The organism is Pseudomonas entomophila (genome assembly GCF_029193575.1).
GTDB classification, from domain to species: domain Bacteria; phylum Pseudomonadota; class Gammaproteobacteria; order Pseudomonadales; family Pseudomonadaceae; genus Aquipseudomonas; species Aquipseudomonas entomophila_G.
In genome coordinates this window covers 1-57,302 of the sequence record NZ_JARGCS010000010.1, presented here as the reverse complement: position 1 = coordinate 57,302, position 57,302 = coordinate 1, and the positions used below count along the sequence as shown (strand labels likewise).

Here is a 57,302-nt window from a genome sequence, read left to right as displayed (position 1 = left end):
GGTTGGCACCTGGCACTGGCCGACGTCAACGAAGAGGGCCTGCGCGACACCCTGGAGCAGGTGCGCGCGGCAGGCGGCGACGGTTTCGTGCAGCGCTGCGATGTGCGCGACTACAGCCAGCTCACCGCCCTGGCCCAGGCCTGCGAGGAGAAGTTCGGCGGCATCGACGTGGTCGTCAACAATGCCGGGGTGGCCTCGGGCGGGTTCTTCGCCGAGCTGTCGCTGGAAGACTGGGACTGGCAGATCGCGATCAACCTGATGGGCGTGGTCAAGGGCTGCAAGGCCTTCCTGCCGCTGCTCGAGCGCAGCAAGGGGCGCATCATCAACATCGCCTCGATGGCGGCGCTGATGCAGGGCCCGGGCATGAGCAACTACAACGTCGCCAAGGCCGGTGTGCTGGCGTTGTCGGAGAGCCTGCTGGTGGAGTTGCGCCAGTTGGAGGTGGCGGTGCACGTGGTGTGCCCGTCGTTCTTCCAGACCAACCTGCTCGACTCGTTCCGCGGCCCGACCCCGGCGATGAAGGCCCAGGTCGGCAAGTTGCTGGAAAGCTCGCCGATCAATGCCGCGGACATTGCCGAGTACATTCACGCGCAGGTGGCGGCGGGCGAGTTCCTGATCCTGCCGCACGAGGCCGGGCGCGAGGCCTGGGCGCTCAAGTGCAAGGCGCCGCAGGCGCTGTACGACGAGATGGCCGGCATGGCGGTGAAGATGAGGGCCAAGGCGCGTAACGGATAGTGGGGGGCAGGGCTTGCCCGGCGATGAGGCCAGCCCTGAAAACAGGTATCCTCACGCCTTTGCCCTCACATAGGCCATCGGCGTGATCAACTATTTCTGGTTCTTCCTCGCGGCACTCTTCGAAATCGCTGGCTGCTATGCCTTCTACCTCTGGCTGCGCCTGGGCAAGAGCGCCTGGTGGATAGTGCCGGCGCTGCTCAGCTTGACCCTGTTCGGCCTGATCCTCACCCGCGTCGAGGCGGCCTACGCCGGGCGTGCCTACGCCGCCTATGGCGGTATCTACATCGTTTCCTCGCTGCTCTGGTTGGCTCTGGTGGAGCGTGCCCGCCCCCTGGGCAGCGACTGGCTCGGTGCGCTGCTGTGCGTGCTGGGCGCGAGCATCATCGTGTTTGGCCCACGGCTCCAACAAGGCTGATTGAAAGACTTGTCTGTAGGCTTAATTACCGCCTCCCGTAGGTTGCGTCTATTTCGTGGCGCAAGCGTTGAACCGCTGAAAATCCCGTAGGACGCTCCGGTCTTCCATTGGTCGAGAGCAGGGGCGGAACATGCTGGTAATCGGACGTGAAGTGGGCGAGGTCATCACCATCGGTGAGAACATCCGCATCAAGGTCATAGCGGTGGAGGGCGGCACGGTGCGTTTCGGTATCAGCGCGCCGCGCCGGGTGGTGGTGAACCGCGCCGAGATCCATCAGCGCATCAAGGCCCAGGCGCAAGGCAAGCAGCCGGCCTGAGCTCAGTCGAGCAACTCGGGCGGCACCTCGTGGCGGGCCAGCAGTTGGCATTGCTGGCTTTCCAGGTCGAACAGGATGAACGCCTGGCCCCGCGCCAGTGCCTGGCGCACGCGCAGCACGCGGGTTTCCAGGGGGGTGTCGTCGCCGTTGTCGGTGCCGTCGCGGGTGACGAAGTCCTCGATCAGGCGGGTCAGGGTGTCGGCTTGCAGTTGCTCGTAGGGGATCAGCATGGGCGTGGTCGGCTGGTGATTGACCCGCCCATGCTACGCGAAAGGCCTTGCTGCGCCGAGCCCTGTGCCTGTCAGGGCCTCATCACGGGGCAATGTCAGCTCTTGTTGCCCAGCAGGCTGTCCACCGCTGGCACCCGGGTGTCGCTTTCCATCTGCGCGTCGTGCTCCAACTGGTGGCTGAAACGCTCCAGGGAGGCATTGGCCGGCTGCGAGTCGCTGGCGAACACCGGGGGGCTGAGCAGGTAGCCCGACAGCAGTCGGCTCAGGGCCGCGAGGCTGTCGATGTGGGTGCGTTCGTAGCCGTGGGTGGCGTCGCAACCGAAGGCCACCAGCGCGGTGCGGATGTCGTGCCCGGCGGTCACCGCCGAGTGCGCGTCGCTGAAATAGTAGCGGAACAGGTCGCGGCGCACCGGCAGGTCTTGCTCGGTGGCCAGCTTCAATAGGTGGCGCGACAGGTGGTAGTCGTAGGGCCCCGACGAATCCTGCATGGCCACGCTCACCGCATGCTCGCTGGAGGCCTGGCCCGGCGCCACGGGCGCGATGTCGATGCCGACGAACTCGCTGACGTCCCAGGGCAGCGCGGCGGCGGCGCCCGAGCCGGTTTCCTCGGTGATGGTGAACAGCGGGTGGCAATCGATCAGCGGCTGGCGGCCGCTTTCCACCACGGCCTTGAGCGCCGCCAGCAGCGCGGCGACACCGGCCTTGTCGTCGAGGTGACGGGCGCTGATATGGCCGCTGTCGGTGAACTCCGGCAGCGGGTCGAAGGCCACGAAGTCGCCGATGGCGATGCCCAACGCCTCGCAGTCGGCGCGGGTGGCGCAATAGGCATCCAGGCGCACCTCCACGTGCTCCCAACTGATCGGCATCTGGTCGATGGCGGTATTGAAGGCGTGCCCGCTGGCCATCAGCGGCAGCACGCTGCCACGCAGTATGCCGGTGTCGGTGAACACGCTGACCCGGCTGCCTTCGGCGAAGCGGCTGGACCAGCAGCCGACGGGCGCCAAGGCCAGGCGACCGTTGTCCTGCAGTTGGCGCACGCTGGCGCCGATGGTGTCCAGGTGCGCGGAGACAGCGCGGTCGGGGGAACTCTGGCGGCCCTTGAGGGTGGCACGGATGGTGCCGCGGCGGGTCAGCTCGTAGGGGATGCCCAGCTCGTCCAGGCGCTCGGCGACGTAGCGCACGATGGTGTCGGTGAAGCCGGTGGGGCTGGGGATGGCGAGCATTTCCAGCAGGACTTTCTTCAGGTAGTCGAGGTCGGGTTCGGGGTGTCGTTCGGGCATGGGCACTCCTGGGGTTGTTGGGCAATTCCGGCCCTATCGCGGGCTTGCCCCGCGATAGGGCCGGTGAACTCACCGCTAGGCCAATGGCCGACTCTGCGGAAACAGCAGGTCGACGAAACGTTCGGCGGTTGGTTGCGGTTCATGGTTGGCCAGGCCCGCGCGCTCGTTGGCCTCGATGAACACGTACTCGGGCTGTTCGGCGTCGCGCACCATCAGGTCCAGCCCCACCACCGGGATCTCCAGCGCCCGTGCCGCGCGCACGGCGGCATCGACCAGCACCGGGTGCAGGCGCTCGGTGACGTCCTCCAGGGTGCCGCCGGTGTGCAGGTTGGCCGTGCGCCGCACCGCCAGGCGTTGGCCGGCGGGCAGGATGTCGCCGTAGCCAAGCCCGGCATCGCGCAAGGTCCGCTCGGTTTCTTCGTCCAGCGGGATGCGGCTTTCACCGCCCGTGGCGGCCTGGCGACGGCGGCTCTGCGCCTCGATCAGCGCCTTTATGCTGTGACGGCCGTCGCCGATCACCTGGGCCGGGTGGCGAATCGCGGCGGCCACCACCTCGTAGCCGATCACCACGATGCGCAGGTCCAGGCCCGGGTGGAAGCTCTCCAGCAGCACGCGGCTGTCGAAGCGTCGGGCCTGCTCGATGGCGTGGGTGAGTTCGTCCAGCGTGCGCAGGTTCACCGCCACGCCCTGGCCCTGTTCACCGTCCACCGGCTTGACCACCAGCGCGCCGTGTTCTTCGAGAAACGCCAGGTTTTCATCGGCATTGCCGGCCAGTTGTTGGGCCGGCACGTGCAGGCCGGCGCCATGCAGGGCTTGGCGGGTCAGGCGCTTGTCCTGGCACAGGGTCATGGTGACGGCGCTGGTCAGGTCGCTCAGCGACTCGCGACAGCGCACCCGGCGTCCACCCAGGCTCAGGGTGAACAGCCCGGCGCCGGCGTCGTCGACCTGAACCTCGATGCCCCGGCGCAGGGCCTCGTCGACGATGATCCGGGCATAGGGGTTGAGCCCGGCCTCCGGGCCAGGGCCGAGAAACAGCGCCTGGTTGATACCGTTCCTGCGCTTGACCGCGAAGGTCGGCAGGTTGCGGAAACCGAGCTTTTCATACAGGCGCTTGGCCTGGCGGTTGTCGTGCAGCACCGACAGGTCCAGGTAGGCCAGGCCTCGGCTCATGAAGTGCTCGACCAGATGGCGCACCAGCACCTCGCCGACGCCGGGGCGGCTGCAGTGCGGGTCCACCGCCAGGCACCACAGGCTGCTGCCGTGCTCGGGGTCATCGAAGGCCTTGTGGTGGTTCAGGCCCATGACGCTGCCGATCACCGCGCCGGTGTCTTCGTCCTCGGCCAGCCAGTACACGGGGCCGCCCTGGTGGCGGGGGGTGAGCCGTTCGGTGTCGACCGGCAGCATGCCGCGCGCCTGGTACAGCGCGTTGATCGCCTGCCAGTCGCCCTCGGCCTGTGCGCGACGAATGCGAAAGCCGCGGAACACCCGCTGCGCCGGGCGGTAGTCGGTGAACCACAGGCGCAGGGTGTCGGAGGGGTCGAGGAACAGTTGCTGCGGCGCCTGCGCCAGCAACTGCTGGGGCGCCGCCACGTACAGGGCGATGTCGCGTTCGCCGGGCTGCTCGTCGAGCAAGGCTTCGGCCAGCGTCGCCGGGTCTGGGTAGGTGTGGCCGATCAGCAGGCGGCCCCAGCCGCAGTGCAGCGCACGCGGCTGATCGTGGGGCTCGCTGCCGTCACCGGCCAGGCGCGCCTGCAGGCGCTCGTAGGACGGCGCCTGGCCGCGCAACAGGCGCTGACCGTAGGCGGGATGGGCTTTCATCGGTCAGATTCCTTGTTCGCTGAGCCACAGGTTCAGGGCTGCTAGTTGCCACAGCTTGGAGCCGCGCAACGGGGTCAGCTGGCCGTGGGGGTTGCTCAGCAGGCGGTCGAGCATCGCCGGGTTGAACAGGCCGCGGTCCTGGCTGGGGTCGGTGAGCAACTCGCGCACCCAGTCCAGCGTGGCGCCCTCCAGGTGCTTGAGGCCTGGGACCGGGAAGTAGCCTTTCTTGCGGTCGATCACCTCATGGGGGATGACCCGCCGCGCGGCCTGCTTGAGCACCTGCTTGCCGCCGTCGGGCAGCTTGAAGCGCGCCGGGATGCGCGCCGACAGCTCGACCAGGCGGTAGTCGAGGAACGGCGTGCGCGCCTCCAGGCCCCAGGCCATGGTCATGTTGTCGACGCGCTTGACCGGGTCGTCGACCAGCATGACCGTGCTGTCCAGGCGCAGGGCCTTGTCCACCGCCTCCGGCGCGCCGGGACGGGCGAAGTGTTCGCGGACGAACTCGCCGGCCGCGTCGGTTTCCAGCAACCAGGGGGCCTGCACCGTGTCGCGGTACTCGGCGTGGCTGCGGTCGAAGAACGCCGCACGGTAGGCGCTGAACGCATCCTCGGCGCCATCGACTTGCGGGTACCAGTGGTAGCCGGCGAACAGCTCATCGGCACCCTGGCCGCTCTGCACGCCCTTGCAGTGCTTGGCCACCTCGCGCGAGAGCAGGTAGAAGGCGATGCAGTCGTGGCTGACCATCGGCTCGCTCATGGCGCGGAACGCGGCCGGCAACTGCTCGATGATCTCGCCTTCAGCGATGCGCAACTGGTGGTGGCGCGTGCCGTAGTGGCGGGCTATCAGGTCGGAATACTGGAACTCGTCGCCGCGTTCGCCACCAGCGTCTTCGAAGCCGATGGAGAAGGTCGACAGATCGTCCACCCCGGCTTCGCGCAGCAGGCCGACCAGCAGGCTCGAGTCGACGCCGCCGGACAGCAGCACGCCGACGTCCACCGCCGCGCGTTGGCGGATCGCCACGGCGTCGCGGGTGGCGTCGAGCACCCGGGTGGTCCAGCCTTCCAGGTCGAGATCCTGCTCCTCGGGGTTGGGCCCGTAGTGCAGTTGCCACCAGGTCTGGCGCTCGACTGCGCCGTGGCGGTCGATGCGCATCCAGGTGCCGGGCTCCAGTTTCTGCACGTTGGCCAGCAGGGTGCGCGGGGCGGGCACCACGGCGTGGAAGTTGAGGTAATGGTTGAGCGCCACCGGGTCGATCATCGGGTCGATGTCGCCGCCCTTGAGCAGTGCCGGCAGGGTCGAGGCGAAGCGCAGCCGCTCGCCGTTGCGCGACAGGTACAGGGGCTTGACGCCCAGGCGGTCGCGGGCCAGGAACAGGCGCTGGGTGTCGCGCTCCCAGATGGCCAGGGCGAACATGCCGTTGAGCTTGGGCAGCAGCGCCGCGCCCCAGGCGTGGTAGCCCTTGAGCAGCACTTCGGTGTCGCCGTCGGACCAGAAGCTGTAGCCCAGGTCCTGCAGTTCCTGGCGCAGTTCGGGGAAGTTGTAGACAGCGCCGTTGAAGGCCAGCGACAGCCCCAGGGTGTTGTCGACCATCGGCTGCGCCGAGCCGTCGGACAAATCCATGATCTTCAGGCGGCGGTGGCCGAGGGCGATCGGACCCTGGCTATGGAAGCCCCAGGCATCGGGGCCACGGGGCGCCAGGTGGTGGGTGATGCGCTCCACCGCGGCGAGGTCCGCCGGGCGAGGGGCTTGGTCGAGGGGGGTGAAACGTAACTCTCCTGCTAATCCGCACATAGGTCCTTACCGGTTTTGCCGTTGGGGAAAGTGCGCCCCAGGGTGGGGCACATAAGGAAACTGACCCAGGGGAAGAGTGAGAGTTTTAGATCGATCGGTTATAAGCGTTGGGCGTTGGGGCCGCTTGGCGGCCCTTGCGCTGCGCCACGCCTTGGCAAGCTAGCGCTTGCCGCGAATCAACGCCCGCAGCGCGAACCGGTTGGGGTGGCAGGCCTCGGCCACCGCCCGGGGCAGCGGCAGCGGTTCGCCGCTGGCCCAGGCGGCGACCAGCTCGCCACACAACGGCGCGGTGATCAGCCCGCGCGAGCCGTGGCCGCTGTTGACGTACAGGCCCTCGAGCCAGGGACACTCAATTTCCGGCACCTGGCGCGCGTCCTTGCCCAGCACCGCATAGGCGGCGGCGAAGGCCTGCGGGTCGGCCAGCGGGCCAACGATCGGCAGGTAGTCCGGGCTGGTGCAGCGAAACGCCGCGCGGCCTTGCAGTTGCGAAGGGTCCAGTGCGTCGCTGGCGAGGCGCTGGGCCAGGTCGGGGGAAATCTCGTCGAGCAATGCCAGGTTGCCGGCATGCTCGGCGGCCGTGGGGGCGAGGTCCTGGTTGTGGAAGTCGAAGCTGGCGCCGAGGGTGTGTTCGCCGTCGCGCGGTGGCGCCACGTAGCCTTCGGCGCAGACCACGGTGGCCAGCGCGGCGCTGGCCGGGTTGGCCGGCAGCCGGGTGACCTGCCCGCGGATGCGCTTGAGCGGCAGCCCGGCGCACGCCGGGAAACGGCGCACCTCGGCGGCGCCGGCCAGCACCACCAGCGGCGCGCTGGCCAGCAGGCGCTCGCCGTCCCAGGCCTGCCATGCGCCGTCGACGCGGCGCAGGTCGATCACCTCGTGATGGGTGAGCACGCGGATGCGCGGGTGGCGCAGTTGCGCCTGGCACAACGCGGGCGGGTGCACCCAGCCGCCTTCGGGATAGAACAGGCCGCCGCTGGGCAGGCCGATGCCGGCGATGGCCTCGGCTTGAGCCTGGTCCAGCGGGCGTAGCAGGCTGTTGTCGAAGGCGCCGGCGAGCTTGGCCTGGCGCTCGGCCTCCTGGGTGTCGAAGGCCAACTGCAGCACGCCGCAGCCATCCCAGTCGTGGCCGCGTTGCAGGCGTTCGAGCCAGCGGCGGGTGTAGCCGAAACCGGCGAGGATCATCTGCGACAGCGCGGTGCCATGGGCCGACAGCTTGAGGTACAGCACCCCCTGCGGGTTGCCCGAGGCCTCCCGGGCCGGGGCATCATGGCGCTCCAGCACGCTGACCTGCCACCCCCGCGCGGCGAGGCTGGCGGCAGTGGCGCTGCCAGCGAGCCCGGCGCCGATCACCAGGGCCTCGCGAGGGCCGTCGAGCGGGCGAGGGCGGGCGTACCAGGGGGCCGGGCGGGGCGGGGCCGGCTGGTCGGCGGGCCAGCCGCTGAACGCGCCGCCCATGACCTCCCACTTCTTGCCGATACCCGGCACTTTTTTCATGACGAAGCCTGCGGCGACCAGCGCGCGGCGCACCCAACCGGTGGTGGTGAAGGTGGCCAGCGTGGTGCCGGGGCGCGACAGCCGTGCCAGCTGGGTGAACAGTTCCGGCGTCCACATGTCGGGGTTCTTCGCCGGGGCGAAGCCGTCGAGGAACCAGGCATCGATGGGGGCGTCGAGGTGTGGCAGTTGCTCCAGCACGTCGCCGATCAACAGGGTCAGGGTCACCCGACCGTCTTCGAAGCTGAACTGCTGGAAGCCCGGGTGCACCGCCACGTACTGCGCCAGCAACTGGCGGGTGTAAGGCGCGAAGTCTGGCCAGAGCGCGGTGGCGCGGGTCAGGTCTGGGTGGCTGAGGGGGTATTTCTCGACGCTGACGAAGTGCAGGCGGGCGTCGGGGTGGGCGCGTTCGGCGAAGCGTTGCCAGGCGCAGAAGAAATTCATGCCGGTGCCGAAGCCGGTTTCGCCGATCACCAGGCAAGTGTGCGGGGCCAGTTCGCTGAAGCGCTGGTCGAGGTGATTCTGCTCGATGAACACGTGCAGCGTTTCTTCCACGCCCTCGTTTTTCGAGAAGTAGACGTCGTCGTATTGGCGCGAGTGGGGGCGGCCCTGGTCGTCCCAGTCGATCTGGGCGTGGGGAATGTCTGGCATAAAGTTACAAGTGGCGAGCTTCGCGCTATAAGAAAGAGCGAATAGTGGCATGGCCTGCCTATTCTTGCAGCTTGCGGCTTGGATCTGACCAAACGAAGGAACCCCTATGTTCGAATCTGCGGAAATCGGTCACAGCATCGACAAGGACACCTATGAAGCCGAAGTGCCCGCCCTGCGCGAGGCACTGCTCGAGGCCCAGTATGAACTCAAGCAGCAGTCGCGCTTCCCGGTGATCGTGCTGATCAACGGGGTCGAGGGCGCAGGCAAGGGCGAGACGGTCAAGCTGCTCAACGAATGGATGGACCCGCGCCTGATCGAAGTGCGCACCTTCGACCAGCAGACCGACGAGGAACTGGCCCGGCCACCGGCCTGGCGCTACTGGCGGGCACTGCCGCCAAAAGGGCGCATGGGGGTGTTCTTCGGCAATTGGTACAGCCAGATGATCCAGGGCCGGGTGCATGGCCAGTTCAAGGACGCCGTGCTCGACCAGGCCATCGCGGGCGCCGAGCGTCTCGAGCAGATGCTCTGCGACGAAGGCGCGCTGGTCATCAAATTCTGGTTCCACCTGTCCAAGAAACAGATGAAGGCACGGCTCAAGGCACTCAAGGACGACCCCCAGCACAGCTGGCGCATCAGCCCGCTGGACTGGCAGCAGTCGCAAACCTACGACCGCTTCGTGCGCTTCGGCGAGCGGGTGCTGCGCCGGACCAGCCGCGACTATGCGCCGTGGCATGTGATCGAGGGCGTCGACCCGCACTACCGCAGCCTGGCGGTGGGCCGCATCCTCCTGGAAAGCCTGCAGGCCGCGCTGGCCGTCGACCCGAAGGACAAGCACAAGGGCAACGTCGCGCCGCTCGGGCGCAGCATCGACCAGAAGAGCCTGCTGGGGGCGCTGGACATGACCCGGCGCCTGGACAAACACGACTACCAGAAGCAATTGGTCAGCGAGCAGGCGCGCCTGGCCGGCCTGCTGCGCCACAAGCACATGCGCCAGCATGCGCTGGTGGCGGTGTTCGAGGGCAACGACGCGGCGGGCAAGGGCGGGGCGATCCGCCGCGTCGCCGCGGCCCTGGACCCGCGCCAGTACCGCATCGTGCCGATCGCCGCGCCCACTGAAGAGGAGCGTGCGCAGCCCTACCTGTGGCGTTTCTGGCGGCATATCCCGGCGCGCGGCAAATTCACCATCTTCGACCGCTCCTGGTACGGTCGGGTGCTGGTGGAGCGCGTCGAGGGGTTCTGCAGCCCGGCCGACTGGATGCGCGCCTATGGCGAGATCAACGACTTCGAGGAGCAGATCAGCAACGCCGGGGTGGTGGTGGTCAAGTTCTGGTTGTCGATCGACCAGCAGACGCAGCTCGAGCGCTTCGAGGAGCGGGAGCAGATCCCCTTCAAACGCTACAAGATCACCGAGGAAGACTGGCGCAACCGCGACAAGTGGGACGCCTACGCCGAGGCAGTGGGCGACATGGTCGACCGCACCAGCACCGAGATCGCGCCGTGGACGCTGGTGGAGGCCAATGACAAGCGCTGGGCGCGGGTGAAAGTGCTGCGCACGATCAACGAGGCGCTGGAGGCGGCGTTCGCCAAGGACAAGAAGTAGCCCCATGTACAGGTGCAGCGCCGTTTCTGAGAACAGCGCTGTACCTGTGTGGGGGCTTGCCCCGCGATGGGCCCGGCACAGGCAACCCGCCTCCTTACCCATGCCGCACAAGAATGACCTGATGAAATCTTTTCCCGCATCCATCCCCCAGCCGCGCCTCCCGGGCCCTTAGAATCCCTCTACCCCCCACCACGGGCTCGAATCGAGGACGCTATGCACATTTCTTCCGGTCGCTGGGTCTATGGCCTGTTCCTGGCGCTGCTGACCGCGCTGCTCTGGGGCATCCTGCCGATCAAGCTCAAGCAGGTGCTGCAGGTCATGGACCCGGTGACCGTCACCTGGTACCGCCTGCTGGTGTCCGGCGGCCTGTTGTTCGCCTGGCTCGCGGCCAACCGGCGCCTGCCCCGCTTCGATGGGCTCGGGCGCAAGGGCTACGGCCTGGTGGCGGTGGCCGTGGCCGGGCTGTTGGGCAACTATGTGTTGTACTTGGTCGGCCTGAAACTGCTCAGCCCCGGCACCGCGCAACTGGTGGTGCAACTCGGCCCGGTGCTGCTGCTGGTGGCCAGTGTGTTCGTGTTCAAGGAGCGCTTCAGCCTGGGGCAGGGGCTGGGCCTGTTGGTGCTGCTGGCCGGTTTCGGGCTGTTCTTCAACCAGCGCCTTGAAGAGTTGCTGACCTCGCTGGGCACCTACACCACCGGCGTGCTGACCATCATCCTGGCCACCAGCATCTGGGTGTTCTATGCCCTGAGCCAGAAGCAACTGCTGACGGTGTGGCATTCGCAGCAGGTGATGATGGTGATCTACCTGTGCTGCGCGGCGTTGTTGACGCCCTGGGTGCATCCGCTGGAGGCGTTGCAGTTGAGCCCGGTGCAGGGCTGGCTGCTGCTGGCGTGTTGTCTCAATACCCTGGTGGCCTATGGCGCGTTCGCCGAAGCGCTGGCGCACTGGGAGGCATCACGGGTCAGCGCGACCCTGGCGCTGACACCGCTGGTGACGTTCATCGCCGTGGCGGTGTCGGCGTGGGCATGGCCTGAGTACGTGCACGCCGAACAGATCAACGCGCTGGGCTATGCCGGGGCGGTGACCGTGGTGCTGGGGTCGGCGTTGGTGGCGTTGGGGCCTTCGCTGGTGGCGGGGTGGCGGGCGCGCATGGCGCGGGCGCTGTAGCGCCGCCACCGAGGCCCGATCAGCCCTTGGCGCCCGGCGCCAGCATGTTCTCTGGCCGCACCCACTGGTCGAACTGCTCGTTGGTCAGGTACTTCAGTTCCAGCGCCGCCTCGCGCAGGGTCTTGCCCTCGCCATAGGCTTTCTTGGCGATTTCCGCCGCCTTGTCGTAGCCGATGTGCGGGTTCAGCGCCGTCACCAGCATCAATCCACGCTCCAGATGCGCCGCCATCTGCTCGGCATCCGGCTCGATCCCCGCCACGCAATGCTGCTGGAAGTTGCGACAGCCATCGGCCAGCAACGCGATCGACTGCAACAGGTTGTGGATGATCACCGGCTTGAACACATTCAATTGCAGGTGCCCCTGGCTGGCGGCAAAGCCGATCGCCGCGTCGTTGCCCAGCACCTGGCAGGCCAGCATCGACAGCGCCTCGCACTGGGTCGGGTTGACCTTGCCGGGCATGATCGAGCTGCCTGGCTCATTGGCTGGCAGGCGCACTTCCGCCAGCCCCGCGCGCGGGCCGGAGCCGAGCAGGCGCAGGTCGTTGGCGATCTTCATCAAGGCCACGGCCAGGGTCTTCAACGCGCCAGCCAGGCTGGTCAGCGGCTCGTGGCCGGCGAGGGCGGCGAACTTGTTCGGCGCGGTGACGAACGGCAGCCCGGACAGCGCCGCCAGTTCGGCGGCGATGGCTTCGGCAAAGCCATGCGGGGCGTTGAGCCCCGTACCGACGGCGGTGCCGCCCTGGGCCAGCTCGCACACCGCCGGCAGGGTCGCGCGGATGGCGCGCTGGGCGTAGTCGAGCTGGGCGACGAAGGCCGAGACCTCCTGGCCGAAGGTGATCGGCGTGGCGTCCATCATGTGCGTGCGGCCGGTCTTGACCAGGTGCGTGTGGCGCGCCGACAGCTCGGCCAGGCCCGCCGACAGCTCGGCGATCGCTGGCAGCAACTGGTCATGAACCGCCTGGGCAGCGGCGATGTGCATCGCGGTGGGGAAGCAGTCGTTGGAACTCTGCGAGCGGTTGACGTGGTCGTTGGGGTGCACCGGCACCTTGCCGCCCCGGCCCTTGCCGGCCAGCTCGTTGGCGCGCCCGGCGATCACCTCGTTGACGTTCATGTTGCTCTGGGTGCCGCTGCCGGTCTGCCAGACCACCAGTGGGAACTGGTCGTCGTGCCCGCCGTCGAGCACTTCGTCGGCGGCCTGCTCGATCAGCCGGGCGATGTCGGCCGGCAGGTCGCCGTTGCGGTCGTTGACCCGCGCAGCGGCTTTCTTGACCAGCGCCAGGGCGTGCAGCACAGCCAGGGGCATGCGCTCCTTGCCAATGGCGAAGTTGATCAGCGAACGCTGGGTCTGCGCGCCCCAGTACGCGTCCTCTGGAACTTCGACCGGGCCCAGGCTGTCTGTCTCGATACGGCTCATGCTGCGTTCACTCCTTTGTCAGTCCGAAATCGCAGTTTAGGCCCTGAATCGAAAGAGCGGTTCCACGCTCGTCTTGCCACTTGAGCGGCGCGCCCCAGGCAGCGCAGAATGCTCTACTCTGAGGTACTCGCCTCCATCTCTCTTGAAGGAAATGCAATGACCCGTCTCCGTGCCCTCTGCGTCGCCGTCGCCCTGGTCTGCTCCAGCGGTCAGGTGCTCGCTGCCACTGCCAGCCACAACGCCGCCGCCGAGAAATTCCTGACCCTGGTCAATGCCGACAAGCTGGGCACCCCGGTGTACATGCAGGTCCAGCAGATGTTTGCCCAGCGCTTCGAGCAGACCCAGGCGCCAGCCGCCAAGAAGACCGTGCTCGACAGCTACACCGCCAAGGCCAATGCTGCGCTGGACAACGCCATTGGTTGGAAGAAGCTCAAGCCGCAGATGGTCGACCTGTACACCAAGACCTTCACCGAGGCCGAACTGACCGACCTGGTCAAGTTCTACGAGACCCCGCTGGGCAAGAAAGTCCTGCGTGAAATGCCGCGCGTCACCCAGCAGTCGGCCCAACTGACCCAGCAGAACCTGGAGCCAGCAGTGCCGGTGGTCAACAAGCTGCTCGACGACATGACCAAGGAACTCGACCCGAACGCCGGCAAGGCCGCCCCGGCGAAGAAGTGAGCCCGACCCGATGAACATGCAGCAACGCATCGAGCAGCAGCTGGCGCCCTTGGTGGGCCAGCACCTTCAGGTGCTGAACGAAAGCCACATGCACAGCCGTGGCCAGGAAACCCACTACAAGGCGGTGATCGTCAGCGAGCAGTTCGCCGGCCTGAACAGCGTCAAGCGCCACCAGAAGGTCTACGCGACCATGGGTGAGCTGATGGGGCAGATCCACGCCCTGGCGATTCACACCTACACCCCCGAGGAATGGGCCCAGGTCGGCGCCGCGCCGGCCTCGCCGGTGTGCGCCGGCGGCGGGCACTGAATCCTTTCCGGCATTCTGGTAGAATCCGCGACCGCAATCGCGGGGCAGGCCCGCTCCCACAAGGAGCGCCTGCCCCGCGATTGCGGTTTTCGCTTTCTTGCACCCGTACATTCCGGTCCGCCCTTTGCGAGGGCAACCACCTGGAGAAATACCCATGACCCAAGCCATCGTCGTGGCGGCGTTGTACAAGTTCGTCACCCTGGAAGATTTCGTCGAGTTGCGCGAGCCGCTGCTCAAGGCCCTGCTCGACAACGGCGTCAAAGGCACCCTGCTGCTGGCCCATGAGGGCATCAACGGCACCGTGTCCGGTAGCCGCGAAGGCATCGATGGCCTGCTGGCCTGGCTGCGCAGCGATCCGCGCCTGGTCGACGTCGACCACAAAGAGTCGTACTGCGACGAGCAGCCGTTCTACCGCACCAAGGTCAAGCTCAAAAAAGAGATCGTCACCCTCGGCGTGCCGGGCGTGGACCCTAACCAGCAGGTCGGCACCTACGTCGAGCCCAAGGACTGGAACGCCCTGATCAGCGACCCCGAAGTGCTGCTGATCGACACCCGCAACGACTACGAAGTGGCCATCGGCACGTTCAAGGGCGCCATCGACCCGAAGACCGAGACCTTCCGCGAGTTCCCGGAGTACATCAAGGCCAACTTCGACCCCAGCAAGCACAAGAAAGTGGCGATGTTCTGCACCGGTGGCATCCGTTGCGAAAAAGCCTCCAGCTACATGCTCGGTGAGGGCTTCGAGGAGGTCTATCATCTTAAGGGCGGCATCCTGAAATACTTCGAGGAAGTGCCTCAGGAACAAAGCCTCTGGGACGGCGACTGCTTCGTCTTCGACAACCGGGTCACGGTGCGCCACGACCTGTCCGAGGGCGAGTACGACCAGTGCCACGCTTGCCGCCACCCGATCGACGCCGCTGACCGCGCGTCCGAGCACTATTCGCCAGGCGTGAGCTGCCCGCACTGCTGGGACACCCTGAGCGAGAAGACCCGGCGCAGCGCCATCGACCGGCAGAAGCAGATCGAGCTGGCAAAGGCCCGCAACCTGCCACACCCGATCGGTTACAACTACAAAGCCGAGGCCTGATGCATGACTGCACGCCTGCTCTATGTGATGGACCCGATGTGCTCCTGGTGCTGGGGCTTCGCACCAGTGGCCGAGGCGCTCATCGCCCAGGCGCGTGAGGCCGGCGTGCACACCCGCCTGGTGCCGGGCGGCCTGCGCAGCGCCAGTTCGGCGCTGGACGGCTCGACCCGTCGCTACATCCTCGAGCACTGGCAGGCGGTCGAGTCGGCCACCGGCCAACCGTTCCGTTTCGAAGGGGCGATGCCCGACGGCTTCGTCTACGACACCGAGCCGGCCTGTCGGGCCCTGGTGACCGCGCGCGAATTGGACGAGGAGGGCGCCTGGCGCCTGCTGGCGTTGATTCAGCGTGGGTTCTACGAGCAGGGCGTGGATGTCACTCGCGCTCCGCAGTTGCTCGACCTGGCCGAGCAGGCCGGCCTCGAGCGCGGGCGTTTCTCCGAGGCCTTCACCCACCCTGATACCCGCGCCGCCACCGCCGCGGATTTCAGCTGGGTGCAGGACCTGGGCATCGCCGGCTTTCCGACTCTGCTGGCCGAGCGCAACGGCCAGTTGGCGCTGCTGACCAACGGTTACCAACCGCTGGAGCGCCTGCAACCCTTGCTCGGCCGCTGGCTGCAGCAGGCTGCCTGTGCTTGACCTGCCCGGGTCGCCCGACCCGGTGCCAGGGAATCCCCCCGCTGCGCCCGATCGCCTGAGTTGGGCGGAAATCCGCCGCCTGGCCTTGCATCACAAGAAAGCCCTGTGGACCGCCAACCTGGTGGCCGTGCTCGCGGCCCTGTGCAGCGTGCCGATTCCATTGCTGTTGCCGCTGCTGGTGGACGAAGTGCTGCTCGGCCACGGCGATGCCGCGCTCAAGTGGATGAACCAACTGCTGCCGAGCGACTGGCAGGTGGCCGCTGGCTACATCGGCTTGATGTTGGTAGCGACCCTTGCCCTGCGCTTGGCCTCGCTGGCTTTCGGCGTGGTCCAGGCCAAGCTGTTCGCCGGCCTGGCCAAAGACATCGTCTACCGTCTGCGCATCCGCCTGATCGAGCGCCTCAAGCGCATCTCGCTCAAGGAGTACGAAAGCCTGGGCAGTGGCACGGTGACCACGCACCTTGTCACCGACCTGGACACCCTCGACAAGTTCGTCGGCGAAACCCTGAGCCGTTTCCTGGTCGCGGTGCTGACCCTCACCGGCACCGCGGCCATCCTCATCTGGATGCATTGGCAACTGGCGCTGCTGATCCTGCTGTTCAACCCGCTGGTGATCTACTTCACCGTGCAGTTGGGCAAGCGCGTCAAGCACTTGAAGAAGCTGGAGAACGACAGCACCGGGCGTTTCACCCAGGCGCTGACGGAAACCCTCGACGCCATCCAGGAGATTCGTGCCGGCAACCGCCAGGGTTATTTCCTTGGCCGCCTCGGCCTGCGGGCCCGCGAGGTGCGCGACTACGCCGTGGCCTCGCAGTGGAAAAGCGACGCCAGTGGTCGAGCCAGCGGCTTGCTGTTCCAGTTTGGTATCGACATTTTCCGCGCGGCGGCGATGCTCACCGTGCTGTTTTCCGATCTGTCGATCGGCCAGATGCTGGCGGTGTTCAGCTACCTGTGGTTCATGATCGGGCCGGTGGAGCAGTTGCTCAACCTGCAATACGCCTACTACGCCGCCGGCGGCGCGCTGAGTCGGCTCAACGAGCTGCTGGCGCGCGATGACGAGCCGCAGTACCCGGCGGCCAGCGACCCGTTCGCCGGGCGCGAGACGGTCGGCATCGAAGTCCGCGACCTGCGCTTCGCCTATGTCGACGAACCGGTGCTGGATCACCTGGACCTGTCCATTGCCCCGGGCGAGAAGGTGGCGATCGTCGGCGCCAGCGGCGGCGGCAAGAGCACTCTGGTGCAATTGCTGCTGGGTCTGTACAGCGCCCAGGCCGGCAGCATCCGCTTCGGTGGCGCGACCTTGCAGGAGATTGGCCTGGAGACCCTGCGCGAGAATGTCGCGGTGGTGTTGCAACACCCGTCGTTGTTCAACGACACGGTGCGCGCCAACCTGGCCATGGGGCGCGACTGCAGCGACGAGGCGTGCTGGCAAGCCTTGGCCATCGCCCAGTTGGACGCCACCATCGCCGCGCTGCCGCAAGGCCTGGACAGCGTGGTCGGTCGTTCCGGGGTGCGCCTTTCCGGCGGCCAGCGTCAACGCCTGGCAATTGCCCGCATGGTGCTGGCCGAGCCCAAGGTGGTGATTCTCGACGAAGCCACCTCGGCGCTGGACGCTGCCACTGAGTACAACCTGCACCAGGCCCTGGCGCGCTTCCTCGATGGCCGTACCACATTGATCATCGCCCACCGCCTGTCGGCGGTGAAACAGGCCGATCGTGTGCTGGTGTTCGATGGCGGGCATGTGGCCGAGGATGGCGGCCATCAGCAACTGATCGCCGAAGGCGGCCTGTACGCCAAACTCTACGGGCACCTGCAACAGTCCTAGATCTCCTTGTAGGCGTCGTGAAAAAGCCCACGCAGTCATGGCAAATGGCCTACGCTGTGCTTGTCTGGGTCGATTCGTGACAAAGCCGCTCTATGACAGGGACTACATGAAGGGAAATCGGGCTCTCGAAGCGCCAAGGCTGCTGGGTATCATCTGGCCCTTTGTCGCCGCTGTGGTCTTCCAGGTGCTGCTGGGCAGCATCAGTCTGTATTCGCTCTCGGCAATGCGCGCCTACGTGGCGGGCGAGAGCCTGTGGTCGAAGGCGCAGAAAGACGCCATCTATTACCTCAACCTGTACGCCGACGACCGCGACGAGGGCACCTTCCAGCGCTACCGTCAGGCCATCGATGTGCCCAAGGGCGACCATGACCTGCGCGTGGCCCTCGATCAGCCGGTGCCCGACCTGGAAATGGCGCGCCGCGGCATTCTGCAAGGCGGCAACCACCCCGACGACGTCAACCGGATCATCTGGTTCTACCGCAACTTCCGCCAGATCAGCTACATGCAGAAGGCCATCGACTATTGGGACATCGGTGATGACTACCTGCGCCAGTTGGATGTGCTGGCCGTGCAGATGCGCGACGGCTTTTCCCGTGGCACCGCAGGCCCGCGCCAGGTGAGCGAGTGGCGCGCCCGCATTGTCGCCATCAACGACGGCGTGACCCCGGCGGCCAAGGCTTTCAGCGACGCCTTGGGCGAAGGCTCGCGGGTGCTGCTGCGGGTGCTGATGATCACCAACCTGGTCACCGCGCTGTTCCTCATCGCCATGGCCTGGCGCCGTTCCGGCAGGCTGCTGTCGCAACGCCAGGCATTCGCCAGCGCCCTGCAGGAGGAGCGTGAGCGGGCGCAGATCACCCTGGAGTCGATCGGCGATGCGGTGATCACCACCGATGTCGAGGGTTGCATCGTCTACATGAACCCGGCCGCCGAGCAACTGACCCATTGGCAAGGCACCCAGGCCCAGGGTCTGCCGCTGGCGTCGCTGTTCAGCCTGCTCGACGAGAACGCCGAGAAGGACAGTCTCACCCTGGTCGAACAGGTGCTCAGTGGCAGCCTCAAGGGCGGCGCCGAGCACTCCCGGTTGATTCAGCGCCTGGATGGCAGCACGGTGTCGGTGAACCTGGTGGGTTCGGCGATCCTCACCGACGGGCAGGTCAGCGGTATCGTCCTGGCCCTGCACGACATGACCCAGGAGCGCCAGTACATCGCCAACCTTTCATGGCAGGCGACTCATGACGCGCTGACCGGCCTGGCCAACCGTCGCGAGTTCGAGTTCCGCCTGGAGCAGGCGCTCAATGCCCTGGCGCGCCAGGGCGGGCGGCATTCGCTGATGTTCCTCGACCTCGACCAATTCAAGCTGGTCAACGATACCTGTGGCCACGCGGCGGGCGACGAGTTGCTACGGCATATCTGCGCGGTGCTGCAATCGGGCCTGCGCGAGGGTGACACCCTGGCCCGCCTGGGCGGCGACGAGTTCGGTGTGCTGCTGGAGAACTGCCCCTCGGACCAGGCCGAGCGCATTGCCGAGCACCTGCGCCAAACCGTGCAGAGCCTGCACTTCGTCTGGAAAGGGCGGCCGTTCGTCACCACCGTGAGCATTGGCCTGGTGCACATCACCCAGTCGCCGGGCACCTTGGAAGCGTCACTGCGGGCTGCGGACATGGCGTGCTACATGGCCAAGGAGAAGGGCCGTAACCGGGTTCAGGTGTACCACGCCGACGACAGCGAGTTGTCCATGCGCTTCGGTGAGATGGCCTGGATTCAGCGCCTGCACGTGGCCCTGGAAGAAAACCGCTTCTGCCTGTACGCCCAGGAAATCGCGGCGCTCAAGCCCGAGGCCGGCCCCGGGCATCTGGAGATTCTTCTGCGTCTGCACGACGAGACGGGCCGCACCATCCTGCCCGACAGCTTCATCCCTGCCGCCGAGCGCTATGGCCTGATGACCGCGTTGGACCGCTGGGTGGTGCGCAACGTGTTCCAGGTGATCCGCCAGTGCCTGGACGAGGCGCGCGAGGGCCCGTTGGCCATGTGTGCGATCAACCTGTCGGGCACCAGCATTGGCGACGACAAATTCCTGGAGTACCTGCAGCGTTTGTTTGGCGAGTACCGCATTCCACCGCGGATGATTTGTTTCGAAATAACCGAGACCAGTGCTATCGCCAATTTGGGAAGCGCAATTCGCTTCATCAATGAATTGAAAGGCCTGGGGTGCAAGTTCTCCCTCGACGACTTCTGCGCCGGAATGTCGTCGTTCGCGTATTTGAAGCATTTGCCTGTAGACTTCCTGAAGATCGACGGAAGTTTCGTCAAAGATATGCTGGACGATCCGATCAATCGGGCCATGGTCGAGGTGATCAACCACATCGGCCACGTGATGGGCAAAAGGACCATTGCCGAGTTTGTCGAGACGCCATTGATCGAGCAGGCCTTGCAGGAGATCGGCGTGGATTACGCCCAGGGCTACCTGATCGAGCGGCCGCAGGTGTTCACCTGCGACAGCCTGCAGCGCCAACGGATTGCCGCTAGGCCCCTGTTGCACAGGGCGCCGGGGACCTTTCGCTGACATAACGTCGGCAAATCACAGGGAATCAAGGAGCTGACAGTGATTGATGCATTCATAAGGATCGGGCCATTGATGGACCCCGCCAGCTATCCCGATTGGGCCCGGCAACTGATCGAGGATTGCCGTGAAAGCAAGCGCAGGGTGGTCGAGCATGAGTTCTACCAGCGATTGCGCGATGGCCAGCTCAAGCCCAGTACCATTCGCCAGTACCTGATTGGCGGTTGGCCGGTGGTCGAGCAGTTCTCCCTGTACATGGCCCAGAACCTCACCAAGACCCGCTACGCCCGCCACCCCGGCGAGGACATGGCGCGCCGCTGGCTGATGCGCAACATTCGCGTTGAACTCAACCATGCCGACTACTGGGTGCACTGGGCCCAAGCCCACGGCATCCACCCGCACGAGCTGCAAGCCCAGGATGTGCCGCCGGAGCTCAATGGCTTGAACGACTGGTGCTGGCGCGTATGTGCCACCGAGTCCCTGGCGATTGCCATGGCGGCCACCAACTACGCCATCGAGGGCGCAACCGGGGAGTGGTCGGCCGTGGTCTGTGCCAACGACACCTACGCCCAGGGGTTCCCCGAGGAAGACCGCAAGCGGGCGATGAAGTGGTTGAAGATGCACGCCCAGTACGACGATGCGCACCCTTGGGAGGCGCTGGAGATCATCTGTACCTTGGTAGGCGAGAAGCCGACCCAGTTGTTACGCCATGAGCTGCGCAAGGCGGTATGCAAAAGCTACGACTGCATGTTCCTGTTCCTGGAGCGCTGCATGCAGATGGAGCAACGCAACCAGGGGCGTGCACGGCCGGCGCTGGCGGCGGGTTGAAGGTTGTGGGGCTGGCGGCCCTATCGCGGGACTAGCCCCACAGGTACCCCGCAGTCCTTAAGGCCAGCGGTGAACCTGAAGGAGCGGGCTTGCCCCGCGATAGGGCCGGCACAGCCAACCCAACTCTACATCTCTACTGCGCGTTGAACGCCTGCCCATTCACCCCGGCGCTGTCCGGCCCCATCAGGTACAGGTACACGGGCATGATCTCTTCGGGCAGCGGATTGTTCTGTGGGTTCTCGCTGGGGTAGGCCTGGGCACGCATCGCCGTGCGCGTGGCGCCTGGGTTGATGCTGTTGGCGCGCACAGGCGCGACCCCTTCCAACTCGTCGGCCAGGGTTTGCATCAGCCCCTCGGTGGCGAACTTCGACACCCCGTAGGCGCCCCAATAGGCGCGACCCTTGCGCCCGACGCTGGAAGAGGTGAACACCACCGAGGCGTCCTCCGACAGTTTCAGCAGCGGCAGCAGGGTGCTGGTGAGCATGAACATGGCGTTGACGTTGATGTGCATCACGCGCATGAAGTTGTCGCCCGACAACTGCTCCAGCGGTGTGCGTGGGCCAATGATCGAGGCGTTGTTGAGCAACCCGTCGAGGCGACCGAACTGCTCCTCGATCATCACCGCCAGTTCGTCGTACTGGTGCGGCAGGGCGGTTTCCAGGTTGAACGGGATGACTACCGGTTGCGGGTGGCCGGCGGCTTCGATCTGGTCGTAGACCTCGTTGAGGTTGGCCTCGGTCTTGCCCAGCAGCAGCACGGTGGCGCCGAGCGCGGCGTAGGCCTTGGCGGCGGCGGCACCGATGCCGCGGCCTGCGCCGGTGACGAGGATGACCCGGCCCTTGAGCAGGTCGGGGCGGGCGGTGTAGTCGAACATTGAAAATTCCCTATCTCGAAGAAGCGACGCGAACCCTGTTGGCGCCGTGGGGTCAGCAGCCGCACAGGGCGCTGTCGATCACCTTGCGCAATTCCAGGGGGTGGTCCACCACCACGTCCGCGCCCCAATTGTTGGGGTTGTCCTCTGGATGAATATAGCCGTAGCGCACTGCCGCCGTGCGGGTGCCCGCGTCGCGGCCCGACTCGATGTCGCGCAGGTCGTCGCCAACGAACAGGACGCTGGCCGGGTCCAGGTCGAGGGTCTTGCACGCCAGGATCAGTGGCTCTGGGTCAGGCTTGCTGTTCTTCACATGGTCGGGGCAGATCAACAGTGCCGAGCGTTCGGCCAGACCCAGGCGCTGCATGATCGGCTCGGCGAAGCGCACGGGCTTGTTGGTCACCACGCCCCACAGCAGGTTGCCTTTCTCGATGTCGGCCAGCAGCTCGGCCATGCCGTCGAACAGGCGGCTGTGCACCGCGCAGTCGCGCTGGTAGCGGTCGAGGAACTCCAGGCGCAGGGCTTCGAAGCCTTCGGCCTCGGGAGCCATGGCGAAGGTCGCCGCGACCATGGCCCGCGCGCCGCCCGAGATCACGTCGCGGATGCGCTTGTCGTCGATGGCCGGGAGGCCGCGCTCGGCGAGCATCGCCTGGCAGATGGCGATGAAGTCCGGCGCCGTGTCGAGCAAGGTGCCGTCCATGTCGAAGAGTACTGCTCGCAAACGCATGCTCATTCCTCGCGCAGGGTCTGGATCATGTAGTTGACGTCGACGTCGCTGGCCAGCTTGTAGTGCTTGGTCAGTGGGTTGTAGGTCAGGCCGATGATGTCCTTGACCTCCAGGCCCGCGACGCGGCTCCAGGCGCCCAGCTCCGAGGGACGGATGAACTTCTTGAAGTCGTGGGTGCCGCGCGGCAGCATCTTCAGGACGTACTCGGCACCGATGATCGCCAGCAGGTAGGCCTTGGGGTTGCGGTTGATGGTCGAGAAGAACACCTGGCCGCCGGGCTTGACCAGGCGGTGGCAGGCGCGGATCACCGAGGAAGGGTCCGGCACGTGCTCGAGCATCTCCAGGCAGGTGACCACGTCGAACTGGCCAGGCATCTCTTCGGCCAGGGCCTCGGCGGTGATCTGCCGGTACTCGACCTGCACGCCCGATTCCAGCTGGTGCAACTGGGCCACCGCCAGGGGCGCCTCGCCCATGTCGATGCCGGTCACGGTGGCGCCACGCAGGGCCATGGCTTCGCTGAGGATGCCGCCACCGCAACCGACGTCCAGCACCTTTTTGCCAGCCAGGCTGGCGCGCTCGTCGATCCAGTTGACGCGCAGCGGGTTGATCTCGTGCAGCGGCTTGAATTCGCTTTCGCGGTCCCACCAGCGATGGGCCAGGGCCTCGAACTTGGCGATTTCGGCGTGGTCGACGTTGCTCATTGAACAATCCTCTGAAACTTCGATGAAAGGTGTCACGGGCGGCAGCGGCGGCTGCCGGCCAGTCATTCTTTGCCTGCGCGGATGCGGCGGCCCCAGGCGCGGGCGGTGTCGATCAGGGCCTGCTCGTCCATGCGCGTCAGGCGCCGGTCGTCGAGCAGGTGGTGGCCGGCGACCCAGACGTGGCGTACGCAGTCGCGGCCGGTGGCGTAGATCAGCTGTGAAACGGGGTCGTGCACCGGCTGCTGGGCCAGGCCCGACAGATCGAAGGCGGCAAGGTCCGCAGCCTTGCCCACTTCCAGCGAACCGGTGATGGCCTCCAGGCCCAGGGCCCTTGCGCCGTTGAGCGTGGCCATGCGCAATGCGCGGTGGGCGTCCAGGGCCGTGGCGGAGCCGGCGACCGCTTTGGCCAGCAGCGCCGCGGTGCGGGTTTCGCCTAGCAGGTCGAGGTCGTTGTTGCTGGCGGCGCCATCGGTGCCCACGGCCACGTTGACCCCGGCCTGCCACAGGCGTTCGACCGGGCAGAAGCCGCTGGCCAGTTTGAGGTTGGACTCCGGGCAGTGCACCACGCTGGTGTTGCTTTCTACCAAGAGGGCCAGGTCGTCGTCGCTGATCTGCGTCATGTGCACTGCCTGCAGGCGCGGGCCCAGCAGGCCAAGGCGCGCCAGCCGCGCCAAGGGGCGCTCGCCGTGCTCGGCCACGGCCTGCTCGATTTCGCCGGCGGTCTCGTGGATATGCATGTGCAGCGGTGCGTCGAGTTGCTCGGCGATGACGCGGATCTTCTCCAGGTTCTCGTCATTCACCGTGTACGGCGCATGTGGGCCCAGGGCGACGCTGATGCGCGGGTGGTGGCGCAGGTCGCCGAACAGCTCGATGGCCAGGTGCAGAGCCTCGTCGGGCGTGCGTGCGCCGGGGATCGGAAAGTCCAGCAAGGGCACCGCCACCTGGGCGCGAATGCCGCTGCGGTGCACGCGGTCGCAGGCTTCGCGGGGGAAGAAATACATGTCGGCGAAGCAGGTGACGCCACCTTTGAGTTGTTCGGCGATGGCCAGGTCCGTGCCGTCGCGCACGAAGGCTTCGTCGACCCAACGACCCTCGGCGGGCCAGATGTGTTCCTGCAACCAGGTCATCAGCGGCAGGTCGTCGGCCAGGCCGCGGAACAGGGTCATGGCGGCGTGGCCGTGGGCGTTGACCAGCCCGGGCGCCAGCAGGCAGTCGGGCAGCTCGCGTACCTCATTGGCCTGCGGTGCTCGCTCGCGGGGGCCGATCCAGGCGATCAAGCCCTCGCGGATGCCCAGGGCATGGCCCTCGAGTACCACCCCGGCCGGCTCCACAGGGACCAGCCAGCTAGGAGCGAGCAGCAGGTCGAGGGGCGGGGCGACTGGGGGCATGCGGGTTACCTGCTTCTATAGGCGGAACGCGCAGTATACCCGAGCGCCGGCGGCGCAGGCTCGCTATAATCGACCGCTTTTGAACAGCGAACGACGGGGAGAGGCGATGCGCGAGCGACTTTTGGCGGCGGAGAAGGTGACCGGCATCCAGTGGCGTGACGGTACCTTGCACCTGCTCGACCAGCGTCTGCTGCCTGCCCGCGAGCGTTGGCTGGCCTGCGCCGAGGTTGGCGAGGTGGTCGAGGCGATCCGCGCGATGGCGGTGCGCGGTGCGGCGGCGATCGGTATCAGTGCGGCCTATGGCCTGTTGCTGGCCCTGCGCCAGCGGCTGGCCGAAGGCGATGACTGGGAGGCTGCGCTGGAGGAGGACTTCCTTGCCCTGGCCGAGTCGCGACCGACTGCCGCCAATCTGTTCTGGGCGCTCAATCGCATGCGGGAGCGGCTGCAGCGGCTGCGTGACGGCGAGGACCCGCTGGTGGCGTTGGAGGCCGAGGCGGTGGCGATTCACGAGAGCGACCGGGAAGCCAACCTGACCATGGCTCAACATGGTATCGAGCTGATCCGCAAGCACCAGGGCAGCGAGCAGACCCTGCTCACCTATGGCAATGCTGGCGCCCTGGCCAGCGGCGGTTTCGGCACCGCGCTGGGGGTGATTCGCGCGGCGTACCTGGAGGGCATGGTCGAGCGTGTCTATGCCGGTGAAACCCGGCCCTGGTTGCAGGGTTCGCGCCTGACGGCCTGGGAGTTGGCCCATGAGGGTATTCCGGTGACCTTGTGCGCGGATTCGGCGCTTGCCCACCTGATGAAGACCAAGGGCATCACCTGGGTGGTGGTGGGGGCCGACTGCATCGCCGCCAATGGCGACGTGGCCAGCAAGATCGGCACCTACCAACTTGCGGTGGCGGCCATGCACCATGGCGTGCGCTTCATGGTGGTGGCACCTAGCACCAGTATCGACCTGAACTTGGCAACGGGGGACGACATTCCGCTGGAAGAGCGCGAGGCGGGGGAGTTGCTGGAGGTCGCGGGCAAGCGGGTTGCGGCGGATGTCGAGGTGATCAATACGGTGTTCGATGTGACTCCGGCGGACTTGGTCGATGTGATTGTGACCGAGAAGGGTATCGTCGAGCGGCCGGATACCGCGAAGATCGCCCAGTTGATGTGTCGCAAGCGGTTGCATTGAAGGGGCGTGTCGGATGAGCTGGCCCTATCGCGGGGCAAGGGCGGTAGGGGCGGTGAAATCCGCGCATATTTCCGCTCCAGCGGCAGCCTGCCCTATCTCCCACGCTCCTAGCCTTTGTGATACCATCCGACAGTTTCCAAGGTCGCGCTTTGCAGCGGCCTTCATTGCGCAGATCCATGGCTCAACTCATTGATTTGTCGTAAGTCGCCGCATGGCCGAGCGCTGCGGCGGCGAGCTTCGTTCGTCCACCGATGGATACGGCGAAGTTTCACCAGAAAAAGGAATCAGGCTTCTCATGGGCGAACTGGCCAAAGAAATCCTCCCGGTCAATATCGAAGACGAACTGAGACAGTCCTACCTCGACTACGCGATGAGCGTGATTGTCGGGCGAGCGCTGCCCGATGCGCGTGACGGCTTGAAGCCCGTGCATCGTCGCGTTCTGTATGCGATGAGTGAACTGGGCAACGACTGGAACAAACCGTACAAGAAGTCCGCCCGTGTGGTCGGTGACGTCATCGGTAAGTACCACCCCCACGGCGACACCGCCGTGTACGACACCATCGTGCGCATGGCCCAGCCATTCTCGCTGCGCTACCTGCTGGTCGACGGCCAGGGCAACTTCGGTTCGGTGGACGGCGACAACGCCGCGGCCATGCGATACACCGAAGTGCGCATGACCAAGCTGGCCCACGAGCTGCTGGCCGACTTGCACAAGGAAACCGTCGACTGGGTGCCCAACTATGATGGCACCGAGCAGATCCCGGCGGTCATGCCGACCAAGATCCCCAACTTGCTGGTCAACGGCTCCAGCGGCATCGCCGTGGGCATGGCCACCAACATCCCGCCGCACAACCTGGGCGAGGTGATCGACGGCTGCCTGGCGCTGATCGACAACCCCGAGGTCACCATCGATGAACTGATGCAGTTCATCCCAGGGCCCGACTTCCCCACCGCCGGCCTGATCAACGGCCGCCAGGGCATCATCGAGGCCTATCGCACTGGCCGTGGCCGCATCTACATGCGCGCCCGCTCGGAAATCGAGGACATCGACAAGGTCGGTGGTCGCCAGCAGATCGTCGTCACCGAGCTGCCTTACCAGCTAAACAAAGCGCGGTTGATCGAGAAGATCGCCGAGCTGGTCAAAGAGAAGAAGATCGAAGGCATTACCGAGCTGCGCGACGAGTCCGACAAGGACGGCATGCGCATCGTCATCGAGCTGCGTCGCGGCGAGGTGCCAGAGGTGGTGCTCAACAACCTCTACTCGCAGACCCAGCTGCAGAGCGTGTTCGGTATCAACATCGTCGCGCTGATCGATGGCCGTCCGCGCCTGCTCAACCTCAAGGACCTGCTCGAAGCGTTCGTCCGTCACCGCCGTGAAGTGGTGACCCGTCGCACCGTGTTCGAGCTGCGCAAGGCGCGCGAGCGTGGCCATATCCTCGAGGGCCAGGCGGTCGCGCTGTCCAACATCGACCCGGTCATCGCCCTGATCAAGGCCTCGCCGACGCCTTCCGAAGCCAAGGAAGCGCTGGTCAGCACGCCGTGGGAGTCCAGTGCCGTGCAGGTCATGGTCGAGCGCGCCGGCGCTGACTCCTGCCGCCCGGAAGATCTCCCCGAACAGTACGGCCTGCGCGACGGCAAGTATTTCCTGTCACCGGAACAGGCTCAGGCGATCCTCGACCTGCGTCTGCACCGCCTCACGGGCCTGGAGCACGAGAAGCTGCTGGCCGAATACCAGGAGATCCTCGAACAGATCGGCGAGCTGATCCGCATCCTCAGCAGCGCCCAGCGCCTGATGGAGGTGATTCGCGAGGAGCTGGAGGCGATCCGCGCCGAATACGGCGATGTGCGCCGCACCGAGATCCTCGACGCGCGCCACGACCTCAACTACGGCGACATGATCCCGGAAGAAGAGCGCGTGGTGACCATCTCCCACGGCGGCTATGCCAAGACCCAGCCGCTGACCGCCTACCAGGCCCAGCGTCGTGGCGGTAAAGGCAAGTCGGCCACTGGGGTGAAGGATGAGGACTACATCGAACACCTGCTGGTCGCCAACAGCCACGCCACGCTGCTGCTGTTCTCCAGCAAGGGCAAGGTGTACTGGCTCAAGACCTACGACATCCCCGAAGCCTCGCGCGCTGCCCGTGGTCGCCCGTTGGTCAACCTGCTGCCGCTGGAAGAGGGCGAGCGCATCACCGCGATGCTGCAGATCGACCTCGAGGCTTTGCAGCAGAGCGCCGGTGTCGACGAAGACATCGAGGAGGCCGACGACACCGTGCTCGAGGGTGAGGTGGTCGAGGTCGAGGAAATCGACGAGGAAGACGGTGATACCCCGGAATGGGTTGCCGAGCCTACTGGCGCCTACATCTTCATGGCCACCGCCTCCGGCACTGTGAAGAAGACCCCGCTGGTGCAGTTCGCCCGTCCGCGCTCCAACGGTTTGATCGCTCTGAAGCTCAAGGAGGGTGACACCCTGATCGCCGCAGCCATCACCGACGGCGCCAAGGAAGTCATGATGTTCTCCGACGCCGGCAAGGTGATCCGCTTCGCCGAGAGCGTGGTTCGTGAAATGGGCCGTAATGCGCGTGGCGTACGCGGCATGAGGCTGGGCAAGGGCCAGCGGATCATTTCGATGTTGATCCCTGAGTCTGGCGCACAAATCCTCACCGCTTCCGAGCGTGGCTTCGGCAAGCGCACCCCGCTCTCCAAGTTCCCGCGCCGCGGCCGTGGCGGCCAGGGGGTGATCGCCATGGGTACCAAGGGGCGCAACGGTCTGCTGATCGGCGCCATCCAGGTGCAGGAAGGCGAGGAGATCATGCTGATTTCCGACCAGGGTACGCTGGTGCGTACGCGGGTCGGCGAAGTTTCCAGCCTGAGCCGCAACACCCAGGGTGTGACACTGATCAAGCTGGCCAGCGACGAGACGCTGGTGGGCCTGGAGCGTATCCAGGAGCCGTCCGAGGACGCCGATGAGTTCATCGAGACGGACGAGGAGGGCGTCGAGATCGGCGCAATCGAAGCGGTCGACGACGACAGCGGTGCCACCGAAGAGGCACCTCAGGAATAACACAGCGCAACAACCCGGGCGGGGCGACCATTTGGTCGCCCCGCTGACTGAATAGAGCAGAGCGAGAGTGGATGTGAGCAAACGAGCCTTTAACTTCTGCGCAGGCCCTGCTGCGCTTCCTGACGCTGTCCTGCAGCGTGCCCAGGCCGAAATGCTGGACTGGCGTGGCAAGGGCTTGTCCGTGATGGAAATGAGCCACCGTAGCGACGACTACGTGGCGATCGCCGAAAAGGCCGAGCAAGACCTGCGCGACTTGCTGTCCATTCCCTCCAACTACAAGGTGCTGTTCCTCCAGGGCGGTGCCAGCCAGCAGTTCGCCGAAATTCCATTGAACCTGCTGCCTGAAGGCGCCACTGCCGACTATATCGAGACCGGCATCTGGTCGAAGAAGGCGATCGAGGAAGGCCGCCGCTTTGGCAGCATCAACGTTGCCGCCAGCGCCAAGCCCTACGACTACTTGGCTATCCCTGGGCAGAACGATTGGAATCTGACCAAGAACGCCGCATACGTGCACTATGCGTCCAACGAGACCATCGGTGGCCTGCAGTTCGACTGGGTGCCGCAGACCGGTGACGTGCCGCTGGTCGTCGACATGTCCTCCGACATCCTCTCGCGCCCGATCGACGTCTCGCAATTCGGCCTGATCTACGCTGGCGCGCAGAAGAACATCGGCCCGAGCGGCCTGGTGGTGGTTATCGTCCGTGAGGACCTGCTCGGCCGCGCGCGCAGCAGCTGCCCGACCATGCTCGACTACAAGATCTCCGCTGACAACGGCTCGATGTACAACACCCCGGCCACCTACTCCTGGTACCTCTCGGGCCTGGTGTTCGAGTGGCTCAAGGAGCAGGGCGGCGTCGAGGCCATGGAGCAGCGCAACCGCGCGAAGAAGGAGCGCCTGTACGGCTTCATCGATGCCAGCGACTTCTATACCAACCCGATCAGCATCAACGCCCGTTCGTGGATGAACGTGCCGTTCCGTCTGGCCGACGAGCGCCTGGACAAAACCTTCCTCGCCGGCGCCGATGCCCGCGGCCTGCTGAACCTCAAGGGGCATCGCTCGGTCGGCGGCATGCGCGCCTCGATCTACAACGCCCTGGGTCTGGAAGCGGTCGACGCCCTGGTGGCCTACATGGCTGAATTCGAGAAGGAGCACGGCTGATGTCCGAACAGGAGCTCAAGGCGCTGCGCGTGCGCATCGACAGCCTCGACGAGAAAATCCTCGAGCTGATCAGCGAGCGCGCCCGCTGCGCCCAGGAAGTGGCCAAGGTCAAGACCGCCTCCCTGGCCGAAGGCGAGAAGCCAGTATTCTACCGTCCCGAGCGCGAGGCCGCGGTGCTCAAGCGCGTCATGGAGCGCAACAAGGGCCCGCTGGACAACGAAGAGATGGCGCGCCTGTTTCGCGAGATCATGTCGTCCTGCCTGGCCCTGGAAGAGCCGCTGAAAGTGGCCTACCTCGGCCCTGAGGGTACCTTCACCCAGGCAGCGGCCATGAAGCACTTCGGTCACGCTGTGGTCAGCCGGCCGATGGCGGCCATCGACGAGGTATTCCGCGAAGTGGCGGCCGGTGCCGTGAACTTCGGCGTGGTGCCGGTGGAGAACTCCACCGAGGGTGCGGTCAGCCACACCCTGGACAGCTTCCTCGAGCACGACATGGTGATCTGTGGCGAGGTCGAACTGCGCATCCACCACCACCTGCTGGTGGGCGAGAACACCAAGACCGACAGCATCACCCGCATCTACTCCCATGCCCAGTCGCTGGCCCAGTGCCGCAAGTGGCTGGACGCCCACTACCCGAACGTCGAGCGTGTTGCCGTTTCCAGCAACGCCGAGGCGGCCAAGCGGGTCAAGGGCGAGTGGAACTCGGCGGCGATCGCCGGCGATATGGCGGCCAACCTGTACGGGTTGACCCGCCTGGCCGAGAAGATCGAGGACCGCCCGGACAACTCCACGCGCTTCCTGATGATCGGCAACCAGGAAGTGCCGCCGACCGGTGACGACAAGACCTCGATCATCGTGTCGATGAGCAACAAGCCGGGGGCGCTGCACGAACTGTTGGTGCCGTTCCACGACAACGGCATCGACCTGACCCGCATCGAGACTCGCCCGTCGCGCAGTGGCAAGTGGACCTACGTGTTCTTCATCGACTTCGTCGGCCATCACCGCGACCCGCTGATCAAGGCGGTGCTCGAGAAGATCAGCCAGGAGGCGGTGGCACTGAAGGTGCTGGGGTCGTATCCGAAGGCGGTACTCTGAAATTGTTGTCGCCAGTGGTTGGGGGCGCTTCGCGTCCGGTAGGGGCGCTCGCAGCGCTGCTGCCTCCTTCCACCGGCATGCTTTCACTCGGCACAGGTTGCCGCTCTGAACAGGGTTCGCACTCGTGGTTGATGCTGTAACAAACAAATCCGCGCCGCTGATCGACCGCCTGGTCGTGGTCGGCCTGGGCCTGATCGGCGGTTCGTTCGCCAAGGGCCTGCGCGAAAGCGGCCTGTGCCGTGAAGTGGTCGGCGTCGACCTGGATGCCGAGTCGCGCAAGCAGGCCGTCATCCTGGGGGTGGTCGACCGCTGCGAGGCCGACCTCGCCGTGGCCTGTGTCGGCGCCGACGTGATCCAGTTGGCGGTGCCGATCCTGGCCATGGAGAAAGTCCTGGCGCGGCTGGCCCAGCTCGACCTGGGCGATGCGGTGATCACTGACGTCGGCAGCGCCAAGGGTAACGTCGTGCGTGCTGCCCGCGAGGCCTTCGCCGCGCGCCTGCCGCGCTTCGTGCCGGGGCACCCGATCGCCGGTTCCGAGCAGAGCGGGGTGGAGGCTTCGAACGCCGCGCTGTTCCGTCGTCACAAGGTCATCCTCACGCCGCTGGCTGAGACCGACCCGGCTGCCCTGGCTTTGGTCGACCGTTTGTGGCGCGCGCTGGAGGCCGACGTCGAGCACATGCCGGTGGAGCGCCACGACGAAGTCCTGGCGGCCACCAGTCACCTGCCGCACCTGTTGGCCTTCGGCCTGGTCGACTCCCTGGCCAAGCGCAATGAAAACCTGGATATCTTCCGGTACGCTGCGGGAGGCTTCCGCGATTTCACGAGAATCGCCGGCAGCGACCCGATCATGTGGCACGACATCTTCCTCGCCAACCGTGAAGCCGTCCTGCGCACGCTGGATACATTTCGCAGCGACCTCGACGCCCTGCGCGACGCGGTCGATGCAGGGGACGGGCACCAATTGCTGGGTGTATTCACCCGCGCCCGGGTGGCCCGCGAGCATTTCAGTAAAATCCTGGCCCGTCGGGCCTATGTGGACGCTATGAACGCCAACGACCTGATTTTCCTGGCCCAACCTGGTGGCCGCGTGTCCGGACGGATCCGCGTACCGGGCGACAAATCGATTTCCCACCGCTCGATCATGCTCGGCTCGCTGGCCGAAGGCACGACCGAGGTGGAAGGCTTCCTCGAAGGTGAGGACGCCCTGGCGACCCTGCAGGCCTTCCGTGACATGGGTGTGGTCATCGAAGGCCCGCACCATGGCCGCGTGACCATCCATGGCGTGGGCCTGCACGGCCTCAAGCCGCCACCTGGCCCGCTGTACGTCGGCAACTCCGGCACGTCGATGCGGCTGCTGTCCGGCCTGCTGGCGGCGCAGCCGTTCGACACCACCATGACCGGCGACGCTTCGCTGTCCAAGCGCCCGATGAACCGTGTGGCCAACCCGCTGCGCGAGATGGGTGCGGTGGTCGAGACCGGCCCTGAAGGGCGCCCGCCGCTGACCATTCGTGGCGGCCACAAGCTCAAGGCGCTGACCTACACCCTGCCGATGGCCAGTGCCCAGGTCAAATCCTGCCTGCTGCTGGCCGGCCTGTACGCTGAAGGCGCCACCACCGTCACTGAGCCGGCACCGACCCGTGACCACACCGAGCGCATGCTGCGCGGCTTTGGCTACGCGGTGGAGTCGAACGGCCCGGTGGCCTCGCTCAAGTCCGGCGGCAAGCTGACTGCGACTCGCATCGAAGTGCCAGCGGATATTTCCTCCTCGGCCTTCTTCCTGGTGGCGGCCTCCATCGCCGAAGGTTCGGAGTTGGTGCTCGAGCACGTCGGCATCAACCCCACCCGTACCGGTGTGATCGACATCCTGCGACTGATGGGCGGCGACATCACTCTGGAGAACCAGCGTGAAGTCGGCGGCGAGCCGGTGGCCGACCTGCGTGTGCGCGGTGCCAGGCTCAAGGGCATCGACATCCCGGAGCACCTGGTGCCACTGGCCATCGACGAGTTCCCGGTGCTGTTCGTCGCCGCCGCCTGCGCCGAAGGGCGTACCGTGCTGCGTGGCGCCGAAGAGCTGCGGGTCAAGGAGTCCGACCGCATCCAGGTGATGGCTGACGGCCTGATCGCCCTGGGCGTGAAGTGCGAGCCTACCCCGGACGGCATCATCATCGACGGCGGCCAGATTGGTAGTGGCGAAGTCCATGGGCATGGCGACCACCGCATCGCCATGGCCTTCAGCATCGCCTCGCTGCGTGCCAGCGGGCCGATCCGCATCCATGATTGCGCCAACGTCGCCACCTCGTTCCCGAACTTCCTGGCGCTGTGCGCCGAAGTCGGCATCCGCGTCGCAGAAGAGGGCAAGTCGTGAGTTCGCAAGCGCCGGTCATCACCATCGATGGGCCAAGCGGCTCAGGCAAGGGTACCGTGGCCGGGCTGTTGGCTCGCGAACTGGGCTGGCGGCTGCTGGACTCCGGCGCGCTGTATCGGCTGCTGGCCTTCGCTGCGGGCAACCATGGGGTCGACCTGACCAACGAGGAGCTGCTCAAGGCGCTGGCCGCCCATCTGGATGTACAATTCGTCGCCGCTGAACCCGGTAAGCTGCAACAGATCATTCTCGAAGGCGAGGACGTCAGCAACGTCATTCGCACCGAGACGGTCGGTGCCGGCGCCTCGATGGTCGCCTCGCTGCCCGCCGTGCGCGAGGCGCTGCTGCAGCGTCAGCGCGCATTCCGCGAGGCCCCAGGCCTGATCGCCGACGGTCGCGACATGGGTACTGTGGTCTTCCCTGATGCGCCCTTGAAAGTGTTCCTCACCGCCAGCGCGGAGGAGCGCGCTCGACGCCGCTATTTGCAGTTGAAGGCAAAGGGTGAAGATGTTAGTCTGGCGAGTCTCCTGGATGAGATACGTGCGCGTGATGAGCGTGACACCCAGCGTGCGGTGGCCCCGCTGAAACCGGCGGCCGATGCTATCCAGCTGGACTCTACCGAGTTATCCATCGAGCAGGTGTTGCAACGTATCAGGAGTGAGCTCGCCCAGCGCGATCTGCTCTGATAATCAGGGAAGCAGGCAGGGTCACCAGTCAACGTCCTGCCGGCTTTCCTTTATATGAACGAAACCCACATTGTCTGGAATGTGGCTGTGGGCGTTTTTTCCGCCCGAATCAACAGGAATTAAAATGAGCGAAAGCTTTGCAGAACTCTTTGAAGAAAGCCTGAAAACCCTCAATCTTCAGCCGGGCGCGATCATCACCGGTATCGTTGTCGACATCGACGGCGACTGGGTTACCGTACACGCTGGCCTGAAGTCCGAGGGCGTCATCCCGCTCGAGCAGTTCATCAACGAAGCTGGCGAGCTGACCATCAAGGTCGGTGACGAAGTTCACGTTGCGCTGGACGCGGTCGAAGACGGCTTTGGCGAAACCAAGCTGTCCCGTGAAAAAGCCAAGCGCGCCGAGTGCTGGATTGTTCTGGAAGCAGCTTTCGCCGCTGAGGAAGTGGTCAAGGGCGTTATCAACGGTAAGGTTAAGGGCGGCTTCACTGTCGACGTTAACGGCATCCGTGCGTTCCTGCCGGGCTCCCTGGTTGATGTCCGCCCTGTGCGCGACACCACCCATCTGGAAGGCAAAGAGCTGGAATTCAAGGTCATCAAGCTGGACCAGAAGCGCAACAACGTTGTCGTTTCCCGTCGCAGCGTGCTGGAAGCCGAGAACAGCGCCGAGCGCGAAGCCCTGCTGGAAACCCTGCAGGAAGGCCAACAGGTCAAAGGTATCGTCAAGAACCTCACCGACTACGGCGCATTCGTGGACCTGGGCGGCATCGACGGCCTGCTGCACATCACCGACATGGCCTGGAAGCGCATCAAGCACCCGTCGGAAATCGTCAACGTTGGTGACGAAGTCGACGTTCGCGTCCTGAAGTTCGACCGTGAGCGCAACCGCGTTTCGCTGGGTCTGAAGCAGATGGGCGAAGATCCATGGGTTGCCATCACCGCTCGCTACCCAGAGGGTACCCGTGTTACCGCTCGCGTCACCAACCTGACCGACTACGGCTGCTTCGCCGAGCTGGAAGAGGGTGTCGAAGGCCTGGTGCACGTCTCCGAAATGGACTGGACCAACAAGAACATCCACCCGTCGAAAGTCGTTCAGGTTGGCGACGAAGTGGAAGTCATGGTTCTGGACATCGACGAAGAGCGTCGTCGTATCTCCCTGGGCATCAAGCAGTGCAAGTCCAACCCATGGGAAGACTTCTCCGGCCAGTTCAACAAGGGTGACAAGATCACCGGTACCATCAAGTCGATCACTGACTTCGGTATCTTCATCGGCCTGGAAGGCGGCATCGACGGTCTGGTTCACCTGTCCGACATCTCCTGGAACGAAACCGGCGAAGAAGCCGTGCGTCGTTTCAAGAAGGGCGACGAGCTGGAAACCGTCATCCTGTCGGTCGACCCAGAGCGCGAGCGCATCTCCCTGGGCATCAAGCAACTGGAAGACGATCCGTTCTCCAACTTCGTTGCTGTTAACGACAAGGGTGCCATCGTCAAGGGTATCGTCAAGGAAGTTGACGCCAAAGGCGCCATCGTTACCTTGGCCGACGACATCGAAGCTACTCTGAAAGCTTCCGAAATCAGCCGTGATCGCGTTGAAGACGCTCGTAACGTACTGAAGGAAGGCGAAGAGATCGAAGCCAAGATCATCAGCGTCGACCGCAAGTCCCGCGTCATCAGCCTGTCCATCAAGTCGAAGGACGACGCTGAAGAGCGCGAAGCTATCCAGAGCCTGAAAAACACCGCTCCGGAAGCTGCTGCCGATACCACCATGGCTGCGCTGCTGCGCGAAGCAATGGCCAAACAGAACTGAGTTCTGTTTGATCGGTAAAAAGGGCGACCCTCGGGTCGCCCTTTTTCATGTCTGTGATTTTTATCGGCGTGCTGCTGGCCGTGTAGGTGGAGGCTTGCCCCGCGATTGCGTCGGGTTGCGAGCCGTCTGCTGTCCGAATGTCGACTGCCGTCAGTTCTTGATTTTTTTTATTAAGTCAAGAACCGCCCTGTTCAAATCCTTCCGAGCGTGCTACAAACTGGTTAAGCAATGATCTAGCTGCTTGATAACGAAGGGAAAAACATGACGAAGTCGGAGCTGATCGAACGTATTGTCACCCATCAGGGGTTGCTCTCGTCCAAGGACGTGGAGCTGGCCATCAAGACCATGCTTGAGCAGATGTCGCAATGCTTAGCGACGGGGGATCGAATTGAGATCCGTGGTTTTGGTAGTTTCTCTTTGCACTATCGCGCTCCAAGGGTAGGTCGCAATCCCAAGACCGGCCAGTCGGTCAGCCTCGAAGGCAAGTACGTGCCGCACTTCAAGCCAGGCAAGGAGCTTCGTGATCGGGTGAACGAAGACGAGCACGAGACCATCTGAGCAATAGAGGAGGCAGGCTGATGCGCAAGGTTAGGCGCGCCATGGCGGTGCTGTTGATACTACTGTTGGCGGCGGTGGTGTTCTTCTTTGTGCTGGAGAACCAACAGTCGGTCGCCTTGGTGTTGTTCGGTTGGTCCGCTCCGGCGATGCCTGTTGCGGTGGTAGTGTTGGCGGGGGTGGTCGTCGGTCTAGTAGTCGGGCCCTTGCTTGGGGGTCGCGGCCTCTCCGCAGCTACGCGCCGGTCGGCAATTGCTGAAAGCTAAGGAGGTTTCCTTTGTAACCTAGGGGCTTTATGCCTTTTATTGGTTCTTGGAAAGGTGCGTTAATGAACTTCTTTTGTGATTTGGCCAGCAGAGGGGTGGAGCGTGGGGGGTTCTTCAATCTCTCATCATGGCGAAGTATGCGGTATTGCCTTCTTTTGTCGCTATCTTCATCTCGACGGCGCTATCAGTGCTCATCGATTGCAGATAGAGACGAGAGTCGTATATGTATTCGGTGCGCGGTTTGGCGAAGGTTTCGATATCTGTGGTCTCCGCTGATAGTGCCTGCACTTTCACCTCGATAACGCTGGTCGTATTTCGGCCTTCTTCGCGGCTGATTTCGGGTGGGTATATGCGGTGAGCTTTCGCCAAGCGGTTACCGCTGGTGCTCGAAGCCTATTGGCTCGAAGTGAGTGATGAACCTGTACGGCCGCGCTTGGTATCGATTTTCTCAAGCGGTATATTGTCGCGCTGCAGTTCGAGAGGAGGCGCGTTATCGTCGAGCGTCCAGAATTCAGTTGCACTGTTCACCTGCTGTGCGCGGGGCATTTACTTGGCTCGGCATATATCGAACATGAGGTGCTGAATGGGAATGTCAGCACCTACAGTCTTTTTGTGATCTGGGTGCCCTCGGTAATCTACTGCTAACGCCGATTTTGCCTCGGGGGCGCACTTATGTGCTGGTGCTAAAGAATGCCTATGGCGGTCGCCTGTGTCTAGGGCGTAGTGATCCTCGGCAGCAGCTTGAAACCGACATCGACCTTGCGCCGGGATCGTGGGACGATTCTCGTCTCTGGCTTGAGCTTGGGTCGCGCCCAAAGACTGCTCTGCGAAATCGAAGATGTTATCTATCACAAATCCCTGCTGCATCATCCCGCTGACATGTCGCCAAGTGGTTCTACGGCTTGGGTTCGGCGGCTGGCCATTCAATTCACCCTTGGCGCAACTTATGGACCGAGCTTGCAGGGGGGCTGAACTGGTCAACTTATTTTGGGCTCCAGTTAAAGCTTCATACTGCTTTCTTGAGCTTTTTCTCCATGGCTGCCGGGGGGGGGGCTCAAAACCGTTGTGGCTATGCAGGCGCGTCGGGCTGTAGCGCACCATAAGGAGGCTTGGTTCGGTTTGCGCTGGGGCGGGGTGAGTCAGCAAAAAAGGTGGAGCTTGCGTGGGCCAAGACGGGTATCGGCTCATGGTCGAAGCGCTTTCGGCGACGTTATGCAGGCTTGGGTTTTCAGTCGGAAGTTACGATTGTAGCACTGCGAACGGAGGTTGGGGAGTTAAGAGCGCCAAAGGTATATAGGTCGAAAAGGGTGTGGCATATTTAGGAGATGATTGATCTAACTATTCAGGTGGTAAAGAATGATGTGAATCTCAATCAGTGATCATGAGTGGTGAGAAATGCGGGTAATGGTTACAGGTGCCACAGGGTTTGTGGGGAGTGCATTGGTCGAAACTCTCAGTAGCGAAGGCGAAGCGTTCGAGGTGGTCGCAGCGGTCAGATCAGGGGCGGGTAATCTGGTCCGTCGCGTTGAGGTTGTACGGGTTGGCGGTGTCGATGGTTCAACTGAATGGCAGGCGGCGCTCGTAGCTGTAGATGCTGTAGTTCACCTTGCTGCTCGGGCTCATATACTAGATGACAGTTGTGCAGATCCGTTGAGTGAATTCAGGCGCATAAACACGGAGGGCACGCTGAATTTGGCGCGCCAAGCAGTATTGGCGGGCGTAAAGCGATTTATCTTTGTCAGTACCATTGGTGTGCATGGCGCGCAGAGTTTTGGTGAAGCCTTTACAGAGCAAAGTGTGTTGGCGCCACACTCGCCTTATGCTAAATCAAAGTACGAAGCTGAGTGTGGCTTGTTAGAAATTGCACATAGTAGCACGATGGAGGTCGTGATCATTCGGCCGCCCATGATTTTCGGGGTGCAAGCGCCTGGTAATTTTGCTCGGCTGTTGAGGTTGGTCGCCTCTGGGCTGCCCCTGCCTTTCGCACGAGTAAATAATTCGAGAAGCCTGTTAGCGCTCGAGAACATGGTGTGTTTTATTAAAACTATTATTGCTTACCCGGGTGCGGTCGGTGGGGTGTATCTGATATGTGATGGTGACGATCTCTCGGTGGGGGAGATGGTGAGTTCCTTGGCCAATGGTATGGGGCGTCGTAGCAATCAATTTCCATTACCAAAGATTGTTATGCGTTGGTTAGCCGGTATGCTGGGAAGGGAAAATATGTATTTTCAATTGTTTGGGTCGCTTCGGATAGACGCTGGCAAGGCACGCGAGGTGCTGGGGTGGCGGCCGTCGAAGAGCTCTCGCCAAGCACTTGAGGAAGCAGGCCGGCAATTCAAAGGTGGCTGATTGCTTTGGGTGGCACATTCTCCCGCTAGGCGCGGTTGCCAGGCGTGGTGAGGCTGCACCTTTGCATGTTGAGAGCTGCGCAATGTCAGCGCTGGGGGGGATTTTCTGATAACCTCTTGGTGTTTGATAGGTGGTGAGAGATCCGAATGGTCTGGCATTGCGTCCAGCGTATGCATGGTGCTATCTAGTCTCACTATTTTCGGCTGGGATGTAAGTAGGATGTTGAATATCTATATGTTGAAGCGCTCGCTGGACCTCATGATGGCTATGATTCTTTCGGTGTTTTTTGTTGTGCCTTTCTTGTTAGTGGCGGTCGCTGTATGGTTGACCTCGAAAGGGGGGGTGTTCTATTGGTCTGACCGTGTCGGGCGGGATAATTTGCTTTTTCGTATGCCGAAATTCCGCTCGATGCAAATCGAAACGCCCTCGGTGGCGACACACTTGTTAGACGACCCCTTGAATTATCTTACGCCCATAGGTGGTTTTCTTAGGAAGACCAGCTTGGATGAGCTTCCGCAACTTTGGAGTATACTCCGAGGAGATATGAGCTTTGTTGGGCCGCGTCCGGCGTTATATAATCAGTATGATCTTATTCGCTTGAGAACTGAAGAAGGTATTCATGTTCTAAGGCCGGGGCTGACGGGATGGGCGCAGGTCAATGGGCGCGATGAATTGCCGATACCAGAAAAAGTCAAATTTGACGCGGAGTATAAGTACAGGCAGTCGCTGCTATTTGATGTGAAAATTATTTTTATTACGGCCCGCAAAGTAATAAGGCGAGATGGCGTCGTTCATTGAGCGTATTTCTGCTTGCTGGGGAGGTTTTAGTGGGTGGGAGGTAGTAGTGGACGCTCGTAGTCGGTTGCTTAAATTATCCAGGTCAAAAAAACGAATAATCCAGGTGTTTGTGGATGTTGTATTGGTTTGGGCCACCCTTTGGCTGGCATTTGTTGTCAGGCTGGGGGTGGATGAGTTTGCCAATCCAGTGAGTCAGCATGTTTGGTTGTTTGTTGCCGCGCCGTTGATCGCTATACCATTATTTGTCCGGTTTGGTCTTTATCGGGCGGTGATGCGTTACTTTGGCAATGACGCGCTTATTACTATTGTCAAAGCTGTGAGTTTATCTTCGTTGATGCTGGCGCTTCTGGTGTATTGGTACAGCAATCACCAAAATATCGTGCCTCGTTCTATTGTCTTCAACTATTGGTGGCTCAGTCTGATTGCCATTGGTGGCGTTAGGCTAGGCATGCGCCATTATTTCACGGGGGACTGGTTCAACGGAGCAAGCTATAGGCCCTTCTCTGGACGCGAGGACGACCTATTGAAAGTTGCGGTGTATGGTGCTGGAGCGGCAGGAAACCAGTTGGTTGCGGCGCTTCGGATGGGGCGTCTGATGCGCCCTGTTGCCTTCATTGATGACGATAAGGAGATTGCCGGGCGAGAGATTTCCGGTCTTCGTGTGTACCGTTCTCAAGATATACAAGCGGCCCTCAATGAAACGAACGCCCAAGAGATACTTTTGGCAATTCCCTCAGCAGGCCGTGGTCGTCGTCGGGAAATCCTAAACTACTTGGAGCGCTTTCCGATACATGTTCGTAGTGTGCCTTCTGTACTCGATCTTGCCAGTGGAAGGGTGCAGGTTGACGATATTCAGGAGGTGGACGTTGCTGATCTTTTAGGTCGGGACGTAGTGCCAGCCCAATCGGAACTGCTTGAGCGCTGTATCAAAGAAAAAACGGTACTTATCACGGGTGCCGGTGGTTCCATCGGCTCCGAGTTGTGCAGGCAGGCGTTGGCGCTGCAACCGCTGACATTGATTTTATATGAGTTGAGCGAATTCAATCTCTATAGTGTTTTCGCTGAGCTTGAGCAGCAGGTGCTGCGTGGGGCGCTGACGACCAAGATAGTTCCCATGCTGGGCTCTACCAATAATGTTGCCCGCCTGCATAGTATCATGCGTCGTTGGCGAGTTGATACCGTCTATCACGCGGCAGCTTACAAGCACGTTCCTATTGTTGAGCACAATATCTATGAGGGCGTGACAAACAATGTCTTTGGTACGCTCGCCACGCTTCGGGCGGCTATTGAGTCCCAAGTCCCCAATTTTGTTCTAGTGTCAACCGACAAGGCGGTGCGCCCGACCAATATAATGGGGTGCACAAAGCGCCTTGCCGAGCTGATACTTCAGGGGGCGGGTGCCGAAGACGCATTGGTGTTCCCCGGAGAGCAGTCTCTAGTCACTAATCGTACGCGTGTCACAATGGTCCGTTTTGGCAATGTGTTGGGGTCTTCTGGGTCAGTCATTCCGCTGTTCCATAAGCAGATCAAGGCGGGAGGACCGCTTACGGTTACCCATCCAAAGGTCACTCGCTATTTCATGACCATTCCCGAGGCGGCACAGCTGGTTATTCAGGCAGGTTCGATGGGGGAGGGAGGTGATGTATTCGTCTTGGATATGGGGGAGCCGGTCAAGATTTTTGATCTCGCACAGAAGATGATTAATTTAACAGGTTTAAGTGTTCGTTCAAAAGATCAAAAACATGGCGATATAGAGATCAGATTTTCCGGTTTGCGACCTGGAGAAAAACTCTATGAGGAGCTGTTGATCGGGGATAACGTAACTGTGACGCGGCACCCGATGATTATGCGTGCCAATGAAGACTTCATTTCTTGGTCCGATCTCAATCTACGCTTGGTGGAACTTCAGAATGTGCTACTGCTTGAAGACTATTCCAGGGTTCGACAGATTCTGAAGGAATTGGTGGTCGGCTATAATCCCAGCGAAGATATTGTTGATTATCTCTATAACGAAAGCCCTGATCGTGCGATGTAGGAGGGCCGATTTTCTCAAGTCGCTACAGGGGGCTTTGAACAATGGGGCTGGCCCTCACAGCCCCGCTGACGGGCTAATGAGCCTTCGTGCTATTCAATTTTTGTTGGTCAAGGCCTGTCACAAATTTTCTAGCATCTATGAGGTCGTTTGCGGTGTCCACCTCTGCCAATTCCAAGTGCATTGAGGGGAGTGGGAGGTGCTCCTCAAGTCTTTCATATACATAACCGTTTGCATTAGTAAGTAGAGTTGACGGGCCGCTGACGACGTTTGCCCATTCTAAAGGGCTCTTCGCTGTACGAGTGAAAGCCTCTACTATTGTGCCGTAGGGTGTGTGTTGGTAGTCGGCGAATACGGCATTTTCACTTTTTGAGTCAGTCAGTCCCACCAAAATATCGTGTTTTTGAGACGCCGCAATGAATTGATATAGTGATTCTGGTGAAATTATTAGGTCACCATCTATGTAAATGATTTTTCCGTTCGTATGCTTTGCGCCCTTGTCAAAGCTGAATGCAGTGTTGGTTGTTCTATACTCTTTGTTTCGAACAAGTACGACGTCGCGATGGTGTTGCGCACAGTGCTCAATCACCATATCCTCTCGATAACCTACTACCACTTTGATGATGTCCACTTGAGGTCGAAGCATTTCGATGAGTCGCGTCAGGATGGTTTTGCCATCTATCTCAATCATGCATTTTGGCATGCCGAGCCCAATGCGCGTACCCATGCCTGCTGCCGCAATCACAGCGCACGTAACATTTTGCATAGTGTATCTCCCTCGTGAACGATATGGCTTGCAGCTTCTCTAGCGGCCTGAGAGGGATGATGGACACCTCCATAGGCAATCGCAATGTCTGCGAGGGCAAGCATAGGGGCATCATTTGCGCCGTCCCCGATGGCTACGATGCGTTCATAGCCCTCCTTGCGCAACCCTATAATTGCGTCGGCCTTATTCAGTACGTTACCTACGCGTATCATGTTGTTTTCGTAAGATCCGCTTGAAGAGTATGCACGGCAGCCGCATAGTTCCAGCAAAGGGGTGATCCAAATATCCAAATTTCCGGTGACAATAAAGGAGTTTTCCTTATTTTGTTGGATGAATGAAAGTACCGATTTATCCAGCGGAATTTCTGAAACAATGTTTGCAACGCGTGAAGGGTGAACCTGTCCTAGAATCAGGCATCGCAGTCGGAACGAGTCTTCGAATGGAATCAGTCCGTCCATTGTTACCCGGGTGAGGGTTGCAATCTCATCAGCAACGCCGAGTTCCGAAGCTATGCAGGGTAAGATTTCTGTGCTTGAGACGGTACCGTCCAAGTCGAAGCAAAACGCCGTCTTCATGGGTTACTCTTTCTCCCATAGGAACCATTTCTGCTTGGTCTCAACACGATTGTTGAGTGTGTTGTCCGAGTAGACGTCGCCTTCTGCAACTTGGTGGAAGCCGTGTTTTTGAAGTGTGGGTTGCATCAATTCCTGTAGCTCGTTTTCGGTGCGATATATCGCATTGTACTGTTGATTCATGTCATCGGAGAAGTGTTCGAGTAGCGTCAGGCGTTCAGAGACGGCGATTGGTTCTCGGAACAGTATTCTGGCTGTTGCGCCGGCTACCGAAAGATAGCCATTCAAGGCGTGTGTAATTTCATCGTCATTTAGATAGATGAAGACACCAAATGACAGTATTTGGCTGAACGGGAGATCCATGCCTTCGCCGTCGGGGGTAATCGCATCGACTGCGCAAACATGAAATTGAGCATTGGGCGCAGTGCTGAAGCGCTGTTTCGCTACTTCGACCAAGCCAGGGCTGACGTCCACGCCAACATAGCTTGAGCAGCGGGGAATCACCACTTCTGCCCAGCGACCGGTGCCGCAGCCAGCGTCCAGAACCCGGCTGTCGCCCTTCAGCTTCAGTTTGGGGAGTAAAAGTGCTTTCTCTGCTTGGTCTCGCCGCTCCGCCAGATCGAGACTTTTATCTTGATAGATAACTGCGCGAGTAGGCCCGAGATCCGCGGCTTTCTGTGCGCGTTTTTCGAAAAAATCCAGTATTGATTGTTTATCAAGCCTTGGTTTTTTATCGCCGGGCTTTGTATAAATGCGTGCCATGATGGTCCCTTGGGTTCCTTGTCAGGAAATGAAGTTGGCTTTGAATATGAATAGCTTGTTGATCAGTTGCCGCTCTGTGGCTTCGGTAATGAGGATCTCTTCGGAAAGATCGAATCCGAGTTTTGTGATCAGGGCTTTGTAGTCAGAGATTGATCTGTAGCAGGCTTGATAGCCACTTTGATCTTCGGCAAACTGGTCTACAGTAGTTGACAGGCTGTCAATGAGCATCAGCGTGGCGCCAGGCTTGGCCAAGGCCTTAAGGCGTTGCAAGAAGTGGATAAATTTCAGGTTGTCAATTATACAACTGGTTACGCCAAGGCAGGATACTAGGTCGAACTTTTCGAAAGGGATGATGTCATCAAGTTCATTCTGGATGAAGGTGATGTTCTCTGCGTTGTTGAGGCTCGCGGCCTCTTGTGCCTGGGCCACAAGATTCGCGGAGAGCTCATGGGCTTGTACGTGCTTAGCGTGCCTAGCTATCTGAAGGCTATATTTGCCGTCGCCACAACCGATGTCTATGGCGTTGCGGATATTCTTTAGGTTGGAAAGTTGCTCTTCGAGAATGGTAGCTTTCTTCTCGTAATATTCTGGCGGAGCCAAGTAGGTGGCTGTAGAGTCTCGCCAGTAGCCCTCCGACTTGAGTTGGCCATCTGAGTGCGTGGGGTCAAAAACGGGAGACCAATCGTCGCCAAGGCTAAGGCTGGAGTAGATGCTGTCACAGATGTTTTTGGCGATATTTTGGTTAAGGCCGAAAATGTAATCCGACTTGGCCCTGAGTCGCCTCTCGAGATAGCTGTCTTCGCCTGACGCGATCATGTCAACAAATTTTACGATGTCCTTTTTATTGATAGCTTTGTACAGGTGTTCAATAAGGGTGCTATCGTCATTCATGCCCAGGCCTTCTGGGTGATGAAGGTAGAGCAGTGGCTTGTCGGTGGCCAAGTACTCGAGTAGGAATGAGCCAACATCAGTCATGAGTGCGCTGGAGGCGTTGAACGAATTCTGATAGTCTGTCGCGTCATCAAGTGCCATGTTTCCGCTGTTTTCCAGCATCAGGCGAAACGCTGTTTCACCTTCCTCTCCCCATTGGCCATTGTCACGCATTGATTTATAGAAAAGAGGATGTGGCCGCACTAGCAGGAAAAGATCCTGCCGCTTTGCAAATGTCTCGAATATGGTCTCGTGATACAGCTTGTAGGTTGACCAAGTTGGTATATCCGTCACAGAGAAGTGAGGTGTCCAGAGTACGATTTTACGGCCTTTGGCTTTCGCCGCCAGCAATGACAAGGCGTTGTCGGTTGGTGTTGATTCAACGGGTTTATTGTCGAACTTCGGGTGCCCGGTTACAACAACGTGATTGTTACCCGACCGGCAGTACTTCGCGAACATGGCCTTGTGGCGTTCGGATCGGGCAAAAATTCTCCAGGCATGCCTGTGAACAGGCAGGTCGAACTGCGCCTTAAGATTCCAGGCGCCTCCGCCCATTTCCAGTCCATAGGGGATATAAGCTAGGCGAGCCCCTGCCTGTACTAGGGCTGTGCTCTTGAAGCGTGTTGGGCGTGTTTCATCGTAAGGGTTCTGCACGAACGCAACATGCGGTCGGAAGTGTTCTGGGGTCATGGAGTCAGCGGTGCAGAAGCTGATATTTTCGGCGATCAATGCCTCTCTCATGGTTTGCAAGGTGGCAGAAGCGGACGAAAACGGGTGAAGGAAGGGGCAGAGCAGGACCTTAGCAACGAATCGGGGGTCTTCATTTATCTGTCGGATCACGCTGCGCCAGCCTGAGAGCAGCGAAGGGTGCTGTGCCACAAACAAGACTCGCACAGCATTGCCATCTTGGGTGGAAAAGGTGACGGGTTTCGGAATTGTGGGCAGAGATTCGGTGATGGGTGCCGCAGCCTGTCCTGTCCCCCGGCGCTCATCGTGCTTGGGCGCTATAGCAGTAGGTGTGGTTTCGACCTCCTGAGTTGCAGGTGCAAGTGCATCGACGTTTTGGGCCTGGGCTTGAAGTTTTCTGCGCACAGAGTGGGCTGCAGATCTCAATCGGTTTACTAGGAAAGTCATATGTCTGCTGATTTTCGCTCAGTTATTGATGAGTTAATTTCTAGGGGTGAGTGATTGAGTTTTATTTCGCCAGTTTTCCTGCATTTCGTCAACACGAGCTCTTCCATTGATCTGCTTCGGGCGGAAGGCGGTTCTTGAGTCTTGGGGGGGCTGTGGCCCCTAGCGGTTGCTATAATGGCCGGCTATCTACAGGGGCCGAATTGCGACAGGTCAGCAGATCGCTGAGTAAGCAACGCAACTCATGATATGATGGCCGGCGGCATGATCAGAGGTTGCCCAATTCGGGGGAGCGTTGCGCCCTCTCTGCACTGCCTTTGCGAGGCGGTGAGGTGCATGCTTGAAGCTCTCGTTGGTCAGGGGCAGAATGGCAGGTGAGTGCATGACCCAGGCAGCTGCTTTGTAGCTTAACATTTATGGAGGACGAGGCCGGTGAGCCTGGTTAAATGGATTGATTTTCAGGTCCTGGGCGATGCGCGAGGGAGCCTGGTGGCTCTCGAGCGAGAGCGTAATGTGCCCTTTGAGATCCGCCGTGTTTATTTCATCTACAACACTGCTGAGGGTGTCAGTCGTGGCTATCACGCTCACCGTAAACTTCGGCAGGTAGCGGTGTGTGTGGCAGGTTCTTGCACGATGGTGCTGGATGACGGTCACAAGCGTGAGGAGGTCGTTATGGACTCACCTGAGCGCGGACTGCTCATTGAGGATTTGGTTTGGCGAGAAATGCACCATTTTAGCGATAATTGCGTACTTATGGTGCTCGCCAGCGAGTATTATGATGAAGCGGATTACGTCCGTGACTACCAGAAGTTTATCATGGAGAGATGCAAATGAGGCTCGAATCCAAGACGGTTCGGTTACGCTTAGTCGAGCCGGATGACGCAGCTTTCATTTTATCTCTTCGCCTGGATCCGAAATACAATCGTTTTTTATCCGAGGTGACGAACGACGTCGGTGCACAACGTCGCTGGATCGAACGTTACAAGCAGGATGAGCGAAATAGGACTCAGTTTTATTTCATCATCGAGCGCCTGGATGACGGATCTCGTTGCGGGACGGTGCGTCTCTACGATTTTCGACAGGATTCATTTTGCTGGGGAAGCTGGATACTCCTGGAGGAAAACAAGACCAAGACAGCGGCGCTTGAGAGCACCCTGATGGTTTATGATGTCGGCTTTGGCGAGTTGGGCTTTGCGAAGTCACATTTTGATGTGCGAAAAGGTAATGAAAAAGTCGTGAAGTACCACGAGCGTATGGGCGCGGTCCGCGTTGCGGAGGATGATGAGAACTTCTACTTCGAAATCACCAAGGATGCGGTTGGTCGGGTTCGTGTTGACTTTGAAAAAATCATACGCAAAGAGCCCGGCAAGGGGTGACTTACTAATAATTGTTTTCTTTGGAGCGGCTGTGAAATACCGGTTCCAAGGTATTTGCTTGAATGGTTGTACGGGGGGCTTTTGATGCACCTTAGGAGGTTGAGTGATTAGTTTTCTGGATTTGAAAGAAGTCAATGCATCTTTCCGTGATGAGCTTGTTGAGGCTTGTCGTCGCGTTATCGATTCTGGTTGGTTTATTGGTGGGCGGGAGTTGGAGGCGTTCGAGCATGAGTTCGCCGCTTGGTGTGGTGTTCGTCATTGCATTGGTGTCGCTAATGGCCTAGATGCGCTTATCCTGACTCTGCGAGCCTGGAAGATTCTAGGAAAGTTGAAGGAGGGTGACGAAGTAATTGTTCCTGCGAATACTTATATTGCCAGTATTCTCGCGATCACTGAAAATCGCCTGGTACCTGTGCTCGTCGAGCCGGAAGAGGGGACATTCAACTTGGGCGTTGCGGCGCTCGAAGCTGCGTTGAGCGATCGCACTCGCGCCATACTGCCCGTTCACCTTTACGGACGCCTGGCCGATATGCCTGGCATCATGGAAGTCGCCCGTGAGCATGAGCTTCTGGTGTTGGAAGATGCCGCCCAGGCTCACGGCGCAGCTATTGACGGGCGCAAGGCGGGCAGTTGGGGAGATGCGGCAGGTTTTAGCTTCTACCCTGGCAAAAACCTGGGTGCTTTGGGGGATGCGGGGGCAATCACCACCAATGATTATGAATTGGCTCAAGTGCTGCGCGCACTTCGCAATTATGGCTCCTATGAAAAATACAAGAACATTTACCCAGGTGTGAACAGTCGACTGGACGAAATTCAGGCGGCTATGCTATTGGTCAAGTTGCGCCACCTTGATACTCACACAGAACGTCGTCGTGAAATTGCTCGACTTTATCAGAGCGGTATCAACAACCCTGCTATCCAGTTGCCGTTGTGGGGGCACGATGAGCGCCAGCAGCATGTGTTCCACCTCTATGTGGTGCGCAGCAACCGGCGTAGCGAGTTGCAAGCGCACTTGGCTAAAAATGGCATCAGTACGCTGATCCATTACCCGATCCCGCCACATAAGCAGGAAGCGTATCCGCAGTTTTCCCTTATTTCCCTGCCGCTGACTGAGCGCATTCACGATGAGGTGCTGAGCCTTCCGATCGGGCCAACGATGACCGATGAAGAAGCAAGGCATGTCATCGCGTGCTGCAACGGCTTCCAGGCTGAATAGGATAACGGCAGCGGGCAACCGCGTTAGCCGGGGTGACGTCGTAGACCCCTGGCGTGATCCGTGTCGCGCTGTAGGCTGGTCCGCATGCGTGGGCCAGTCTCGTTTCGGCAGGCAGTGACGCAGACGTACGGATCGTACTGTAGTTGTGGCGGGCGGGCGAAATTTATTGCGATTGAGGTATTGACGTAGTGTTAGGAATGTCGCGGCGATGGAGTGAAATCCAAGCCAATAGTTATGTGCTCTGGCAACTGGTGCGCCAGCAGTTGATATTGCGTTATCGTCGCACGGTGGTGGGTTACTTTTGGACCTTGATTAATCCGCTGCTGATGATGTCGGTGACTGCGATTGTCTTCTCGGCCTTGTTCAAGGTGCCACTGCGGGAGTACTCTGTATTTCTGTTTTCCGGGATGATTGCCTGGAACAGCTTTAGTTCCACGGTCTCGCAGTCCTGCCAGGCTATCATAAGTAACGAAGGGTTGATCAAGAAAATCTACTTGCCAAAAATCCTCTTCCCTTTGGCGGTTTCATTTGGTGTTGCCATTGATACGCTGCTTTCGTTCTTCGCGCTCTTTGTAATCATTCTTGTGTTGGGTGGGAAGTTTTCGCTTGCGTTGTTTGTACTTCCGCTATCGTTTTTGTTTTTGTTTGTTTTCTCGCTTGGCATCGGTCTGGTTATGTCGGTTGTCACTGTGTTCTTCCGGGATCTTGTTTATATCATCAACGTGATTCTGCAGGCCATGTTCTTCTTGACGCCGATCATGTATGATAAGACCATGCTGGGTGGCCCGGCTGCATTCTTGATGAAAATTAACCCCTTGGTTGCCTATGTCGATCTTTTTCGTTCGCCTTTGGCGCATGGCGCGATACCCTCAGTTGCGTCAATCTCCCTCGCATTTGTTTTTGCAATTCTTTCACTGCTGATTGGTCTGGCGGTATTGTCGGCAAACGAAAAGAAACTTGTTTATAGGCTCTGATGTATGTCGAATATCGTTATCGAAAATCTTTCCATTGACTTTCGTCGCTACAGTGACAGGTCACCTTCGCTGAAGGACTATATTTCGAGCGTTTTCAAGCGGCATGTAAAAAAAGCATACTCGGAGTATAGGGCTGTCAATGACGTATCGCTGACTGTCGAGCGTGGCGAGCGTGTTGGTATTCTCGGGCATAATGGCGCGGGTAAAAGTACGCTGCTCAAGGCATTGTGCAATATCTATGAACCGTCCCACGGGTCGGTAAAAGTTTCCGGGCGTGTGGCGCCACTGCTTGAAATTGGTGCAGGTTTCCACCCAGAGTTTACCGGGCGTGAGAACATCTACCTCAATGGTGCCATCCTAAAGTATGATAAGGCAGAGTTGAGGCGCTTGGAGCCCGAAATTATTGCATTTTCGGAGATTGAAGAGTTTATTGATACGCCGGTGAAATACTATTCAACGGGAATGTATCTTCGTCTCGCGTTCTCGCTGGCAACTGCGATTCAACCGCAAATTTTGATCCTCGATGAAATGTTCGCCGGTGGGGACGCTGCATTTGTAAAAAAAGCAACAGATCGCATGGCCAACCTGGTCAATCAGTCAGACATTATGATACTTGTCTCGCATGATATAAACCTGCTGCGTAAGATGTGCACGCGTGTCATCTGGATGGATCATGGGCGGGTCAAGGATGATGGCCATCCGGATATCATCATTGATCGATATCTAGATGGTAATGCTCAATGAAAGGCCTCATGAATGAGGAGTCCGGGAACTGGCAGGACTCCGCCCGGTTGTATCTTCTCAACAAGACACCGCTGGGGAGGTTCTACCGCCGCTATATGAAACCCCACGCTTTTACTCGTCAACTGGCCATCTGGGCGTGGACGAGAGCGTTTCCTCTATTCGTTACTGTATTCCAGCGGATGTCCTCTCACATCCAGGCATTTCGTCTGAGAGCCCTGCGTCCCTATGCGCAGACCCTTGATTTTCTTACGCAGGACGAATGGGTGACTACGCCATCGCCAAAAATTTTCCCTGCACTCCTAGCCTCACGGTGCCCCTCGCCACATGATACATATCGGTTTCCCGAAGTGTATATTGCTCAGTTATCCGACTGCGTGGTGCGCGGAGGTAGTAACCTCATCATTCATCACGAAAGAGTTTTACATCACGAACTTTTTCGTGTGAGTCATGATTACACCAGCGAGGAAATGCACGGCCACCTGGTCCTCAAGCCCAAGCGTCGGAAGGCTTATGCCTTCAGGGTAGATCCCGATATTGAACGTATCGACGAAGCGGCAATCTTCACGGATGCGTTGAGCTCTAATTACGCGCACTTCATGACCGAGGTCCTGCCGCGCCTTGCGATGTTTGTGAAATATGCCGCTCCTGACATGCCGTTGCTGATCGATGCAGGGTTGCATTCCAACATAATGGCTGCCATCCGTTGCGTGGTTGGAGAGGAGCGGACGCTGATTCTGCTCGAAAAAGGCAAGCGCGTTCGTGTTGGTTTGGTTCATGTGATTTCAAATTGTGGTTACGTTCCCTTTGAGCGTCGCCCCGGGTCCCAGCAACTGAGTGGGCACTCTCAGGGGCAATTCAGCCCTGCTGCACTGAATGCTGTGCGTGAAGCGGTATGGCAGGGGTTAGGAGCGACGGATCGCGCAGGTCTGTACTTGTACATCCGGCGTAACTCGGGTTACCGGAATGTGGTCAATGCTCAAGAGGTGGAGGATGCGCTGGTTCGGCTGGGTTTCGAGGTCATAGAGCCAGAAAAACTTTCCTTCGCCCAGCAAGTCCACACCTTTTCTGCCGCGAAAGTGGTGGTTGGTGCAACCGGGGCAGCCTTTGCTAACTTGATTTTCTGCAAACCTGATACACGCATTGTTATCATGATTGCTGGGTTTGAGAATACATCGTATTACTATTGGCAGAACATGGCGTGCGCCGTTGGTAATAGGGTGTCGTATGTGTTTGGCGATATACAATACGCGTTCGGTCAATCGATCCACAGTGATTTTCATGTAGAGCTTAACCATGTTGTTGATGCCATTGCCGGATGCTTGCCTGGAAGTGGCTCTGCCGAGGGTGTTCAACCGTGACAGCGCGGGCCAGCGCACAGGGGGACTTCATTGGCGCGTTGGTAGCGCGCGTGAGCGTCGAGCCGAGCCTTGATAAAGCGATCAAATACGCCAAGTTTTTGGGTGAACTGTTGTGGAAGAATGCTTTCGGGGTCTATCAATTGATCGACCTTGAGCAGGCATTGCTTGAGCGATTCGAGCGTATGTCGTTACCCGAGCGTGGGTCGCAGTTGTGTCGGTACGGCCATGTCCTGACTAAGGCATACGACACGGGAGGACACACCAGGTTGGTCGAGAGGTTAGTCGGTTCGGTCGCACTTGAGGACTCCGCCGTCATCGTACTGACATCGGTTTCCGGTCTCGCTGCACAGCGCCTCCGGAAGGCCAGGCACGGGGTCAGGAGAGTAAAGCGGCATTCAGCTGGCAGGGCACGTGTCATTGCGTTGTTGGAAGAGTTCTTGCGCTACGAAACGCTGGTCTTGTATATCCACCCTCATGATATCGAGGCGGCACTTGCCGCAGGCCTGGCCAAGAAGCACGCGGGTGTGCGGGTTCTGTTGTTCAACCATGCCGATCATGTTTTTACTTTTGGCTTGAGTGTGGCAGACCGGGTCTTGGAGATCAGCCATTTTGGCTGGCAACTGCGGGGCATGCGTAAAACCATCGACCGCTCGTTGTTCGTGGGTATACCCCTCGACCTCCCTGGTAACCGTGATAAATCATGTATTTATGACGGACCGGTTGTTGCTGCGGGGACTGCCTACAAGTTTCGCCCTGCGTTGGATTGGTCATTTCCCGCATTTGCCCAGGCACTCTGCAGGCGAGTGAAGCGTAATGTGCACATCGTCGGGCCGCGGATTATGGTCGACTGGTGGTGGTGGAGGTCGCAGTTTGCGCTGGGCCGAAGGCTGACCCTGCATAGACGATTAGGTCACGCTGACTACCTAGCTTTCATTTCTGGCGCCTCGGCTTATGTCGATAGCTTCCCTTTTGTGGGGGGGACTGCGTTTGCGGAGGTGATGGGCAAGGGCATCAGTTGTTTCGGTGTGCTGACGGGGACGCATGGATATTCACCGGCGGATCTTCTTAAATCTACCAGTATCGAGAAACTTCTGGATGCGTTGACGTATTATATTCAGTCAGGTAGCAGGGAGGCACTTGACGAGGATGATATTTATAGGCAGATGTTGGCAGTGCATGCTGTCGAGCGTGTCGCGGAGCGAGTAGCTGGCGCACTGACGGCTGAAGTTGGTGTGCCCCCGCCTTGGCCTTGTGTGAAAGACATCGATGTCACCGCCTTCGAACGTATATGGCTTGAGCGAATGATTCCCATATTTCCTGTGTGTTCGCTGATAATGCCAAGGATGATGGCAAAGTTACTGTTCATTAAATTTTTCTTTAGGTCTGCACGCGTATAGCCCATGCACGTGTGTTTCAGGGTTGACTAGGGATGTTGAATAACCGACCGCGGGTTGCAGTGTTGTTGGCAGCTTATAATGGTATGGAGTATATAAGCGAGCAAGTCGACTCGATACTCCAGCAGGAACATGTTGATGTTGATATTTACGTGAGTGTTGATCTTTGTGCTGACGGTACTCAGCTTTGGGTTCAGGCATTATCCGAACAAGACCCGCGAGTGAAACTGCTTCCCTATGGTACTTCGTCGGGAGGGGCCGGTAAGAATTTCTATCGGCTCATAGCTGATGTCGACTACTCTAAACATGACTATGTTGCGTTTTCTGATCAGGATGATATCTGGCTGCTAGGGAAACTGGCGCGCGGGCATCACGTAATCTCCCAAGGGAAGTATGTCGCTTACTCCTGCAATATGATGGCCTTCTGGCCGAATGGCACAGAGTTGAAGGTCAGCAAGTCGCAGACGCAAGTGGCGCACGATTACATTTTTGAATCGGGTGGGGCTGGTTGTACTTACATTCTTTCCGTTCCGTGCGCGTTGCAGATGAAGGCGTTCCTGTCGGCAAATCGGGACGCGGTCCATCACATCGACTCTCATGACTGGTTGATCTACGCTTGGTACCGGGCAAGTGGGTTGCCCTGGTTCATCGATGATCAGTGGTGGATTCGTTATCGGCAACATGACGCTAACCTGGTCGGTGCCAACCGCGGCGTACGGGCGCTGGCTAGGAGGTTGAGCCGGGTCCGGGATGGCTGGTACAGAAAAGAAGTGGGACAGATTGCCAGGCTCGTTGACCCAACGGGAAGAGTTTCAAGGCTTGCGAGTTCGGGGCGTTGGTGCGTGCGATTAGGGCTGGTTCCTCATATCAATCAGTTACGCCGTAGCCGTCTAGAACGGCTTATCCTGCTTGCCTTCATTATCATGGGTATTTTCTGACGCGACTTGCCCATCCCTAGCGTGTGTCCCACAATGCGGCCAGGAATACTAGCTACCCTTTGGAACGGTCCCTGTGCACAGTGCGGCTCGTGAGATAACCAGCAAGAGAAAGATTTAAAAATGACTATTTTGGTAACTGGCGGTGCGGGTTTTATTGGGGCGAACTTCGTAATGGAGTGGCTTTCCGGCTCTGATGAGAGCGTCATCAATCTGGACAAGCTTACTTACGCCGGCAACCTTGAGAGCCTCAAGAGCCTTGAAGGGAACCCCGCCCATGTATTCGTACAGGGCGATATCGGCGATAGTGCGCTGCTACAAAATCTCCTACAAAAATATCAGCCCCGTGCAGTGATCAACTTTGCCGCGGAATCGCACGTGGATCGCTCCATCCACAGCCCTGGTGATTTCATTCAGACGAACGTGGTGGGCACGTTCCGCCTCTTGGAAGCTGTGCGTGCCTATTGGAGCGCACTACCAGAAATGACGCGCACAGGTTTTCGCTTCCTGCACATCTCCACGGATGAGGTCTACGGCAGCCTCGCGGCGACGTCCCCGGCCTTCACCGAAACCAATCGCTATGAACCGAACAGCCCCTATTCGGCGAGCAAGGCAGCCAGTGATCACTTGGTTCGCTCTTACCATCACACCTACGGGTTGCCGGTATTGACGACCAACTGCTCGAACAACTATGGCCCCTACCACTTCCCCGAGAAGCTCATTCCGTTGATGATTGTGAACGCGCTGGCCGGCAAGGCTCTGCCGGTTTACGGCGATGGTCAGCAAATTCGTGACTGGCTGTATGTCAAGGATCACTGCAGTGCCATCCGCCGAGTGCTCGAAGCCGGGCAGGTTGGCGAGGTCTATAATGTGGGCGGATGGAACGAAAAGCCGAATCTGGAGATTGTCAGTCGCGTCTGCGCGCTGCTTGATGAATTGCGGCCACGTGCGGATGGTCAGTCGTACCAGCAGCAAATCAGCTTTGTCACCGACAGGCCCGGCCATGACCGCCGCTACGCCATTGACGCATGCAAACTCGAGCGCGAGCTACAGTGGAGGCCTGCCGAAACCTTCGAGACGGGTATCCGGAAAACGGTTCAATGGTATCTCGATAACCAGCAATGGGTGGAAAACGTACAGTCTGGTACTTACCGTGAATGGGTTGAGAAAAACTATGATGGCCGTTGTGCCTGACACGCTGCAGTGGCACCCAACTGACTGGGCGCTGTAGAATTAGTTGATACGGCCAATGGCATATAGTGATCACACGCCACGCTATCGTGACGAGCTTTAATATTATCGCACGAAGGATGTGGGCACTGCTCGAATTACAGAGAAGTTTAAATCATGAAGCGTAAAGGAATAATTCTGGCTGGTGGGTCCGGTACTCGCCTGCATCCAGCGACTCTGGCGATTTCTAAGCAGCTCCTGCCTGTCTACGACAAGCCGATGATTTATTACCCACTGACCACGCTGATGCTTGCGGGTATTCGCGATATCCTGATCATTTCAACACCTATGGATACGCCCCGTTTCGAACAGTTGCTAGGTGATGGTACGCGTTGGGGGATGAACATTTCCTACGCTATTCAACCATCGCCGGATGGTCTGGCTCAAGCTTTCCTGATCGGTGAGCGGTTTCTGGGCAACGACCTGACAGCGCTGGTGCTAGGAGACAACATCTACCACGGTCACAACTTCCAAGAACTTCTCGGTAACGCGATGGGGCGTGAAGAGGGCGCTAGCGTCTTCGCGTATCACGTGAATGATCCAGAGCGTTATGGCGTCGTTGAGTTCGATCATTGTGGTAAGGTGATCAGCCTTGAAGAGAAGCCTACGAAGCCCAAGTCGAATTATGCGGTCACTGGCTTGTACTTCTATGACAGTGATGTTGTCGAGATGGCGAAAGCGATCAAGCCTTCGCCACGCGGCGAGCTGGAAATTACAGATCTCAACCGTCTCTATCTGGAACAGGGCAGGCTCTCGGTCGAAATCATGGGGCGCGGTTATGCGTGGCTGGATACCGGAACCCACGACTCGCTCCTAGAGGCCAGCCAGTACATCGCAACACTGGAGCATCGCCAGGGCCTCAAAGTTGCTTGCCCAGAAGAAGTTGCATACCGCCAGCGGTGGATTGATGCAAATCAACTGGAGCGTTTGGCTTCTCCGTTGACCAAGAATGGTTATGGTCAATACCTTAAACGACTGTTGGAAGAGGGCGGCACCTGAGTAATGAATACGTGCAAATTTTCCGTGTGATTCAGTAAAACATACATGGATTTATCGATTTGTACTGTCCTTCGCCGAGGGCTAGTTTGGTTGGAGCAATGTGGGGAAACCTGAGGGTGTCAGAAATTTTGTGTTCGGGCATAACATGAGTAAGAAGTGCATGTATGCCAACCAAAAAAAGAAACCGCTCCGAGAGTTGCCAAAGGTTCCGAAAGAGCCGCTTGAGCAGTTTTCCGCTGCTCCGCTGATGACCGCAGAAACCATCGAAGAAGCGTAAGCGCTCCATGAACCCCACCTATCCAAAGATGGGCGAGCGCTTCGCTATGCAGATAAGGCGTGCCATTCCAAGGCCGCAGGGCTTCGTAATCTTCCACTGAGGACGCCTGCGGCAGGCGTTCCAGTGCGTGGCGCAGCCACGCATAAGACTCCTTGCCGTTGGCTTTGGCCGTTTCGACCGTAAGCGATCCATGAACCCCACCTACCGCAAGGTGAGACCATCGTTTACCGTGGCATTTCCGGTGAACAGTTCCAGGGCAACAGAGCTTCATATTCTGCCACCGACTGCGCACCGGGCAGCCGCTCCAGTACGTGGCGCAGCCACGTATAGGGCTCTTGGCCGTTGATCTTGGCGGTCTCGACCAAACTGTAGAGCTGCGCGCTGGCCGCGGCACCCTTGGGCGTGTCGCTGAACAGCCAGGCTTTGCGGCCGATCACAAATGGCTTTATGGCGCGCTCTGCCGGGTTGTTGTCGATCGGCAAATACCCAGCCTCCACATAACGCTCCAGCCGACTCCAATTGCTCGCCAGGTAATTCACAGCCTTGCCGAGCACACTTTGCGGCGTCACATGAGGCTGAGTTTTATCCAACCAACTTTTCAATTGCCTCAAGATCGGCAGGCTCTTCTCCTGCCGGCCAGTCAATCGCTGCTCATCACAGGCGTCCTTCAGTTCACGCTCGACGCCATACAGCTTATTGATCAATGCCAGCGCCATATCTGCTCGCCCGGCTTTGCCCTTGGGCTGCACCTTCTGAGCTTCAACAAACTTGCG

The 57,302-nt window shown here is 60.5% G+C and carries 50 protein-coding genes and 1 pseudogene (1 of these 51 running past the window's edge); 34 read left to right on the top strand and 17 right to left on the bottom strand.

The genetic code is table 11. The features are described 5' to 3' along the window. The 3 genes from P0Y43_RS04105 to P0Y43_RS04095 all read left to right on the top strand — a co-directional run. Positions 1-735 carry the 3' portion of an SDR family oxidoreductase gene (locus P0Y43_RS04105; protein WP_275636030.1) on the top strand. It extends 75 nt beyond the left edge of the window, so 735 of the gene's 810 nt are visible here — the last part of the coding sequence; the start codon falls outside the window, past its left edge; it ends in the stop codon at positions 733-735. Between the two features lie 82 nt (positions 736-817). Beyond that, a complete protein-coding gene (locus tag P0Y43_RS04100) occupies positions 818-1,150 on the top strand; it encodes a YnfA family protein (protein ID WP_275636029.1) in 333 nt (110 codons plus the stop codon). 130 nt (positions 1,151-1,280) lie between these two features. After that, positions 1,281-1,466, top strand: coding sequence for a carbon storage regulator (locus tag P0Y43_RS04095; protein ID WP_275636028.1), 186 nt, complete (start codon positions 1,281-1,283; stop codon positions 1,464-1,466). 2 nt (positions 1,467-1,468) lie between these two features. On the opposite strand, the gene P0Y43_RS04090 is transcribed toward P0Y43_RS04095, so the two are convergent. The 5 genes from P0Y43_RS04090 to mnmC all read right to left on the bottom strand — a co-directional run bounded on the left by P0Y43_RS04090 (position 1,469) and on the right by mnmC (position 8,724). Next, positions 1,469-1,696 (bottom strand): YheU family protein, encoded by a 228-nt coding sequence (locus P0Y43_RS04090; RefSeq protein ID WP_275636027.1) that lies wholly within the window; start codon positions 1,694-1,696, stop codon positions 1,469-1,471. 95 nt (positions 1,697-1,791) lie between these two features. Then, entirely contained in the window at positions 1,792-2,976 is a 1,185-nt protein-coding gene (locus P0Y43_RS04085) for an osmoprotectant NAGGN system M42 family peptidase (protein WP_275636026.1), read from the bottom strand. A gap of 75 nt (positions 2,977-3,051) precedes the next feature. Further along, the gene (ngg, locus tag P0Y43_RS04080; protein ID WP_275636025.1) at positions 3,052-4,794 is read right to left on the bottom strand and encodes an N-acetylglutaminylglutamine synthetase; all 1,743 of its coding nucleotides are present in this window, start codon (positions 4,792-4,794) and stop codon (positions 3,052-3,054) included. Positions 4,795-4,797: 3 nt separating this feature from the next. After that, positions 4,798-6,585, bottom strand: a complete 1,788-nt coding sequence (locus P0Y43_RS04075; RefSeq protein WP_275636024.1) for an N-acetylglutaminylglutamine amidotransferase — start codon at positions 6,583-6,585, stop codon at positions 4,798-4,800. A 159-nt stretch (positions 6,586-6,744) separates the two neighbouring features. After that, positions 6,745-8,724, bottom strand: a complete 1,980-nt coding sequence (gene mnmC, locus P0Y43_RS04070; RefSeq protein ID WP_275636023.1) for a bifunctional tRNA (5-methylaminomethyl-2-thiouridine)(34)-methyltransferase MnmD/FAD-dependent 5-carboxymethylaminomethyl-2-thiouridine(34) oxidoreductase MnmC — start codon at positions 8,722-8,724, stop codon at positions 6,745-6,747. 106 nt (positions 8,725-8,830) lie between these two features. Between mnmC and pap the strand changes: the two genes are divergently transcribed. Beyond that, on the top strand, positions 8,831-10,324 hold the full coding sequence (gene pap / locus P0Y43_RS04065) for a polyphosphate:AMP phosphotransferase (protein WP_275636022.1): 1,494 nt from the start codon (positions 8,831-8,833) through the stop codon (positions 10,322-10,324). A gap of 213 nt (positions 10,325-10,537) precedes the next feature. Then, positions 10,538-11,491: a DMT family transporter gene (locus tag P0Y43_RS04060; RefSeq protein ID WP_275636021.1), complete on the top strand. Its 954-nt coding sequence runs from the start codon at positions 10,538-10,540 to the stop codon at positions 11,489-11,491. Positions 11,492-11,510: 19 nt separating this feature from the next. Here P0Y43_RS04060 and P0Y43_RS04055 read toward each other — a convergent pair whose 3' ends face one another. Further along, complete coding sequence (locus tag P0Y43_RS04055) at positions 11,511-12,905, bottom strand: class II fumarate hydratase (protein WP_275636020.1); 1,395 nt, start codon at positions 12,903-12,905, stop codon at positions 11,511-11,513. Positions 12,906-13,061: 156 nt separating this feature from the next. On the opposite strand from P0Y43_RS04055, the gene P0Y43_RS04050 reads away from it, so the two are divergent. The 7 genes from P0Y43_RS04050 (at position 13,062) to P0Y43_RS04020 (ending at position 20,826) form a co-directional block, all read left to right on the top strand. Next, entirely contained in the window at positions 13,062-13,583 is a 522-nt protein-coding gene (locus tag P0Y43_RS04050) for a DUF2059 domain-containing protein (RefSeq protein WP_275636019.1), read from the top strand. 10 nt (positions 13,584-13,593) lie between these two features. Next, positions 13,594-13,890 (top strand): BolA family protein, encoded by a 297-nt coding sequence (locus tag P0Y43_RS04045; RefSeq protein ID WP_275636018.1) that lies wholly within the window; start codon positions 13,594-13,596, stop codon positions 13,888-13,890. A 154-nt stretch (positions 13,891-14,044) separates the two neighbouring features. Beyond that, on the top strand, positions 14,045-14,977 hold the full coding sequence (locus P0Y43_RS04040; RefSeq protein WP_275636017.1) for a rhodanese-related sulfurtransferase: 933 nt from the start codon (positions 14,045-14,047) through the stop codon (positions 14,975-14,977). Positions 14,978-14,980: 3 nt separating this feature from the next. Then, positions 14,981-15,613, top strand: coding sequence for a DsbA family protein (locus P0Y43_RS04035; protein WP_275636016.1), 633 nt, complete (start codon positions 14,981-14,983; stop codon positions 15,611-15,613). Then, positions 15,606-17,438 carry an ABC transporter ATP-binding protein gene (locus P0Y43_RS04030; RefSeq protein ID WP_275636015.1) on the top strand — a complete coding sequence of 611 codons (1,833 nt, stop codon included), beginning with the start codon at positions 15,606-15,608 and terminating at the stop codon, positions 17,436-17,438. The genes P0Y43_RS04035 and P0Y43_RS04030 overlap by 8 nt, the downstream gene beginning before the upstream one ends. A gap of 106 nt (positions 17,439-17,544) precedes the next feature. Beyond that, positions 17,545-20,001 carry an EAL domain-containing protein gene (locus P0Y43_RS04025; protein WP_275636014.1) on the top strand — a complete coding sequence of 819 codons (2,457 nt, stop codon included), beginning with the start codon at positions 17,545-17,547 and terminating at the stop codon, positions 19,999-20,001. 39 nt (positions 20,002-20,040) lie between these two features. Next, a complete protein-coding gene (locus tag P0Y43_RS04020; RefSeq protein ID WP_275636013.1) occupies positions 20,041-20,826 on the top strand; it encodes a TenA family transcriptional regulator in 786 nt (261 codons plus the stop codon). 133 nt (positions 20,827-20,959) lie between these two features. Here the strand turns inward: P0Y43_RS04020 and P0Y43_RS04015 are convergent, their stop codons facing one another. From P0Y43_RS04015 to P0Y43_RS04000, 4 genes are all read right to left on the bottom strand, one after another. After that, positions 20,960-21,700: a YciK family oxidoreductase gene (locus tag P0Y43_RS04015; RefSeq protein WP_275636012.1), complete on the bottom strand. Its 741-nt coding sequence runs from the start codon at positions 21,698-21,700 to the stop codon at positions 20,960-20,962. Positions 21,701-21,752: 52 nt separating this feature from the next. Then, positions 21,753-22,424: an N-acetylmuramic acid 6-phosphate phosphatase MupP gene (mupP, locus tag P0Y43_RS04010; protein WP_275636011.1), complete on the bottom strand. Its 672-nt coding sequence runs from the start codon at positions 22,422-22,424 to the stop codon at positions 21,753-21,755. Between the two features lie 2 nt (positions 22,425-22,426). Then, positions 22,427-23,125, bottom strand: coding sequence for a bifunctional 2-polyprenyl-6-hydroxyphenol methylase/3-demethylubiquinol 3-O-methyltransferase UbiG (gene ubiG / locus P0Y43_RS04005; protein WP_275636010.1), 699 nt, complete (start codon positions 23,123-23,125; stop codon positions 22,427-22,429). A 62-nt stretch (positions 23,126-23,187) separates the two neighbouring features. Further along, entirely contained in the window at positions 23,188-24,513 is a 1,326-nt protein-coding gene (locus tag P0Y43_RS04000) for a TRZ/ATZ family hydrolase (protein ID WP_275636009.1), read from the bottom strand. A 106-nt stretch (positions 24,514-24,619) separates the two neighbouring features. On the opposite strand from P0Y43_RS04000, the gene mtnA reads away from it, so the two are divergent. From mtnA to P0Y43_RS03955, 9 genes are all read left to right on the top strand, one after another. Then, the gene (mtnA, locus tag P0Y43_RS03995; protein ID WP_275636008.1) at positions 24,620-25,696 is read left to right on the top strand and encodes an S-methyl-5-thioribose-1-phosphate isomerase; all 1,077 of its coding nucleotides are present in this window, start codon (positions 24,620-24,622) and stop codon (positions 25,694-25,696) included. 295 nt (positions 25,697-25,991) lie between these two features. Further along, positions 25,992-28,760 carry a DNA gyrase subunit A gene (gene gyrA / locus P0Y43_RS03990; protein WP_275636007.1) on the top strand — a complete coding sequence of 923 codons (2,769 nt, stop codon included), beginning with the start codon at positions 25,992-25,994 and terminating at the stop codon, positions 28,758-28,760. A gap of 73 nt (positions 28,761-28,833) precedes the next feature. After that, positions 28,834-29,919 carry a 3-phosphoserine/phosphohydroxythreonine transaminase gene (serC, locus tag P0Y43_RS03985; protein WP_275636006.1) on the top strand — a complete coding sequence of 362 codons (1,086 nt, stop codon included), beginning with the start codon at positions 28,834-28,836 and terminating at the stop codon, positions 29,917-29,919. Next, on the top strand, positions 29,919-31,013 hold the full coding sequence (gene pheA / locus P0Y43_RS03980) for a prephenate dehydratase (RefSeq protein ID WP_275636005.1): 1,095 nt from the start codon (positions 29,919-29,921) through the stop codon (positions 31,011-31,013). The genes serC and pheA overlap by 1 nt, the downstream gene beginning before the upstream one ends. Positions 31,014-31,170: 157 nt before the next feature. Beyond that, on the top strand, positions 31,171-33,378 hold the full coding sequence (locus P0Y43_RS03975; protein WP_275636136.1) for a bifunctional prephenate dehydrogenase/3-phosphoshikimate 1-carboxyvinyltransferase: 2,208 nt from the start codon (positions 31,171-31,173) through the stop codon (positions 33,376-33,378). Further along, positions 33,375-34,061 carry a (d)CMP kinase gene (cmk, locus tag P0Y43_RS03970; RefSeq protein ID WP_275636004.1) on the top strand — a complete coding sequence of 229 codons (687 nt, stop codon included), beginning with the start codon at positions 33,375-33,377 and terminating at the stop codon, positions 34,059-34,061. Before P0Y43_RS03975 ends, cmk begins: the two co-directional genes overlap by 4 nt. A 124-nt stretch (positions 34,062-34,185) precedes the next feature. Continuing rightward, positions 34,186-35,865, top strand: coding sequence for a 30S ribosomal protein S1 (gene rpsA, locus P0Y43_RS03965; RefSeq protein ID WP_275636003.1), 1,680 nt, complete (start codon positions 34,186-34,188; stop codon positions 35,863-35,865). 261 nt (positions 35,866-36,126) lie between these two features. Continuing rightward, positions 36,127-36,423: an integration host factor subunit beta gene (gene ihfB / locus P0Y43_RS03960; RefSeq protein ID WP_275636002.1), complete on the top strand. Its 297-nt coding sequence runs from the start codon at positions 36,127-36,129 to the stop codon at positions 36,421-36,423. A 20-nt stretch (positions 36,424-36,443) separates the two neighbouring features. Continuing rightward, complete coding sequence (locus P0Y43_RS03955; protein WP_275636001.1) at positions 36,444-36,686, top strand: DUF1049 domain-containing protein; 243 nt, start codon at positions 36,444-36,446, stop codon at positions 36,684-36,686. Between the two features lie 114 nt (positions 36,687-36,800). Here the strand turns inward: P0Y43_RS03955 and P0Y43_RS03950 are convergent, their stop codons facing one another. Further along, entirely contained in the window at positions 36,801-37,055 is a 255-nt protein-coding gene (locus tag P0Y43_RS03950; protein ID WP_275636000.1) for a hypothetical protein, read from the bottom strand. A gap of 1,026 nt (positions 37,056-38,081) precedes the next feature. Here P0Y43_RS03950 and P0Y43_RS03945 point away from each other — a divergent pair. The 3 genes from P0Y43_RS03945 (at position 38,082) to P0Y43_RS03935 (ending at position 41,868) form a co-directional block, all read left to right on the top strand. Further along, the gene (locus P0Y43_RS03945) at positions 38,082-39,035 is read left to right on the top strand and encodes an NAD-dependent epimerase/dehydratase family protein (protein WP_275635999.1); all 954 of its coding nucleotides are present in this window, start codon (positions 38,082-38,084) and stop codon (positions 39,033-39,035) included. A 219-nt stretch (positions 39,036-39,254) separates the two neighbouring features. Beyond that, a complete protein-coding gene (locus P0Y43_RS03940) occupies positions 39,255-39,833 on the top strand; it encodes a sugar transferase (protein ID WP_275635998.1) in 579 nt (192 codons plus the stop codon). Beyond that, positions 39,817-41,868, top strand: a complete 2,052-nt coding sequence (locus P0Y43_RS03935) for a polysaccharide biosynthesis protein (protein ID WP_275635997.1) — start codon at positions 39,817-39,819, stop codon at positions 41,866-41,868. The genes P0Y43_RS03940 and P0Y43_RS03935 overlap by 17 nt, the downstream gene beginning before the upstream one ends. Before the next feature lie 73 nt (positions 41,869-41,941). On the opposite strand, the gene P0Y43_RS03930 is transcribed toward P0Y43_RS03935, so the two are convergent. From P0Y43_RS03930 to P0Y43_RS03915, 4 genes are read right to left on the bottom strand one after another with little or no spacing between them, the layout of a single operon-like run. After that, positions 41,942-42,631 carry an NTP transferase domain-containing protein gene (locus tag P0Y43_RS03930; RefSeq protein WP_275635996.1) on the bottom strand — a complete coding sequence of 230 codons (690 nt, stop codon included), beginning with the start codon at positions 42,629-42,631 and terminating at the stop codon, positions 41,942-41,944. Then, the gene (locus P0Y43_RS03925; protein WP_275635995.1) at positions 42,607-43,206 is read right to left on the bottom strand and encodes an HAD-IB family phosphatase; all 600 of its coding nucleotides are present in this window, start codon (positions 43,204-43,206) and stop codon (positions 42,607-42,609) included. The genes P0Y43_RS03930 and P0Y43_RS03925 overlap by 25 nt, the downstream gene beginning before the upstream one ends. A 3-nt stretch (positions 43,207-43,209) precedes the next feature. Next, positions 43,210-43,965 (bottom strand): class I SAM-dependent methyltransferase, encoded by a 756-nt coding sequence (locus P0Y43_RS03920; protein ID WP_275635994.1) that lies wholly within the window; start codon positions 43,963-43,965, stop codon positions 43,210-43,212. Between the two features lie 21 nt (positions 43,966-43,986). Further along, on the bottom strand, positions 43,987-45,987 hold the full coding sequence (locus tag P0Y43_RS03915; RefSeq protein ID WP_275635993.1) for a methyltransferase domain-containing protein: 2,001 nt from the start codon (positions 45,985-45,987) through the stop codon (positions 43,987-43,989). Between the two features lie 471 nt (positions 45,988-46,458). On the opposite strand from P0Y43_RS03915, the gene P0Y43_RS03910 reads away from it, so the two are divergent. From P0Y43_RS03910 to rfbA, 10 genes are all read left to right on the top strand, one after another. Then, positions 46,459-46,860, top strand: a complete 402-nt coding sequence (locus P0Y43_RS03910; RefSeq protein ID WP_275635992.1) for a sugar 3,4-ketoisomerase — start codon at positions 46,459-46,461, stop codon at positions 46,858-46,860. Beyond that, the gene (locus tag P0Y43_RS03905) at positions 46,857-47,402 is read left to right on the top strand and encodes a GNAT family N-acetyltransferase (protein WP_275635991.1); all 546 of its coding nucleotides are present in this window, start codon (positions 46,857-46,859) and stop codon (positions 47,400-47,402) included. Before P0Y43_RS03910 ends, P0Y43_RS03905 begins: the two co-directional genes overlap by 4 nt. A 103-nt stretch (positions 47,403-47,505) precedes the next feature. Beyond that, a complete protein-coding gene (locus P0Y43_RS03900) occupies positions 47,506-48,618 on the top strand; it encodes a DegT/DnrJ/EryC1/StrS family aminotransferase (RefSeq protein ID WP_275635990.1) in 1,113 nt (370 codons plus the stop codon). 197 nt (positions 48,619-48,815) lie between these two features. Next, positions 48,816-49,592 carry an ABC transporter permease gene (locus tag P0Y43_RS03895; protein ID WP_275635989.1) on the top strand — a complete coding sequence of 259 codons (777 nt, stop codon included), beginning with the start codon at positions 48,816-48,818 and terminating at the stop codon, positions 49,590-49,592. A gap of 3 nt (positions 49,593-49,595) precedes the next feature. Beyond that, on the top strand, positions 49,596-50,336 hold the full coding sequence (locus P0Y43_RS03890) for an ABC transporter ATP-binding protein (RefSeq protein ID WP_275635988.1): 741 nt from the start codon (positions 49,596-49,598) through the stop codon (positions 50,334-50,336). 8 nt (positions 50,337-50,344) lie between these two features. Continuing rightward, a complete protein-coding gene (locus P0Y43_RS03885) occupies positions 50,345-51,694 on the top strand; it encodes a glycosyltransferase family 61 protein (protein ID WP_275635987.1) in 1,350 nt (449 codons plus the stop codon). A gap of 50 nt (positions 51,695-51,744) precedes the next feature. Beyond that, complete coding sequence (locus P0Y43_RS03880) at positions 51,745-53,091, top strand: hypothetical protein (protein WP_275635986.1); 1,347 nt, start codon at positions 51,745-51,747, stop codon at positions 53,089-53,091. 32 nt (positions 53,092-53,123) lie between these two features. Next, on the top strand, positions 53,124-54,026 hold the full coding sequence (locus tag P0Y43_RS03875) for a glycosyltransferase (protein WP_275635985.1): 903 nt from the start codon (positions 53,124-53,126) through the stop codon (positions 54,024-54,026). Positions 54,027-54,146: 120 nt separating this feature from the next. Then, complete coding sequence (rfbB, locus tag P0Y43_RS03870) at positions 54,147-55,217, top strand: dTDP-glucose 4,6-dehydratase (protein ID WP_275635984.1); 1,071 nt, start codon at positions 54,147-54,149, stop codon at positions 55,215-55,217. A 153-nt stretch (positions 55,218-55,370) separates the two neighbouring features. Then, positions 55,371-56,252: a glucose-1-phosphate thymidylyltransferase RfbA gene (rfbA, locus tag P0Y43_RS03865; protein WP_275635983.1), complete on the top strand. Its 882-nt coding sequence runs from the start codon at positions 55,371-55,373 to the stop codon at positions 56,250-56,252. Positions 56,253-56,608: 356 nt separating this feature from the next. Here the strand turns inward: rfbA and P0Y43_RS27005 are convergent. Both P0Y43_RS27005 and P0Y43_RS03855 read right to left on the bottom strand, forming a co-directional pair. Next, positions 56,609-56,800, bottom strand: a pseudogene (locus P0Y43_RS27005) (transposase domain-containing protein); the annotation flags it as partial. Further along, a partial coding sequence (locus tag P0Y43_RS03855) for an IS66 family transposase (RefSeq protein ID WP_275635816.1) occupies positions 56,754-57,302 on the bottom strand: 549 nt, incomplete at its 5' end. The gene P0Y43_RS03855 and the pseudogene P0Y43_RS27005, both read right to left, overlap by 47 nt.

Bases quoted from the DNA above. Each gene is read 5' to 3' on its own strand.
- P0Y43_RS04095 (WP_275636028.1), top strand. From the start codon at position 1,281: ATGCTGGTAATCGGACGTGAAGTGGGCGAGGTCATCACCATCGGTGAG.
- P0Y43_RS04090 (WP_275636027.1), bottom strand. From the start codon at position 1,696: ATGCTGATCCCCTACGAGCAACTGCAAGCCGACACCCTGACCCGCCTG.
- P0Y43_RS04085 (WP_275636026.1), bottom strand. From the start codon at position 2,976: ATGCCCGAACGACACCCCGAACCCGACCTCGACTACCTGAAGAAAGTC.
- ngg (WP_275636025.1), bottom strand. From the start codon at position 4,794: ATGAAAGCCCATCCCGCCTACGGTCAGCGCCTGTTGCGCGGCCAGGCG.
- P0Y43_RS04075 (WP_275636024.1), bottom strand. From the start codon at position 6,585: ATGTGCGGATTAGCAGGAGAGTTACGTTTCACCCCCCTCGACCAAGCC.
- mnmC (WP_275636023.1), bottom strand. From the start codon at position 8,724: ATGCCAGACATTCCCCACGCCCAGATCGACTGGGACGACCAGGGCCGC.
- pap (WP_275636022.1), top strand. From the start codon at position 8,831: ATGTTCGAATCTGCGGAAATCGGTCACAGCATCGACAAGGACACCTAT.
- P0Y43_RS04060 (WP_275636021.1), top strand. From the start codon at position 10,538: ATGCACATTTCTTCCGGTCGCTGGGTCTATGGCCTGTTCCTGGCGCTG.
- P0Y43_RS04055 (WP_275636020.1), bottom strand. From the start codon at position 12,905: ATGAGCCGTATCGAGACAGACAGCCTGGGCCCGGTCGAAGTTCCAGAG.
- P0Y43_RS04050 (WP_275636019.1), top strand. From the start codon at position 13,062: ATGACCCGTCTCCGTGCCCTCTGCGTCGCCGTCGCCCTGGTCTGCTCC.
- P0Y43_RS04045 (WP_275636018.1), top strand. From the start codon at position 13,594: ATGAACATGCAGCAACGCATCGAGCAGCAGCTGGCGCCCTTGGTGGGC.
- P0Y43_RS04040 (WP_275636017.1), top strand. From the start codon at position 14,045: ATGACCCAAGCCATCGTCGTGGCGGCGTTGTACAAGTTCGTCACCCTG.
- P0Y43_RS04035 (WP_275636016.1), top strand. From the start codon at position 14,981: ATGACTGCACGCCTGCTCTATGTGATGGACCCGATGTGCTCCTGGTGC.
- P0Y43_RS04025 (WP_275636014.1), top strand. From the start codon at position 17,545: ATGAAGGGAAATCGGGCTCTCGAAGCGCCAAGGCTGCTGGGTATCATC.
- P0Y43_RS04015 (WP_275636012.1), bottom strand. From the start codon at position 21,700: ATGTTCGACTACACCGCCCGCCCCGACCTGCTCAAGGGCCGGGTCATC.
- mupP (WP_275636011.1), bottom strand. From the start codon at position 22,424: ATGCGTTTGCGAGCAGTACTCTTCGACATGGACGGCACCTTGCTCGAC.
- ubiG (WP_275636010.1), bottom strand. From the start codon at position 23,125: ATGAGCAACGTCGACCACGCCGAAATCGCCAAGTTCGAGGCCCTGGCC.
- P0Y43_RS04000 (WP_275636009.1), bottom strand. From the start codon at position 24,513: ATGCCCCCAGTCGCCCCGCCCCTCGACCTGCTGCTCGCTCCTAGCTGG.
- mtnA (WP_275636008.1), top strand. From the start codon at position 24,620: ATGCGCGAGCGACTTTTGGCGGCGGAGAAGGTGACCGGCATCCAGTGG.
- gyrA (WP_275636007.1), top strand. From the start codon at position 25,992: ATGGGCGAACTGGCCAAAGAAATCCTCCCGGTCAATATCGAAGACGAA.
- pheA (WP_275636005.1), top strand. From the start codon at position 29,919: ATGTCCGAACAGGAGCTCAAGGCGCTGCGCGTGCGCATCGACAGCCTC.
- rpsA (WP_275636003.1), top strand. From the start codon at position 34,186: ATGAGCGAAAGCTTTGCAGAACTCTTTGAAGAAAGCCTGAAAACCCTC.
- ihfB (WP_275636002.1), top strand. From the start codon at position 36,127: ATGACGAAGTCGGAGCTGATCGAACGTATTGTCACCCATCAGGGGTTG.
- P0Y43_RS03955 (WP_275636001.1), top strand. From the start codon at position 36,444: ATGCGCAAGGTTAGGCGCGCCATGGCGGTGCTGTTGATACTACTGTTG.
- P0Y43_RS03945 (WP_275635999.1), top strand. From the start codon at position 38,082: ATGCGGGTAATGGTTACAGGTGCCACAGGGTTTGTGGGGAGTGCATTG.
- P0Y43_RS03940 (WP_275635998.1), top strand. From the start codon at position 39,255: ATGTTGAATATCTATATGTTGAAGCGCTCGCTGGACCTCATGATGGCT.
- P0Y43_RS03935 (WP_275635997.1), top strand. From the start codon at position 39,817: ATGGCGTCGTTCATTGAGCGTATTTCTGCTTGCTGGGGAGGTTTTAGT.
- P0Y43_RS03930 (WP_275635996.1), bottom strand. From the start codon at position 42,631: ATGCAAAATGTTACGTGCGCTGTGATTGCGGCAGCAGGCATGGGTACG.
- P0Y43_RS03925 (WP_275635995.1), bottom strand. From the start codon at position 43,206: ATGAAGACGGCGTTTTGCTTCGACTTGGACGGTACCGTCTCAAGCACA.
- P0Y43_RS03920 (WP_275635994.1), bottom strand. From the start codon at position 43,965: ATGGCACGCATTTATACAAAGCCCGGCGATAAAAAACCAAGGCTTGAT.
- P0Y43_RS03905 (WP_275635991.1), top strand. From the start codon at position 46,857: ATGAGGCTCGAATCCAAGACGGTTCGGTTACGCTTAGTCGAGCCGGAT.
- P0Y43_RS03895 (WP_275635989.1), top strand. From the start codon at position 48,816: ATGTCGCGGCGATGGAGTGAAATCCAAGCCAATAGTTATGTGCTCTGG.
- P0Y43_RS03890 (WP_275635988.1), top strand. From the start codon at position 49,596: ATGTCGAATATCGTTATCGAAAATCTTTCCATTGACTTTCGTCGCTAC.
- P0Y43_RS03885 (WP_275635987.1), top strand. From the start codon at position 50,345: ATGAATGAGGAGTCCGGGAACTGGCAGGACTCCGCCCGGTTGTATCTT.
- P0Y43_RS03875 (WP_275635985.1), top strand. From the start codon at position 53,124: ATGTTGAATAACCGACCGCGGGTTGCAGTGTTGTTGGCAGCTTATAAT.
- rfbB (WP_275635984.1), top strand. From the start codon at position 54,147: ATGACTATTTTGGTAACTGGCGGTGCGGGTTTTATTGGGGCGAACTTC.
- rfbA (WP_275635983.1), top strand. From the start codon at position 55,371: ATGAAGCGTAAAGGAATAATTCTGGCTGGTGGGTCCGGTACTCGCCTG.